This is a genomic window from bacterium (genome assembly GCA_035703895.1).
GTDB lineage: Bacteria > Sysuimicrobiota > Sysuimicrobiia > Sysuimicrobiales > Segetimicrobiaceae > Segetimicrobium.
Genome location: DASSXJ010000085.1, coordinates 1 through 46945, shown reverse-complemented (window position 1 = coordinate 46945; position 46945 = coordinate 1). Strand labels below are relative to the sequence as shown.

Sequence of the window (46945 nt, the reverse complement as noted above, 5' to 3'; positions counted from 1 at the left end):
TGGTATACGAAGCTTGGACGAGGTACTTGGGCATGTGCCACCTCCGTCAGAGAATTTGTTGCAAGAGATTCCCCATCTCAACTCACTGAATTTTCTCAACCTTCATGTGCCATGGGATGTAAACCCAGGGCACCGAGGCCGATTATCGTCAAGATGCGAGCCATGAGGACGGAGAGGGGACGAGGGCTAACATGCCCATTATTGCACATTTCCTCAATAGTTCGAAATCCGAATAGATGCTCGTCGAAACTTTGTTTGCTTAGACGGCGTGGTGCTTTGCAGGTCCATCGAGCTTATACGGTAGCTGCCGGCGAGAGCGCCCGTCATGCTTTGCGAGTTCGCTGGCAGAAAGGGCAGACGAAGAAGCGGTGCGCATGAGCACATCGACGAAGGCGGATACCGGCACCCACCCCTCTGCCGGGGTGCGTCCATAACCTCGTACCTCTAGACAGGCAAATTCAGTTGCACAGGGTCCTTCCGAAAGGGAAGGAAGATGGAACCCACGGGGAGACCTCAGACGGCCACGGCTATCAGCGCGGCGCGGCCGAAGGGGAACGATCATGATCGATTGCGACTGGGTGATCGTATGTGATAACGCGTTTTCAGATCAAGCGGGGAAGCCTAACCTGATCGGCATCTTTGACATCATCAGAGTACCCAGCGTCCCAGCGCGGTACGCCCACATAGTCGTCGCGGTACGTTTGTCCGGGAATCCAAACGAACGCGCCCGAATCACCGTAGAGATTGTCTCGCCATCCGGGCCGACTGCAAGCGCGGATGGTGAAGCGTTTCTAAGCCATACGGGAACTGCGCACGCCTACATTGGTTTTCCTGGAGTTCGCCTTCCTGACTTTGGAGTCTACAATGTGCGGGTTCTCATTGGCGGAACGGTTAAGAACAGGACGACCTTCGTAGTCGACCGTTCTTCGCCATAAGACTCTACCAGAGCTACATTCGGTTCTTGCTCTCTTGCTGACATCCATGACCTCCTTCGGAGTGTGATCTATTCAGGGAGCTTGAGCGCCCGCCACGCTGGTGGCTATGCCAGAAGGTGAACGGAATTTGATGCTAGCGCCGGGGCCCGGCGTTCAAGTTTGCGAGATCGCGGGCCATGGCATTGTGGGCGATACCATCAGTCCCGCCAATCTCATCAAGCTAGCTAAGGAGCATACAGTCGTGGTCACGGCGGCTCGTGGGAACTTGATCCGTCGCAGAGCGTAGAACAGTCTAAAAATGCCTTCGCGAGAAAACGTAACATAATTTTCGGGAGGACGTGTCCGGACGGCCAATCTTGGACCTCCTCCCCCTGGGGGCTAGTCCTTCGCGGCTGGCCCCTTATTCGTTCGGCAGGGACCGGGCGGGTAGTATGGAAAGCCTCGGTCGAAGCGATACTAGTGGAAATGTCAGCTCAAGCCTCGGTACCCGAACACGACGGAGGAGAATCGGGCCCGCAACCGGCGGGGGGAGATCATTGTGGCGAAGTAACGAATTCATTGATGGGGGGCGAGATGAAGACAAGGGAGGTGATACTGTGCGCGGTGATCCTCGCATTAAGCGCAGTGTCGGCTGCGGCCGAGTTCAAGGTGTATCCTGCTGCGCGACGCGATCCGCAGCTAGAGCAGCTTGCGAACAGCAACCCGCAGAACGGACCGGGCGTCGAGAGCGAAGTGTACGTCACCCCCGATCCGTTTGAAAAAGTCTACCAGTTCTACAAGGCCACTGGGACGGAGGATGAGAGGATGAAGAACCACCGCGGACCGCAGCTGCCCAGCGGAGGCGCGATCCAATGGGCCTTCTTCACCTTCGACGGCGCGAAGGATATTGGCACCTCAAAGCTCTGGGCCAAAATCCAACGGCCGACCGTTGCCGATCTGCAATACAAAGACGTCCGCGATATCACATCCATCCAGTTAGTCCGAAAGAAATAGGCTATGATATGACATCCGTGAAGGGTCGGGAGTGCATGCGGCTATCCCTTGCCGTTCGCCTTTGACACCGTGGCCTATTCCGACCGCTTCTTCCCCGCCACCATCCTCGGCGGCCGACTCCACGTCCGCGGCCTACCCGATTGGGGTCCCTGGAATCCCTCACGCCTAGAGTGGGACGACGAAGCGTTCGTGGACATCCTCCTCGGCACGGCGGCTCAAGCACAAAGAATGGCGGACAGCTGGGTTAAGCTCAATCAACTTTGTAAACGCGGCCGGTTTGCGCCCCCAAGATAGCGCGTTTGTAGGCTTGTCCAACTTTCCATCCTTCGACCGGAATCATGCCGGGAAAGAACGGACCAAAATGAGCTTCGGATTCTTTTAGGACCGTAGGACTCACCACATTGATACGCAATCCCTTAGGAAGTTCAATTGCGGCAGCCCGAACAAAACCTTCCAACGCGCCCGAGACGGCTGAAGCCGCGACGCCGGCGAAGATCGGTTCGTCGTTAAGAGCGCCCGAAATCAAAGTGAAGGATCCTTTTTCTTTGATGAACGGGATCGCCTCCTGAACCAGATTGATCTGACCCATGAGCTTGCTTCCCAACGACAACTGCCACTTTTCAGCGGTGAGTTCCGAAAGCGGAGCAAATGCGATTTCGCCTGCTGCAATGGCCACGGCATCAAACGAGCCGACGGCCTGATAAAGCTTCCGGACACTTTCGCGGTTTTCGATCTCGACTTGGAAATCGCCTGATTTGCGTCCGACCTTGACTATCTCATGGCCAGCGCCCGCGAATGCCTTTTGAACCTGTTCGCCGATCGTTCCGTTTGCGCCAATCAAAATAATTTTCATAAAAACTCCATTCTTGTTTCTGATCTCAGGATTTATCCAATATCTTTCTGTGCTCGGACAACGCGCCTGTTCTTCTATTGCCTTACGCGGCCAGCATTCCACCATCGACGAGATACGACGCACCCGTGATGTACGATGCATTGTCGGAGGACATAAAGACGATGGTCTGAGCGATCTCCTCGGGTCGCCCCACGCGCTTGAGCGGCACCGTCGATGCCAAGTCCGCTTTTCTTTCGTCCGTTCCGGTGAATCGATTCAGCATCGGGGTGTCGATCGGACCAGGGGCGATCACATTGACGCGTACACCGGTGCCCGCTACTTCGAGGGCCGCCGACTTAGTAAGACCTTCAACCGCGTGCTTGCTCGCCACATAAATCGACGCGCCACCAGCGCCGGTGTGGCCGAAGACAGACGACACATTGACGATACTGCCGCTTCCTTGCGGAACCATCACGCGCAACTCATGCTTCATGCTCAGCAGTGTGCCGAGCACGTTAGTGTCGAAGATAGCGGCATAAGTCTCGGCGGACTGTTCCATCACCGGGCCGGGCTCACCCTCTGTACCGGCGTTGTTGACAGCTACGTCCAGGCGACCGAAGCGCGCGACGGTCTTATCGACCAGGCTACGCACATCGTCCTCGTGACGCACGTCGGCACGAACAAACTCGGCTTCTACACCGAGCGTGCGCAGTTCGGTGGCGAGCGCCTTGCCAGCTTCCTCGTGGCGGCCGGAGACGACGATCCGTGCGCCTTCGTGAGCGAACGAAAGAGCCGTGGCACGGCCGATACCAGTAAGGGCGCCAGTGATCAGGACAACAGGGGTGTTCATGTGACTCCTCCTTGGGTTTGCCACCCTAGCTTCGATACTTCCAGTTGAACCGAATTTCCATGCTGGCTATTCCCGATTGGCGCCCTATGGGCTCGGGTGAGCATGCTGGGTCATACGCGCCTCAGCCAGTTCCCTCAAGGCATCCACAGCGAGCAGCGCACGACCGAAGGCACTGCTCACATCGGGCCCGGACGGCAGGCGCGCCTCCAGCTCGACAAGCTGGCCGAGGATCGCCCACAGAATCGCTTGAGGACCGGGAATTCCCACTCGCTGCGGCGTTCCAGGGGCGTACCTATGGGTAGATGTCGTGAGCCGCCGCTCCAGATAGAATCTCGCCTTGCAAGACGGGGAGCACCAGCGGGCCTTCGGGCCGGCGCTCCACCGGCCGTCCGCAGCGAGGACACACCCGCACGGCACCCCCAGAGGTATTCACGGTACCGTCACGAGAGTTACAGGGTTCCGACTGATCAAGCGGGACTCTGAGTCGCTCGCGATACGCAGGGAGTAGCAGGGGAGTAGCAGACGGTAAGACCTCTTCGCTATCCCTTGATTGGTGGGCCGTGCAGGACTCGAACCCGCGACGCCCGGGTTAAAAGCCCGGCGCTCTACCCGCTGAGCTAACGGCCCACGTCTCGGATTCTAGCATATCTATCGATGCGCTGCGCGAAGCGAGGGGGTCATGGCCGTTGCCCGTAGCGTGTTGCCTATTCCATTGCTCCATACGCCAGTGTCCAGAAGTCGGTGAATACCTTCGGCGGTTCCGGTGAATCCATCATGCGCTGCGTAAAGAGGATGCCGATCATTCCCTCTACGGGGTCCGTATATGCGGATGTGCCGAAGCCGCCGTCCCAACCGAATCGGCCCGGTGTGTGGAAGATTTCGTTGCGCCGAATGTCCACCCCCATTCCGAAGCCCCAGCTGCGATACGCACCGAAAAAGATCTCGGACCCTGCGCGTTGCGCAGGCGTGAGTTGATCTGCAGTCATCAGCTCCACGGCGGCGCGTGAAAGAACTTGCTCGCGGCCGTGCCGGCCTTTGTTCAGCATCATGCGGCTGAAGGCAAAATAGTCATCGATCGTCGACACGAGCCCGCCTCCGCCTGATTCGAACGACCGCTCAGACCGCCATGCGCTGTACGCCACGCCGTCAAACACCTCCAGCGTGTTCGTCCCACGGTTGAAGAAGTAGCACGCAGGCAAGCGGTCGATTTTTCCGGACGGCACGTGGAATGCCGTGTCTTTCATTCCGAGCGGGTCGAAGATGTGCTCGCGCATGAACGTGCCGAGGGGTTGTCCCGATACGCGCGCGATCAAGACCCCCAGGACATCGGCACTCACGTGGTACATCCACCGCTCGCCCGGGTGCGCCATCCACGGCAGCGAACCGAGCTTCTGCAGCCATTCTTCTGTGCCGGGCGCCCGCGAAGGGTGTGGTGGACCGTCGCCGCCAATCCGATATTCACGCATCAACTTCTGAATCGGATACGTACCCGGCATGGCCATCACACTGCCGAGACCCATGCGGAACGTCAGCAAATCGCGAACGGTGATCGCGCGCAGCGCAGGAACCGCGTCGTCGGGCTGCGCGGACATGGATTTCAGCACACGACGATGTGCAAGCTCCGGCAGCCACGGTTCGATCGATTCGTCGAGCCGTAACTTGCATTCCTCTACCAGTATCATTGCCGCGACGGCAGTAATGGGCTTCGTGATCGACGCGATGCGAAAGATCGTGTCGCGCGTCATCGGCGCCGGATGGTCGACCGCCATTGTGCCGAGCGTCTCCACATGCACGTCGGCATGATGACTGACGAGCGCAACGAGCCCGGGCACCTCTTTCCGGTCGACGTATCCCGACAACACGTGATGCATTCGCTCGAGCCTCGACTTCGAAAGACCTGGGGTGCCCATGTTCCAGCTCCTCGTGCCGGCGTGAGCCGGCACAGCCTGCTACTCGGTGAACGCACCGAGATAAGCCCCGTCTCGTGGTCGCTCGGCGTATTCCCTCGGGAACGTTCTCGCAAAGGATGGTGACTTCGGTGCCTCCCGGGGCATCGGCCAGGGTCCAGGGAATGCCTGATAGATGGCGCGACGCGCCGCCTTGATGATGCTCGAAACGCGGGTGTTCCTCTCCTGACCAGACCCGGTCGCCATGCGGTCCTACCGCTCCTTGGCCTGCTCTCCACGCAGCGTCATGCACGTGCTGGTCGCCCTGGCTATCAACCGCTGCTGCTCGTCAGTCACGTCGCACTCGGCGAGCCCGACGGTGCGACCCCGGTGGACGACTATCGCGGTCGCGCGCAGGCGGGCCGTCCACACCGGCCTGAGAAAGTTGATCTTCAGTTCGAGTGTGGTGAAGGTCTCCCCATCGTTGAGCGTTCCCGCGTACGCCATCCCCATGGCCGCGTCGGCGATATCGCACAGGACACCCCCATGCAGGGTCCCCATGGGATTGGCATGGCGCTCGGTTGCCTCGAATTCGACGACCGCACGTCCAGGTTGGAGGTCGGCGACAGTGAATCCGATCAACTCGGCGATCGGGGGGTAGGGTGCCTCGCCGCGCATGGCCATCCGGATGCGGTCCAACAGGTTGGACACGGGCACTCCTTTCTTTTTGGCGGATCGTGATCCAGGTGACCTGGGCTTACGCGCGTGGGGTCAGATGGTGTGCGGCAGACATTCATGGGAGCATCCGTCGCAGTCCGGCTGGAATCGTGCGGTCGATGTGTAGCTCCGCTGCGCCGTGGAAGCGGGCAAACGACTCGAGGGCCGTGCGTAGGGCCGTGCGCAGCCGCATCGTGATCCGCATCTGCGGCTCCAGCTGCAGGAGCCTGATGACCAGGCGACGGCGCTCCCGGTCGAGTTGGGGGTCGAGGCGGCCGACGAACCGGTCGCCAAACAGGATGGGCATCGCGTAGTGCCCGAATCGTCGCTTCGGCAGAGGGAGGTACACCTCCCACGTATATTCGAATCGAAAGAGGTCCGAGATCCGGTTGCGGCGCCACAGCAGGTTGTCTAGCGGCGCCAGGAAGCGCATCGGAGCTCCGTCCCCGAGCGCCGCCTCAGATCTGGCGGCCCGCTCGTGCCGCCGGAGGGCGGGGAGGTCCTCGCTCCTCACGAAATACTGCCGTCCGACGTCGTCGATGGTGAGCGGTACCACGGCGCCCTTGCGGGCACGGCGCTGCAGGACATCACGGCGGGCGGCCACCGTCATCGCTCGCCATCCGAACCGAGGATCACCCGCGTCGAACACACGATATGCTCTGAGGTATTTCTCGAGCATCGACTCGTCCGCGTCGGCCGCGCTGAACGCGCGGGCGCGCTCCAGCAGATCGGCCGGCAGCGCCCGCTCCGGGAGATCGAAGTACCGTTCGAGACCCTCGCGCTTAACCACGATAATGTCTCCGACCTTGAGGAGAAGGCTGAGCGCATGCGATGTCGCCTTGGTCTTGGCATCGCTGAGATCCCAGGCGCCGCGGACGCGATGATCCGAGACAAAGGTGCGAGCCGCCAAGGGGCCGTGAGCCTCGAGCTCGGCAAGGACATGGCGCACGACCGAGCGCAGCGCAGTCAGGTCCGGCGCGAGGCGCTTGCGGTATCGGCGGCGGGTGCCCTCGAAGAGGGGATAGTCTTCCACCGGAACGACACAGGCGGCGTTGGCCCAGTATTCGAACACCTTGCGGCGCCGGAGGAGCTCTGCGAGCGTCTGCGGCAGGTACCCCGCCATGCGGGCGGCCAGCACGAGATGCTGGTTCCGCTCCACGACCGCCACGGGATCGATCTGGACGCACTCCAGGTGACGGATCTCCCCGAGGACGGCAGCGGCAGTCGTGGTGCCTCGGGAATCGTGCGTCATGCCGCGGCGCAGGTGCTGCGCCTCCAACAGGAATCGGATGGCTCCTTGCCGGCTGACTCGCACTGGGGTCACGATCATCGCATGCTCATCATAGAATCTTCCGGACATCGGCGGCAAGGGTAGTCGACTGTGACAAACATCACACTCCGAACGTGAACCGGTTCATCTCGTAATCCACAGTCGCGGCCTATGATGGGGTCAATCTGAAAGCCAAGGAGGGACGACAATGCTGAAGATCCTCGTGGCACTGGCTCTAGGGGTAGCCATCCTTCTCCCTGCGGCGGCGGCGTTTGCCGATGAGGGGAATTGGGGCGATCGCGACTCGTCCATCACGTCGATCGTAGCCACACCCGAGTCGAGTGACCTGGGAACGGTCGCGGGCGACAACGATCAGCCGGCCGGGCAGTTCCGTGGAGACCAGGAGCATGCCGACCGTTAGCCCAGTCGTACGCTGCCGGCCGTCTCGTGTACCTGGACGGCTGGCAGCGTCGCGTTGGTCCACGCCGGCGGCTGTCGTCTCGCCCCCCTGACGGCGTCGAGGGCCGGCGCCGAAGGGAACCCTACACCCGACGCGAAATTCTCCCCAGGCAGCCCCGCGGAGTCGATGGACGCCCGGCCCGCCGGAACGCCTACGTCATCCCGCGACCGAGGCGTGCGCATGGCAGACACGGGACCTTGGGCTCTGATTTTGGGCGCCAGCAGCGGGTTCGGAGAAGCGACGAGTCTCGAACTGGCCCGCATCGGCTACGACATCATCGGCGTCCACCTGGACCGTAGATCGACCCTCCCTCACGTCGAGCAGGTGATCGACGGGATCCGGGCCACCGGCCGGCGGGCGTTGTTCTTCAACGTCAACGCAGCTGATCCGGAGCGGCGTGAAGAAGTCCTGTTCCGCGCGGCGGAAGAGATGGGACCGACGGGCGCCGTCGCAGTGCTCCTCCACTCCCTGGCGTTCGGAAACCTCCGGCCCTATGTCGCTGACACTCCCCAGGACGCCATTACGGCCGCCCAGATGGACATGACGCTCACCGTGATGGCACACAGCCTGGTGTACTGGGTGCAAGATCTTGTCCATCGGCGAATGATGCGCACGGGCGGAAAGATCTTTGCGATGACGAGTGCCGGCGGCACACGAGTGCTCCCGAACTACGGCGCGGTGTCGGCGGCAAAGGCCGCGCTGGAATCGCACACGCGACAGCTGGCGATGGAGTTGGCGCCGCGCGGGATCGCCGTTAATACCATTCGCGCCGGGGTCACCGACACGCCCGCGCTCCGTAAGATCCCCGGACATGAAGTCATCGCCGAGACCGCGCTCAGACGGAATCCTTCGGGGAGGCTCACGATTCCTGAAGATGTGGCCCGCGCGATCGCCGCGCTGTGCCGGCCCGGGACGGAGTGGATCACCGGCAACGTGATCGGCGTCGACGGCGGCGAAGATGTGATCGGCTGACGCGCCGGCCAGACGCCTGGCGCGGGCGCGCGAGGGCCTAGCGGCGCTGGTCGATCGGGGTGAACACCCGCCGCCGCGGGCCCACGTACTCGGCCCGAGGGCGGATCAGGCGGTTGTCGGCGTACTGCTCGAGGACATGAGCCGTCCATCCGCTGATCCGGCTCACGGCGAACACTGGAGTGAATAGCTCGAGCGGGATGCCCAGCGCATAGTACACCGACGCTGAGTAAAAGTCGACGTTGGCGTAGATGTGCTTCTCGCGCAGCATGTAGCGCTCGATCTCCCGGGACATCTCGAACCACTGGGGCTGCCCGTGCGTCCTGCCGAGAGTTTCCGACATCTGTCTCAGGTGCGTCGCCCGCGGATCCTCCGTCTTATAGACTCGGTGGCCGAACCCGGGGATCTTTTTCTTCGCCGCGAGCATCCCGGCCACCGCGGAGATGGATTTGGCGGGGTCCTTGATCTCGAGCAGCATCCGCATGACGTTCTCGTTGGCGCCCCCGTGCAGGGGCCCTTTGAGCGTGCCGATCGCGGACGTGATCGCGGAATGGATGTCCGCGAGCGTTGCGGCGGTGACCCTGGCGGAGAAGGTGCTGGCGTTGAGCTCGTGGTCGGCGTGCAGCACCAGCGCGATGTCGACGGCGCGCACGCTCTCGGCGTCGGCGGCCTTCCCCCAGAGCATGTAGAGAAAGTTGGCGGCGTGACCGAGGCTGGGATCGGGAGCCACCGGGGCTGTTCCCGCACGAAGCCGACCGATCGCGGCGACGAGCGTCGCCACCTGGGTGGTGAGCCGGATCGACTTCCGCACGTTGGCGTCGGCCGAGTTGTCGCCTCCATCGGGGTCGGAGAGTCCGAGGATCGAGACCGCGGTGCGCAGGACGTCCATGGGGAGCGCGTCCTTTGGGAACGCCTTCATGAGCGACATCACCGGCGCGGGGAGCGCCCTGGCTTGGACGAGATCACGGTTCAGCTGGTCGAGCTGAGCACGCGTGGGGAGCTCGCCGTGCCACAGGAGGTACGCCACCTCCTCAAAGGAGGCGTGCTCGGCGAGATCGTGGATGTCGTAGCCCTGGTACAGGAGCCGGCCTTCGATCCCGTCGACGAAGCAGATGCGGCTGTCTGCGACGACGACCCCTTCCAGCCCCTCGCTGACGTGGACGGAACCCCCCGGCACCTGCGGCTGCACGAGCGACATCCCCCTTTCGGCTGGAGCCCGACCGGCCCTCTTCCCACGGTATGTGCCCCACTTGGGGGCTGTCAATGCCCGCCGGTCACCGATCGTCGATCGCCGACCTCAGTGTGCGCACGAACATCCCGACGCGGTCGAGGGCGTCCGGCGCCTCCTCGATCATCTGCACGAGGGCGCTGCCGACGATGACGCCGTCGGCGACCGAGGCGACCTCGCGCACCTGCTCGGGCCGGCTCAGGCCGAACCCCACGCAGATGGGCGTGTCCGTCTGCTCCCGGATCCGCAGGACCAGCTCCCGCACGCCCTCGGGCAGCTCGTCCCGCACACCGGTGACACCGGTTCTCGAGACGCAATAGACAAACCCCGTTGACGCCGCGGCGACGGCCCGGATCCGCTGCTCCGTGCTGGTCGGCGCGAGCAGGAAGATGGTGGCCAGATCCTCCTGCCGGGAAGCGGCTCCGAGCTCGCCTCCCTCCTCGGGCGGGAGATCCGCGACAATCAGCCCGTCCAGCCCGGCACCGGCGGCGTGGCGGCAAAACCGGTGAAGGCCGATCCGAAGGATCAGGTTGTAATAGGTCATAAAGACGAGCGGGACCGTCATGCGCTCGCGCAGGCGCGCCACCAGGTCCAACGCGGGCCGGAGGCTCATGCCGTGCGCCATTGCCCGGAGCCCGGCGCGCTGGTTGACCGGACCGTCGGCGATGGGGTCGCTGAAGGGCACGCCCAGCTCGATGACGTCGGCGCCCGCGTCAACCAGGATCTCCGCGAGGCGCACGGTTGCCTCCGGCGTGGGGTCTCCGGCCATCACATACGGGATCAGCGCGCGCCGGTTGCGCGCCCGCAGGTCCGCCAGCGCCTTCGTCAGGCGATTGCCGGTCGTCGCGGGGATCACGGTTGAGGGCCCATCTTCCTGACCGTGTCGACATCCTTGTCACCGCGGCCGCTGAGACCGAGCACGATGACCCGGTCCCGGCCCAACTGCGGCGCAAGCTCGCGGAGATAGGCCACCGCGTGGGCGGGCTCGAGCGCCGGGATGATCCCCTCCGTGCGGCAGAGCAGGTGAAATCCCTCGAGCGCCTCGGTATCGGTGACTGAGACGTACCGGGCGCGCCCCATGTCCTTGAAGTAGGCGTGCTCGGGGCCGACGCCCGGATAGTCGAGTCCGGCGGAGACCGAGTGCGTAGGCAGCACCTGGCCGTCGGCGTCTTGGAGGAGATAACTCATCGCCCCGTGCAGCACCCCCGGGCTTCCCGCGCACAGGGTGGCGGCATGCTGCTGCGAGGCGAGCCCCAGCCCGCCGGCCTCGACGCCGACCATCGCCACGCCGGGGTCATCTTTAAATGGATGGAAGAGCCCCATCGCGTTGCTCCCCCCTCCGACGCAGGCAACCACACAGTCCGGCAGCCGGCCCTCCGCCTCGAGCGCCTGCGCCCGCGCCTCGCGGCCGATCACCGACTGGAAATCACGGACGAGCGTGGGATATGGATGCGGGCCCACCACCGAGCCGATGACATACAGGGTGGTCGCCACGTTGGTCACCCAGTCCCGCAGCGCCTCATTGATGGCGTCCTTGAGCGTCCGGCTGCCCGAGTCGACCGGGATGACGCGGGCCCCCAGGAGGTTCATCCGAAGCACGTTGAGGGCCACACGCTCTATGTCCTCGGTGCCCATGTATACGTCGCAGGGGAGGCCAAATGCCGCTGCGGCCGTAGCCGTGGCTACGCCGTGCATGCCCGCCCCGGTCTCCGCGATGATCCGGCGCTTCCCCATGCGCACCGCCAGGAGCACCTGACCGATTGTGTTGTTGATCTTGTGCGCCCCGGTGTGGAGGAGATCCTCGCGCTTCAGGTAGATCCGTGCGCCGCCGCACCTCTCGGTCAGCCGCCGCGCGAAATACAGGGGAGTCGGCCGGCCGCAGAAGGTTTTAAGATACCGGTTCATTTCGGCGATGAACGCAGGATCGCGGACCGCCGCGGTGTACGCGGCCTCCAGTTCGTCGAGGACCGGGATCAGCGTCTCCGGCACGTACCGCCCTCCATATGCGCCGAACCGCCCCCGGGAACGCACCTCTGTGTGGGGCTGGACGGTCATCGCCGCACCTCCGCGTTATTCCATTGCTGTACTTGAGCCACGAACGCCCTGATCTTCGCCGGGTCCTTATGCCCGTCGGTCTCGACCCCGCTCGCCACATCCACCGCGTAGGGGGTCGCGGTCCGAATCGCGTCGGCCACATTCTCGGGCGTGAGCCCTCCGGACAGAATCACGGGCCCCGCCTCCTTGGCACGGACGGCGAGGGCCCAATCAAATCGCCGGCCGGTCCCGCCCATCTCGCCGGGCACGTCTGCGTCCAGCAGAAACGCGGCCACCTGGTATCGGGCGAGCCCGTCGACGCTCTGTGCGCCGCGGACCTTGACGCCCTTGATCACCGGCCGGTCGAACTGCCGGCAGAACTCCGGGGTCTCGGACCCGTGCAGCTGCAGCGCGTCCAGGCCGCAGAGCGCGGCGATCTCATGAATCGTCTCGGGGTCCTCATCCACGAACACCCCGACCCGGGCGACGAAGGGCGGGATCGCGCGTGCGATCACGCGGGCGGTCTCGGGCGTCACGTACCGGCGGCCGGGACGCCAGAAGTTCAGCCCGATCGCATCGGCCCCGGCGTCCACCGCAGCCAGGGCGTCCTCGAGCCGCTTGATCCCGCAGATCTTGACGCGCACCATCACGAGGCCGGCTACGGCCGATCCTGCGCGCCCGTGCGGAAGTAGTCCATCCCCATCCGCTCGAGGCAGAGACGCAGCGTCTCCTGCGCCTCGCGGCGCGCCCCGCGGCTCCCTTCGATGATCACCTCTTCGAGGTGCTTTGGGTCCGCCGCAAAGCCGGCCCGCCGCTCGCGGATCGGGTCCAGGAACTCGTTGAGGACGCGGGCGAGCCGCTGCTTGACCTCGACGTCGCCCACTGTGCCCTTACGGTAGCGGTCCTTGAGCTCGTCCACCTCGGCGCGGTCCTTATTGAACGCGTCATGGTAAATGAAGACGGGATTGCCTTCCACGTGGCCGGGGTCGGTCGGGTGGATCCGCGTCGGATCTGTAAACATCTTACTGACCTTGCGCGTCACCGTCGCGGCGTCATCCGAAAGGTAGATCGCGTTGTCGAGCGACTTGCTCATCTTGGCCTGTCCGTCCGTCCCCACCAGCGTGCCCACACGGCCGGTCACGGTCTCGGGCTCCGGGAACACAGTGCCGTACAGCTCGTTGAACCGCCGGGCGATCTCGCGTGTGACCTCGAGGTGGCTCGCCTGGTCCCTCCCCACCGGCACTACGTCCGCCCGCACCATCAGGATGTCGGCCGCCTGGAGCACCGGATACGAGAGCAGGCCGAGCGACGCGGTCTCGAGCTTGAGGTCCCGCATCACCTCCTTGAGGGTGGGGACGCGCTGGAGACGCGGGACCGCGGTCAGCATGGAGAAGATGAGGTGGAGCACCGCCACTTCAGGAATCAAGGACTGCAGATAGATCGTGCTCTTGTGCGGGTCGATCCCGATGCTGAGGTAGTCGAGGACAAGCTCGCGGATGTTGCCCGCCACCTCTCGAGTCCGTTCGGCGCCGGTCGTCAGGGTGTGATAATCGGCAACCAGGAAGAAGCACTCGTACTCCTCCTGGAGCCGGAGGCGGTTCTCGAGCGATCCGACGTAGTGGCCCAGGTGGAGCTTGCCGGTCGGGCGGTCCCCTGTGAGGAGGCGGCCCCGCTTCCCCCCCGTCGTCCGCGTCACCGGCCTGACCTTCGTTTCCGTGGCTGTCATGATCCCTCCCTGCGCCGGACGGCCTCCGCGGCCGCCCCGCTATCTCCTGATCCCGAGCAGTTCCCGCACGCGGGCCGGCGGATCCGGCGCCCGCATCAGCGCCGTGCCTACCAAGACCGCGTGGATACCCAGCCGCTCCATCTCCTCGACCTGCGGCCGCTCCTCGATCCCGCTCTCGGCGACCACCGTCACCCCGTCGGGGATACGGGGATGCAGCCGGCGCGCCGGGTCGAGCGATGTCTCGAGCGTGTCGAGGTTACGGTTGTTGATCCCGATGAGCGGCGCGCGAACCGCGAGCGCGCCATCGAGGTCCGCGTCCGAGTGCACCTCGACGAGCGCGGCCATGCCGAGCTCCTGCGCCAGCCCCAGGAGCTCCGCCAGCGCAGGCGGCGGGAGGATCATCACGATAAGGAGGACGGCGTCCGCCCCGAGCGCGCGCGCTTCGTATACCTGGTATGGGTCGACGACGAAGTCCTTTCGCAGGACGGGCACCCGCACCGCCCGCCGCACCGAGACCAGGTGCTCGTCCGCGCCCCGAAAATACCGCGCGTCGGTCAGGACCGAGATCGCCGCGGCCCCTGCGCCTTCGTATCCCCGAGCGATCGCGGCGGGGTCGAACGCCGCGCGGATCGTACCGGCGGAGGGTGAGGCGCCCTTCACCTCCGCGATGAGCCGGATCTTCGGACCCCGGAGCGCGGCGAGAAACGGGCGCGCCGGATCCGCCCCCGCCGCGCGGCGGCGCACCTCGTCGAGCGGGACGCGGCGCCGGCGTTCGGCGAGTTCTGTCCGCTTGTGGGCGACGATCTCGTGCAGGACGCCGGTCACCGGCTTCGCCTCAGGCAAACTTGGTCCGCAGGCGCAGCGCTTCGAGCTTCGCGTACGCGGCGCCGGAATCAATGCTCCGGGCGGCCAGGGCGATGCCGTCGGGGGTCTTCACGGCGACCCCGGCAGCCACCAGCGCCGCGCCGGCGTTCATCACCACGATGTCCCGGCGCGGTCCCCGCTCTCCCTGCAAGATGCTCACGCAGATCTCCGCGTTCTCCTCCGGGGTCCCCCCGCGGATCGCCGCGAGCGGGGCACGCGAGAACCCGAAGTCCTCGGGGCTCAGCGTGTAGGTGCGGACGGTCCCGTCCTCCACCTCCGACACCTGCGTCGGCGCGCAAATCGAGATCTCGTCCATGCCGTCTTGTCCGTGGACGACAAATACCCGGTCGGCGCCGAGCGACACGTGCACGCGCGCCATGAGTTCCGTGTGCGCGGCGCTTGGCGCACCTTGGAGATACCGTCGGGCGCGCGCCGGGTTGGTCAGCGGGCCGAGAATGTTGAACACCGTCCGGATCCCAATCTCGCGGCGCGGCGCGAGCGCGTGCTTGAACGCGGGGTGGAAGTGGGGTGCAAACATGAACCCGAATCCGACATCCTCGACGCAGGCCTGCACCACCTCGGGGGGCGCCTGAAGGTTGACTCCGAGCGCCTCGAGGACGTCGGCGGCTCCGCACTTGCTGCTCGCGGCCCGGTTGCCGTGCTTCGCCACGTGGCCCCCGGCACCCGCGATCACGAACGCGGCGACCGTGGAGATGTTAAAGGTGTTGAGCCGGTCCCCGCCCGTTCCCACGATGTCGACGATGTGGTCGGCCCGGGGCGTGATCGTGACGGCGTGCTCGCGGATCGCCCGGGCGAACCCGGTGATCTCCTCGGCCGTCTCCCCGCGCACCGCGAGCGCGGTGATGAAGGAGGCGATCTGCGCCGGGGTGGCCTCGCCGTCCATGATGATGCCCATCGCCTCGTGGGCCTCCTCCTCGGTCAGCGTGTGATGGCCGACCACCCTCGCGATCGCCGCCCTCAGCGCCATCCCCTACCCCTCCCCGGCCCCGGCCCGCGTCTCCGGCGTCCGTGACGACCGTGCCAGGTCCAGAAAATTCTTCAGCAGGGCGTGGCCGTGCTCGGTCAGGATAGACTCGGGGTGAAATTGCACGCCTTCCACCAGCGCGTCGCGGTGGCGCACCCCCATGATGACGCCATCCTCCGTGCGCGCCGACACCTGGAGGCACTCGGGCAGCCCGGCCTCGTCGATGACGAGCGAGTGGTACCGTGTCCCGACGAGCGGGCTCGGCAGGCCCTTGAAGATCGTCCGGCCGTCGTGGTGGACCCACGAGGTCTTCCCGTGGACAGGCGCCCGACCGCGGATGACCGGGGCGCCGAGCGCGGCGCCGATGCACTGATGCCCTAGGCACACGCCCAGGATCGGCACCCGGCCGACGAGGGCGGGGATCATCGGCGTACTGACCCCGGCTTCCCCCGGCGTACACGGTCCGGGCGAGATCACCACCGCCTCGGGCGCCAGCGCGGCGATCTCAGGCACCGTGATCGCGTCGTTGCGGAATACCTGCGGCGCTTCCCCCAACTCGCCGAGATACTGGACGAGGTTGTAGGTGAAGGAGTCGTAGTTGTCGATGACCAGGATCATGGGTTACAGCCCCCGCCCCGCCGTTTCGATCGCCCGGATCAACACCTTGGCCTTGTTGATCGTCTCGTCGTACTCGGCGGACGGATCGGAGTCGGCCACGATCCCCCCGCCGGCCTGCGCATATGCCACGCCGTCCTTCATGACGATCGTGCGGATCCCGATGCAGGTATCGAGCGCGCCGCCGTACCCGACGTACCCGACGGCGCCCGCGTACGGCCCGCGCGCCGTGGGCTCGAGGTCGTCCAGGATCTCCATGGCCCGCACCTTGGGAGCGCCGCTGACGGTCCCGTGCGGAAACACGGCACGCAGGACGTCGATCGCATCCCGGCCGGGTGCGAGGCGCCCCTGGACATTGCTCACGATGTGCATGACGTGCGAGTACCGTTCGACCGCCATCAACTCGGACACGCGCACCGTGCCGTACCTGGCGATCCTCCCGATATCGTTCCGGGTCAGATCGACCAGCATGACGTGCTCTGCGCGTTCCTTCTCGTCGGCCAGCATCTCCTCGGCGAGCCGCTGGTCTTCGTCCTCGGTCAGGCCGCGCCGCCGCGTGCCGGCGATGGGCCGCATCTCGACGAGATCGTCCTCGAGGCGGACCAGGAGCTCCGGGGAAGCGCCCACGAGTGTGGCGTCCTCGCCCTCCAAAAAGAACATGAATGGGGACGGGTTGATCATCCTGAGCGCGCGGTAGACGGCGAACGGATCGAGGGCGCCGGTCTCGACAGCAAAGCGCTGTGAGAACACGATCTGGAACGCGTCGCCGGCGTAGATGTACTCTTTGCACCGGCGGACGGCCGCCACGTACTGCTCGCGGGTCATGTTGGAGCGGACCGCCAGCGTGGGGAGCGCCGCCGCGGCGGCCGCTTCGGACAAGGGCCGTCGCAGGCGCTCGAGCCATTCTTCGATTCGCTCGCGCGCGGCGCGATAGGCGCGCTCCGCCCCGTCGTCCACGAGCGCGTTGGCCACGATCCGGATCCGATGGCGCAGATGGTCGAAGATCATCACCGTGTCGGCGAGCTGCAGGCTGCACACGGGCAGGCCGCGGTCATCCGGGGGCCGGTTCGGCAGATGCTCGATCGTCCGTATCAGATCGTATCCAAACCAGCCGACAAGGCCGCCGTAGAACCGCGGCAGCGTCGGATCGGCCACCGGCCGGTACCGCTGCAGTATCGCCCGCGCCTCCTCCAGCGGGTCCTGTGTGGTCCGCCGGACCACGCCCCCTTCGTCGATCTCCACGTACGTCGGGTAGGCCCTGAGGAGCATCCGCGGCTGGGCGCCGAGGAACGAGTACCGGGCGACCTTCTCCGCCCCTTCGACGCTCTCGAGCAGGTAGGGATGGGGAAGGCCGCGCAGACGGAGGAACGCGGAGATCGGCGTGTCGAGATCCGCGACGACCTCGCACGACACGGGCACGAGGTTGCCCTCCCGCGCCCGGCGGTCGAACTCCTGCGTCCCAGGTTCCAGTACGAGCGCCTGTGTCATCATCCGCCCCGTTCCTTCCTATCCGTGTCCGGGATGCTGCTGTGCATGCCGAGCCGGCGCCGGGCATCTCGCGCGGCTTCGAGGAGCGCGTCGAGCCGGTCCCCGTTCCCGATCGCCGCCTCGAGCTGGGCCAGTTCGTCCCGAAATGCGCGCAGGGCGAGCCGAATCGGCTCACGGTTCAGCCGGCAGATCTGTGCCCACAGCGCCACGGGACTCCCCGCGACCCGCGTCGCCCCGAGAAACGCGGGGCCCGCCGCCGGGACGGCGTCGCCGGTCGCCCCCATCAGCGCTGCCGCGACGAGATACGGGAGGTGGCTGACCAGCGCCACCGTCCGGTCGTGCTCTTCCGGCGCCATCTCGATGGGGAGCGCGCCGAACGCCCTCACCAGATCGGCGAGCCGGTCGACGCCCGCGCGCGGGGTGGTGGGGGTGGGCGTCAGAAGGTACACGGTCCCTTCAAACAATCCAGGCTCCGCCGCGGCGATGCCCTGACCCTCATTGCCCGCCATGGGGTGCCCGCCCACAAACGTCACCGCGGCCTCTGCCCCGATCAACGCGTCGACCGACCGGACAAGATCGCCCTTGACGCTCGCGACATCGGTGACCAAGGCCCCCCGCCGGAGGGACGGGATCACGCGCCGGGCCACCGGCACGACCTGCTCGGGGGGAACAGCCAGGATCACCAGGTCCGCTCCGTCCACGCCCGCCACGGGGTCCACGGTGCCCCGGTCGATCGCCCCGCGGCTCCGGGCCGCCGGGATCGCCGCCTCCGTTCGTGTGACACCCACGACCTCGCGGGCGAGCCCCCGCGCACGCAGCGCCATGCCGAGCGAGCCTCCGATCAGGCCCACGCCGATAAGCGTTGCGCGCTGAAACATGAACGCCCGCCGCTAGACGCGCCGCCCCACGGCGAGGGCGATCGCGTCGAGCTCCTGCATCATCAGTGAAAAGTTCTGCGGCGTGAGCTGCTGCGGCCCGTCGCTCAACGCCCGGGCGGGCTCGGGGTGGACTTCCACCAGCAGGCCGTCGGCGCCCGCCGCTACAGACGCCCGGGCCATCGGCGTGACGAACTCCCATTTGCCGGTCCCGTGGCAGGGATCGACGATCACCGGCAGGTGCGTCAGGCGTTTCAGCACCGGCACCGCGTTGAGGTCGAGGGTGAACCGCGTGTAGTTTTCGAACGTCCGGATGCCGCGCTCGCAGAGCACGACGTTGGGGTTTCCCTCGGCCATGATGTATTCGGCCGCGAGCAGCAGCTCCTCGATCGTCGCGCCCGGTCCCCGCTTGAGCATCACCGGACGCTTCACGCGGCCCGCATCCCGGAGAAGCGTGTAGTTCTGCATGTTCCGCGCGCCGATCTGCACCATGTCTGCGTACTTGACGACCAGCTCGAGCTGCCGCGCGTCCATCGCTTCCGTGACGACGGGCAGCCCGGTGAGCTCGCGGGCTTCCGCCAGAATCTTGAGTGCCTCTTCCTCGAGTCCCATAAACGAGTACGGGGAGGTCCTCGGCTTGAACGCGCCGCCGCGGAGCAGCTGCGCCCCTGCGCCCTTCACCGCCCGCGCCGTCTCGAGGGCCTGCTCGCGGCTCTCGACCGAGCAGGGACCGGCGATCACGACCACGCGGCTGCCCCCGATCGCAACGTCCCCCACCCAGACGGTCGAATCGCCGCCGCCGTGGAACTCCCGGCTCACCAGTTTGTACGGCTGCAGGATGCGGACAACGCTCTCGACGCCCGGCATCGCCTCGATGTGCTCGCGCAGAAGCTCCTTGGTGTGGCTCTCGCCGATGACGCCGATGACGATCCGCTCGACGCCCTCGTTGATCTGCACGCTGAGGCCGCCTTCTTCGATCTTTTGGATGACCGCATCCAGCTGCGGCCGGGTGTGTCCGGGCCCCATGACGACGATCATGTACCGCCTCCTCAGCCCCTAGAAAACACAACAACCCCCCGTCCCCTCGGGACGGGAGGTCTCGTGCACCACCCGCGGTACCACCCCACTTTCCCGGCCTCTCGGCCGGGACGCTCACCGGACCGGCGCCGGATGGCGCCAGGTCCTACCTCCGGTAACGGCAGAGGACGCCGGCGGCGGCTACTCGGCGGCTGCGCCGCCGTTCGCCTCAACCCCTCAGGGGTCCATTCCGCCCCGGCGCGCGCCCGCGCTTCCACCGTTCACGCGGGTCTCTGTGCACTCGCCGACCGGGCGTACTCGCCCCCGTCATCGGGCTTGGTCGTTCGTGAATGTACAGTACATCATAGCATACCGCGTCAAGCGATTGCACCAGATGAGGGGAAACCGTACCCGCGGGGGCCAGGAAGGACGCCAAACCCATGGACAGCGAATCCGCAAGCTGCAGACTAAGGAAAAGGTGAGATCATGCGCGCGACGTCGCAGGGCGGAGGGTAAGTCTATGGCGGCGGTCCTCGACGGTATTCGCGTCCTCGACCTGACCCGCAACATCGCCGGGCCATTCTGCTCAATGATCCTGGGGGACCTCGGCGCCGACATCATCAAGGTGGAGCGCCCCGGCGTTGGCGACGACACGCGCGAGTGGCGGCCGCCCGACTGGAACGGCATCAGCACGATTTTTCTCAGTTTCAATCGCAACAAGCGAAGCCTGGTCGTCGACCTCGACCATCCGGACGGCCAAGCGATCGTGCGCCGCCTCGCCGCGGAGGTGGACGTGCTCGTCGAGAGCTTTCGCACCGGCAGCCTGGCAAAGCGTGGGCTGGACTACGCACACGTCCGCGCCGGCAACCCCAAAATCGTCTATTGCTCGATCACCGGATTCGGGTCAACCGGACCGCTCGCGGACCGCCCGGGGTATGATCCGGTCATCCAGGCGTACTCGGGCATCATGAGCATGACCGGCGAGCCGGGCCGGCCGCCGTGCCGCACGGGCCCATCGATTGTGGATATCGGGGCGGGGATGTGGGCAGCACTGGGCGTGCTCGGCGCGTTGCACGCCCGCGAGCGGAGCGGGCGCGGCTGCCGGATCGAAACGAGCCTGCTCGAAACCGGCGTCGCCTGGGTCGGCTATCACCTCGTTGCCTACCTCGCGACCGGCCGCGCGCCGGGGCCCGTCGGTTCTCGGGCGGCCATGATCGCGCCCTACGAGGGCTTTGCCACGCGCGACGGCTACCTGCAACTCGCAGCGGGGAACACCTCGATCTTCGAGCGGTTGTGTAACGCGCTCGGCACCCCCGAGCTCGCCGGAGACTCCCGGTTCCGTACCAACGCCGACCGTGTCACCAACCGCGACGCCCTGCACGAGATCCTGGAAGCACGGTTTCTGACGCGGACGGCGCGCGAGTGGGAGGCGGTGCTACTCGCGGGCGACATTCCCTGTAGCCGGGTGCGAAAGCTGGACGAGGTCGCGGCGGATCCTCAGGTGGAGGCGCTTAACTTGTTTCCACCTGTGCCCCACCCGGCGATCCCCGACCTTCGCCTCGCGAACCTGCCGATTACTATCGACGGCGAGCGGGCGGCACGGCTCGACCTGCCGCCGGACCCCGGACAGCATACCGATGAGATCCTCATGGATTACGGCTATCGCCGGGAGGAGATCAGCCGGCTCCGCGCTCGCGGCATCGTTGGAGGAGCGACCCGATGACCTCACCAACGCGCCCCAAGGTCCTGCTCGTCGGATCGATGTACGACAAGGCCGGCGAGGCACTCTTGGCCGCCCACGCCGATGTCCACGTGCTGAGCGACCCGGACCACGAGGCGATCCTCCAGGCAATCAGCACGGCCTCGGCGGTGTGGGTGCGCTATCCGACGCGCCTCAGGGGGGATGCCATCCGCGAGGGACGCCGGCTCCTGGTGATCAGTACATCCGGGCGCGGCACCGATGCGGTCGACATTCCAGAGGCGACGGAGCGGGGAATCGCCGTGGTGAACAACCCTGGGTTGGGGACAATCCCGGTGTCCGAGCATACGGTCGCCCTGATGCTCGACCTGGCGAAGCAGATTTCTCGCTCCGATGCGGCCACGAGAAAAGGCGACGGCTGGGCCAACCGAGACGGGTCGGCCCGAATCAGCCTGGAGGGCCGGACGGTGGGGCTCATCGGGCTCGGCACGATCGGAACCGAGGTCGCCCGAAAGTGCGTCGCGGCTTTTCACATGCGCGTCCTCGCGTACGACCCGTACGTGCCCTCCAGCAGAGCCGAGGAGGTCGGCGCCGTTCGGGTCGAGGATCTCTCCGGCGTGCTCCGCGAGCCCGACTTCGTCTCGGTTCATGCGGAGTTGACGCACGACACGCGCGGGATGATTGGCGAGGCTGAACTCCGCCGGATGCGGCCGCACGCGTTCCTGGTGAACACGGCGCGCGGCCCAATTGTCCAGCAGGCCGCGCTCATTCGTGCCCTCCGCGAAGGCTGGATCCGTGGAGCAGCGATCGATGTGTTTGACCCGGAGCCGCCGCCCGCCCACAGTCCACTCTACGCGCTGGACAACCTCATCCTGACCCCCCACGTGGCGGGCCTCACGGCGGAAGCGGCGCGCGATCTGTCCGTATCCGCCGCGGGCCAGATCCTCCACGTCCTGAGGGGCGAGCGGCCTGCACACTTGGTCAATCCCGAAACGTGGGAGCACGTACGGCAGCGCAGGGAAGAAGCTATCGAAGGCTCTGCACCACCAGGTTGAGCCCGGCCGCGAAGACCACGACGAGCACGACCCGCTCAAACAACCTGGGCGCGAGCCGGTCCTGCAGCGCCAGGCCGGCGAGGGTCCCGATCACCATGGGCACGCAGACCAGGAGCGCGGTGGTCAGCACCGGCACCGCGTAGAGGCCGAGGCGGAAGTACGTGGCGACCTGGGCGATGTTGACGATGAAGAACATCACGGTGATCCAGAAGACGAACTCCCGCTTCTCGAGCCGGAGGAGCAGCAGGTAACTGGCCATGAGCGGGGAGGAGATCCCCGTGGCCCCACCCATCAGTCCCGCGAGCACGCCGAACACCGGCCCGACCTGCCGGGCCGACGCGGCGGGCACCCTCACCGTCAAGCGGAGCGCGGTCGCGAGCACATACAGGATGGCGACGAGCCCGACGAGCCCGGACACAAGGCGCGCGTCGAGCGACCCGAGCAGGAGCGCCCCCGCTACCGTCCCCACCGCGAGACCGCTCAGCGCCGTCCACATCGCCGCAGGAGCACCGCCGGCGCCGCCGCGGCGAAAGACGAGCACATTGCTGAGCAGCGTGGGAATCGCGACGACCGGGATCGCGACCCGGGGCCCCATCAGGGTCGACAGCAACGGGACCGCCACGAGCGGGAATCCGAACCCGATCGTGCCCTTGATCATCGACGCCAGGCACACGATGGCCGAAGCCGCCAGCAGCTGAAGCACATGGTCGCTCATCCGCCGGTCGCGTGGCGGAGAGCGTCCGCAAACCCAGGAAACGACGTCTCGATACAGGCGGGATCGTCGACGGTCACCGCCCCGTCGGCGCAGAGCCCCGCCACGGCGAGGGCCATGGCGATGCGGTGATCCCCTGCGCTCGCCACACGTCCACCCCGCAGCCGCCGCGTCCCGACGATGGCGAGACCGTCCGGCCGTGCCTCGACCCTCGCTCCGAGGCGGCCCAGTTCGCGCGCGAGCGCTTCGATGCGGTCCGACTCCTTTACCCGTAACTCAGCCGCGTCCCGGATCACGGTCTCGCCCTCCGCGAGGGAGGCCGCAACCGCGAGCACCGGCAGTTCGTCGATGGCACGCGGGATCAGATCTCCGCCGATCACCGTCCCGTGGAGGTGACCGCCGTGCACCAGGACGGTGCCCACCGGTTCCCCGCTTTCTTCCTTGAGGTCCCGGACCTCGACGGCAGCTCCCATCATCCTCAGGGCGTCGAGGACGCCGGTCCGGGTCGGGTTCAGGCCCACGCCGGCGACCGCCAATTCGGAACCGGGGACCAGCGCCGCGGCGACGAGGAAAAACGCGGCGGACGAGAGATCCCCAGGCACGCGGACCTCGGTCCCGCTGAGCGCCTGGGGGCCCCGCAGCCGGACCGTGAGGCCGCCGCGGACGACCTCGGCGTCGAACGCGCCGAGCATGCGCTCGGTGTGGTCGCGGCTCTGCAGCGGTTCTTGGACCACCGTGTCGCCGTCCGCAAAGAGCCCGGCGAGCAGCAGCGCGGACTTCACCTGGGCGCTCGCCACCGGGGTGGCATAGGTGATACCGCGCAGCTCTCCCCCGCTCATCGCCAGCGGCGCGAGCCGCCCGCCCTCGCGCCCGGAGATCCTGGCGCCCATCCGGCGCAGCGGGTCGACAACGCGATCCATGGGCCTGCGGCGGATCGAGGCGTCCCCGGTCAGCACGCTGTGAAAGCGCTGTCCCGCGAGCACGCCGGCGAGCAGGCGTAGCGTGGTCCCCGAGTTGCCGACGTCCAGGATCTCCTCAGGCTCGCGGAGCCCGCCTCCCCGGATCTCCATCTCGCTCCCGCGGTCGTCGATCGCAACGCCCAAGGCCCGGAGGCACCGCAGGGTCGACAGGCAGTCCTCGGCGCGGAGAAATCCCCAGATCCGGGTCGTGCCGTGCGCGATCGCGCCCAGGATCGCCGCACGGTGGGAGATGGACTTGTCGCCGGGGACGCGCACGACGCCCCGCAGCGGGCGTCCCGGGGAGACTACGAGCGGGCGAACACGGTCACCGGCCATGCTCGGCCGGCGTCACGGCTTGGAGGTCAGATCCGGGCGGAGCCGCTCCGCTTCGCGGAGGTAGATGTGCTCCACCTCCCCCGCGGTCTTCGTGGTGTTGACGAGCATGAGCACGCGCACGCACCGCGGGAGGGCGCCGGGGACCGGCACTTCTTGCGCACACATCAACGGGACATGCGCCCAGCCGGGAAGCCGCCGGCCCGCCTCGGCGGGAAAGGCCGCGTTCAAATCGGACGTCACGGTAAACATGACGCCGGCGATGTCATCCGCCTCGACCTCGTTCGCCTTGATCATCTGCTGGAGGAGGTCGTAGGTGGCATCCAGGATCGCCTTCTCCGTGTTGGCGTCGACCGTCACCGCCCCCCGAACTCCGCGGAACCGCATCGTCAGCCTCCCGGCGTTCCGGTCATGGTGGCGTGTTGCTTCGACGGGCGCTCAGGGCTTCCTCCGCGACGCCCCCGCGCGCCGCTGCCGAGCCGTGCGCGGTGCGCGCCGCGACGGCTGTTGCGCGGACTCTCCCTGCGCTACCACCGCCAGCGCCGCGCGCAGGCCCAGCAGGTAACTGTGCACGCCGAACCCGGCGATCTGCCCCTTCACAACGGGGGAGACGACCGATGTGTGCCGGAACGCGTCCCGCGCGTGAATGTTGGAGAGGTGAACTTCGATCACCGGCTCCGGGATCGACGCGATCGCATCGCGGAGCGCGAACGAATAGTGGGTCAGGGCGCCCGGGTTGATCACGACCGCGTCGTATCGCCCGCGCGAGGCGTGCAGGCGATCGATGATCGCGCCTTCATGATTACTCTGAAACGTGTCAACCGAGGCCCCCTCCGCGCGCGCCAGCGCCTGAATCCGCCGGTCGATTTCCGCGAGCGTCATCGCACCGTACACCGACGGCTCACGCTCCCCGAGCAGGTTCAAGTTCGGCCCGTGGAGCACCAGGACTTTAACCACCGGCAAGCACCTCCTCCACGAGCGCGGGTGGAACGTCGTCGCGGATCACCGTGCGCCCCAGCGCCTCGGGCAGGGCGAAGCGGAGCCGGCCCGCGCTGGCCTTCTTGTCGTGCGCCATTGCCGCCTGAATCCGGTCAGAGGCGGGGGCCTTCCCGCGCCCGAGCGCCCCCAGCCGAACGGGCAGGCCGAGCGCGGCCAGCGTGCGGGTTTGACGCTCGACCAGGACGGCATCGCAAAGGCCGAGCCGGGCGGACACCTGGGCTTCGAGCGTCATGCCCACGGCGATGGCTTCGCCGTGGGTGAATCCTCGGTATCCCGCCGCAGCCTCGATGCCGTGACCGATCGTGTGACCGTAGTTGAGCACCATACGCTCGCCGGCCTCCCGTTCATCCCCGGCCACGATACCGGCTTTGTATGCCGCGCACCGGCCGACGATCCAGGCCAGCGCCTCGGGGTCGCGGCGGAGGATTGCCCGAGGGCGCTGCTCGACGAACTCGAACAGGAGCGGATCTCCGATCACGCCGGTCTTGACCACTTCGGCCATCCCGGACCGTACCTCCCGGGGCGGCAGCGAGCGCAGGGTCCCGATATCCGACAAGACGAGCGCGGGCTGGTGGATGGCGCCGATGAGGTTCTTGGCGCGCAGGTTGATCCCGGTCTTCCCGCCGATGCTGGCGTCGACCTGCGCGAGGAGCGTCGTCGGCACCGCCACCCAGGCGATGCCGCGCAGGAACGTCGCGGCGACGAACCCTCCCAGATCGCCCGCCACGCCCCCGCCGAGCGCGAGCAGGGCCGCGTGCCGGTCGAACCGCGCATCGATCAGGGCGTGATACATCCGCTCGGCCACTCGGAGACTCTTGCTCGACTCCGCCGCCGGGACCGTGAGCGCCACCACGTCGTAGCCGGCCACGCGCAGCCGGTCGGCCAGCGCGCGGCCGTACAGGGCGTCAATGCGCGGATGCGTGAGCAGGGCGAGGCGGCCCCGGATCCCGCAGCGCTCCATGTACGCGGCGGCATCCTCGAGCACTCCCTCGCCGATCCAGACGTCGTAGCTCCGGGAGCCCAGATCCACCCGCACGCACGCGAGATGGGGATGGGCCGTCCGGGCGGCCCCGGTCCCCGCGCGCGCCCGGACAAAGGCGACCACGCGGTCGGCGACGGCGTCGACCGAGAGCGACGAGGTCTCGATCGCGAGATCGGCGGCGCGGTACAGCGGCGCCCGCTCATCGAGAAGGCGGCGCACATTGCCTTCCGGATCGTCCCCCAACAACGGCCGGTCCCCAACGCCGCCGGCCCTCGCCAGGATGGCCCGCGGATCCGCGTGAAGCGCGATGACGAGCCCGCCCCGGCGGAGGCGGTCCATGTTGTCAGGGCTGAGGACGACGCCGCCCCCCGTCGCGATGACGCAGCCGCTTCGCGCGGCCGCATCCGCCACCACGCCCGCCTCAAGCCGGCGGAATGCGGCCTCGCCCATCTCGGCGAAAATCCGGGGAACCGGCCGCCCGGCCTGCGCTTCGATCAACGCGTCGGTGTCGATGAAGGGACGCCCGAGGCGAGAGGCGACGAGCTCGCCGACGGCGGACTTGCCCGTGGCCATGAACCCAATCAGCACAACGTTGGCTTCCACCGGCGTGACTACGATGGCCCGCGCTGAGGGCCGGCGCGGACCCACCGCCGGTGGGCCTCGTAGGCGGCGCGCATCTGATCCAGGCTGTCCGCACCGAACTTCTCGAGCATCGCATCCGCGAGCACGAACGCCACCATCGCCTCGCCGATCACGCCGGCGGCGGGGACCGCGGTCACATCGCTGCGGACGACCGCCGCCTCCACGCGTTCCTTGGTCACAATATCCACCGATGCGAGCGGGCTCCGAAGGGTGCTGAGGGGCTTCATCGCCACGCGGACGACGAGCGGGTCCCCCGTCGTCATGCCGCCCTCGGTCCCGCCGGCCCGGTTCGTACTGCGGTAAAACCCGCGAGAGGGATCATAGAAGATCTCGTCGTGCGCCGAGGACCCCGGCAGCCGCGCCTCCTGGAACCCTTCCCCGATCTCCACGCCTTTGATCGCGTTGATGGACATGACCGCCTGTGCGAGCCGGCCGTCCAGCCGGCGGTCCCAGTGGACGTACGAGCCGAGCCCGATCGGGAGGCCGGTCGCGACGACCTCGAACACGCCGCCGAGCGTATCACCGTCCTCTTTGGCCTTGTCGATGGCCGCGATCATGCGGACCTCGGCCTCCGGATCGACGCAGCGCAGCGGGGATTCCTCGGCGATCTTGGGAATGTCCTCGTACCGCTCGGGGCGGCGGGTGATCGCGATGCCGCCGAGTTCGACCACGTGGCTGGCCAGGGTGATCCCGAACTGCGCCAGCAGCACCCGGCACACCCCACCCACGGCGACGCGTGACACGGTCTCGCGCGCGCTCGATCGCTCGAGCACCCGGCGCACATCATCGAAATGGTATTTGAGCGCGCCCGCGAGGTCCGCATGCCCGGGGCGCGGCTGCGTGAGCGGAGGCTCGCTCTTGCGCCAGTCCTTGTTCCCGATGTGCATCCCGATCGGCGCGCCGATCGTCAGACCGCCCATCACCCCGGCATAAATCTCTACGCGGTCCTGCTCGATCTGCATCCGGCCGCCGCGTCCGTAGCCGCGCTGCCGGCGCGCCAGCTGCCCGTTGATCTCGTCCTCGCCGAGGGGCACGCCTGCCGGCATGCCTTCGACCACGACCAGGAGGCCTCGGCCGTGGGATTCTCCGGAGGTCAGGAACCTCAACACCCGCGCGCCACCGTCCCGCTCATGTCGTGGATGCCGTCTCCGCGGGCAGCCCCACCGCGTCGCGCATCACGTGCAGGGGGGCGGCCCGGCCCGTCCAGATTTCAAACGCCCGGGCGCCCTGGTACACGAGCATTGGGAGGCCTCCGAGCGTCCGGCACCCTACGTCGCGGGCCTCCCGGAGCAGGGTGGTCTCGTGCGGATTGTAGATCATGTCCATCACGAAGATCCCCGGATGCAGCGCCTCCGCGGGGACGGGCGACTGCTCCCGCTGTGCGCCGCCGACGGTCGTGGCCTGCACCAGGAGCGTCGCCTCCCGGAGCGCCGCCGTGACCGGGTTTGCATCGAGGGGGACCGCATCGACCGCGCAGCGGAACGCCCGGCGAACGGCGTCGGCAAGCGCCGCCGCCCGGTCCCAATTCCGGTTGATGATGGTCACGGCCGCCGCCTCCGCGCCGGCCAGCGCGAACGCGGCGGCGCGGGCTGCGCCGCCCGCCCCCACGATCGCGGCGCGCTGCCCTTTCATGGTGAGCCCGCCATCGCGCACGAGCGCGTCGAGCATGCCGCTCGTATCGGTATTGTGCCCGCTCAAGCGGCCGCCCTCCACCCGGATCGTGTTGACCGCGCCGACGATCCGCGCGTCATCCGTGACGTCGTCCAGATAGGCGAGGACGGCTTCCTTGTGCGGGACCGTGACGTTGACTCCGGCAATCCCGAGCGCGGGCAATCCCCGGAGTGCCTGCTCCAGGCGGTCCCGAGTGACCTGAAATGCCACGTAACACCAGTTCAGCCCCAGCGCGGCAAACGCCGCGTTGTGGAGCCGAGGCGAAAGGGTTCCCCGGACTGTGTCCCCTATAACGCCAACGACCGTTGTCGTCCCGTCAATCCCCGTATTCGCCTCCGCACGTCCCCCCAATTATAGGGAACGACCCGCCGGCAGCACAAGCCGGGCCGGGCTGGACAGGTGTCGGCCCCCGTGCCAGAATGTCAGATGGCCGAGATGCCCCACCGGGCGGAGGATGCGGATGAAATACGAGGGTCAGGAGTACTTTGAGATCGAGGTGGCCGGACTCCGCCGGCGGCTTCCCGTCGTGCCGATCTCGGATTCGCTGTGGATCGCGGCATTCGTGCTCTGGGGAGATGTGGAGCTGACCAACGCCTGCGCCCGAGCCATCTCCGCCCGGCTCCAGCCCATGGAATTTGACTACGTCGTCTCAATCGAAGCGAAAGCCCTGCCGCTCGTCCACATGGTCGCCACCTACCTCTCCGACCCCATCACCGGCCGGTACCGGCCCTACATCGTGCTGCGGAAGAGCGTGAAGGGCTATATGAAGCGGCCGCTGACCGTCACGGTGAAGTCGATCACGACCGCAGCCCCGCAGACGCTCGTCCTCGATGGGCCCGAAGCCGACCGGCTGCACGGGAGCCGGGTCGTCGTCGTCGATGATGTCGTGAGCACCGGAGGCAGCCTGCGAGCCACCGAGGACTTGCTGACTCAGGTCGGCGCCCAGGTCATCGCCCGCGCCACGGTGCTGCTCGAAGAGGGCGGGTACGAGAACCCCAACCTCATCTCGCTCGGGACCCTGCCGATCTTCACGAAGTAGCCGGGGCTGCGCCCGCTACTCGGCGGCGGCGCGCTCTTCTCCAATATCCGCCAGGTGCGCCGTCTCGTTCATCACTCGCACGACCCTGTGAATGCCATACACATCCACGATGCTGATCCCAGCGTTGTCTTGGCGGATCCGCCAGTACGAACTCAGCGGGGCATCGAGGGCCGAGAGCAGCACCATCTTGTTCACCGCCCCGTGGGCCACCACCGCGATGGTCGCATCGTCGTGCCGGGCGAGGATCTCCTCCACCGCCCGCAGCGCTCGCGCCTGCACCTCGTGCAGCGACTCGCCCTCGAGAGGCACGACGTGCTCGGGATCGCGGCGGCGGCGGGCGACGACGTCGCCAAAGCGCTGGGTGATCTCCCCCTCGGTCAAGCCCTCCCACACCCCCAAGTCGATCTCATGGAGATCTGCCACCGGGACGACGGGGAGCCGGTGGGGCGCAGCGATCGCCAGGGCCGTGTCCCACGCGCGGATGAGCGGGCTGCTGTAGATCGCCGCGAGCGGCACGGCGGCAAGGACACCGGCCAGGCGCGCGGCCTGAGATCTCCCGAGGGGACTCAGTTCGATGTTCATCCGGCCCTGACAGCGCCCCTCGGCGTTCCATAGGGTCTGGCCGTGACGCACCAGATAGACGCGGATCACCGGGCGATCACCCGTGCCCGGTCATCGCACAGACACCCGAGGCGGTGGTTATTCCTTTCGCTGGAGGGACTCCAGCACGGCCTGCGAGGACGGCTCAGATGCGAGCGAGTGAGGGCCCTCGAGATCGAGGTCGCCCGAGGTGGAGGAGTCGGCGGCGGCCGTCGCCGGAGCCGCACCCCCGATCATCGGGAACGTCGGGGTGACCGGTTCGGGCGCAGGGAGCGCCGCCGGCTCGGTCGACGAGAACGTGTCTTCCGTCTTGTGCACCTCTTCGACCGCCGTGCTGAACTGCTCCTGGGCGTCGCGAACCGCGCTCCGAAAATCCCTGATCGCCCGGCCCATGGCTCCGCCGAGCCCGATGAGCTTCTGCGGACCAAAGATAAACAACGCGATGATGAGGATGATGAACAGCTTCTCAGGGTTGTCGAACATCTCTCACGTCCTCCGGAATCACCATTCTACACTACGTGGGCAGCGCCCTAAAGGGTCGGGCGCTCCACGCCGTGTCGCCTTCCGGTAGCCGGGGCTACCTCCGATGGGATGAACGGCGGCGGCGTGGCGCGTGCTTCCGGCTGTTGGCGATAAAGCGCTGGTAGAAGCGCTCGACCGTCCTGCGGTTGATCCGGAAGCTGGGCGACCGGTGTGGCCGGATCGCACCGCTAAACGTGCGGGGGATGTGGAGCAACTCGTGGATCAGGACCCGATCCTGTTCGCCCGGCGGCAGGCGGCTGAACTCAGGTTCGATGATCTCGACGACATACGCGGGTCGTGTGCCGAGCACCTGCTGCCAGAGGGTCGGCAGCCCCCAGATCCGAGCCCACGCCTCCGAGGTCGAGCCGTATCCGCGGACACAGAAGATCCGGGACGGGTCGACGTGTGTGAACCCCAGGGCCCCGATGATCTTCCGCAGCCGAGCGTGGGTCTTCAGGCACTCATTCCAGTACATGGTGGAACCTCGATCAGCGGGACGCAGCCTCGCGAGGAGCCGTCCGCGCAAGTTTGAGCAAGAGCAACGCCTGCCCGCGATGATACCCTAGGTGTTCGATGTAGTGCAGCAGCGACCACAACTTGGTCGGGCGGCGGGGCGGCGTGCCCGTCGTGACCGATGGCGCGGTCTCCGCCTCGAGAGCGGCCATCGAGAGGGGCGCGAGGACCTGGCGCGTCAGTCGCCGCGCCACGTCGACCGCGTGCAGGACGTCCGCCCGCCGCGGCTGATCATGCAGGAACTCCTGTTCACGCGCCCGCTGGCTGGGAATCCCGCCTATCGCTTCGCCGATCCAATAGCGCTCACTGCCGGCGAGATGACGCAGGAGGATCGCCACGGAGTTGAACTCCGCACCCGGCGTCCAGTGAAAGCGGGTGTCGTCCGCCCCGGCCACATCCCGCAGGAGTCCCTCCCACATCTCATCGAGGTGGGCTACGAGCGCCTGCACCGCGGCATCCATCGCGTTGCTCCTCCTCCGGCTCACCGTTCGCGTCGAGAGCCTCGCCCGTCCGCGTATGGAGAGATTCGGCCCGGCGCGCATTCCGCCCTCCTACGTTCGCCGGGCGGCAAGGACCGTCCCTGCTCCGTGCGATCACACGCCGGACGTGGGCGCGTCGCACCGGCAGGGAAACACACATTCCTGGTGAAGCCGTGCCAGCGGAGGTGAGTGCCTTGCCGCAGGTCCACATCAATTACGTCGCGGTCGTTGTCGCGGCGCTCGTGTCCATGATCCTCGGAGCGATTTGGTACGCGCCGCCGGTGTTCGGGAACGTGTGGATGCAGTTGATCGGCAAGAAGCCGGAGGATCTCCAGACGGGGGCGATGCCGCAGGCTTACTCGATGATGTTCGTCGCCGCGCTGGTACTGTCGTTTGTCCTCGCCCACGTCCTGCGGTGGGCGAACGCGATGACGGCGATCGGCGGCGTGAAGGTCGCGCTGACGATGTGGATCGGGTTCGTGCTGACGACGAGCGCGGGGGGATTCATCTTCGAAGGCCGGCCGGTCAAGCTGTACTGGCTGGTCAACGGCTATCAGGGCGTGGCGCTGGTGCTCATGGGCCTCATCCTGGCCGTCTGGGCCTGACCCCGCCGGCCCCCCTACGCGTCGGCCGTGTCGTCGGAGACGACGATCGGCGCCATCGCCGACACGCGATCGCCCTCGTCGAGCCGCTGGAGCCGGACGCCCTGCGCCTCCCGGCCCTGGGCTGAGATATCCTTGACCAGGAGGCGGTTCACGATCCCCTGCGCGGTGATGACCAGCAGTTCGTCCTGATCGTTGACCGCCCGGATCGCGGCGACGCCGCCCGTGCGCGGGGTCAGGCGGATGCTTCGCACGCCTGAGCCGCCGCGGCGCTGCAGGCGGTACTGGCTCAGCAGCGTCCGCTTCCCGAGCCCGAGCTCGGTCGCCACAAGGAGATATCCTCCCTCGCCGCTGATCGCCATGCCCACGACGGCGTCGTCCTTGCGCAGCGCGATCCCGATGACACCGCGGGCCGCGCGCCCCATTTCGCGCACGTTGGCTTCTTTGAAGCGGATCGCCTGCCCGCGCCGGGTGGCCAGAATGATCTCTTCCTTCCCGTCGGTGAATCGCACGGCGACGAGCTCGTCGTCCTTATCCAGGGAGATCGCGACGATGCCCGCGCGCTTTGCATTGATGAACTCCATCAACCCCGTCTTCTTCACGAAGCCCTTCTTGGTCGCGAAGAACAGGAAGCCGGCGTCCTCGAAGGACCGGATCGGGATGATCGCGTTGACCCGCTCGCCCTGGGCGACGTTGATGAGGTTGATCAGACTCGTGCCCTTGGCCGTTCGGCCGGCCTCCGGCACTTCGTACGCCTTGACCCGGTACACTTTCCCGCGGTTGCTGAAGAAGAGCACGAACGCGTGGTTCGTGGTGATGGTCACCACCTCCACGTAGTCCTCCTCCTTCGTCCCCATCCCCACGACGCCGCGGCCGCCGCGGTGCTGCCGCCGGTAGGTCTCGAGCGGAAGCCGCTTGATATACCCGTTGTGCGTAAGGGTGATGACGATGTCCGCGTCGGGGATCAGATCCTCCTCTTCCAGCTCCGCATCCTTGCCGGTGATCCGGGTCCGCCGCGCGTCCCCGAACCGCTCCTTCACCTCGTGGAGCTCCGTCTTGACGATCGCGAACACCTTGCGTTCGTCGCGCAGCACGTCCTCGTAGTAGGCGATCGCCTTGATCAGCGCCTTGTATTCCTCGTCGAGCTTCTCGCGCTCGAGTTGCGTCAACCGCTGGAGCCGCATCTCCAAGATCGCCTCGGCCTGCAGCTCGCTCAGCTTGAACTGTTTCATCAACCCTGTCCGGGCGGCCGGGACGTCTTTGGCTTTGCGGATCAGCGCGATCACCTCGTCGAGCGACTTGAGCGCGATCTTGAGGCCCTCGAGGATGTGCGCGCGGGCCTTCGCCTTCTTGAGCTCGAACTCCGTCCGCCGGGTGACGACGACCTTGCGGTGCTCCAAGTAGTACGCGAGCATCTGCTTGAGGGTGAGCACCCGCGGGACGCCGTCGACCAGAGAGAGCATGATCGCCCCGAAGGTCGTCTGCATCTGCGTGTGCTTGAAGAGCTGATTTTGCACGATCTGGGGGTTCACATCGCGGCGGAGCTCGATCACAATCCGCATGCCCTGCCGGTCGCTCTCGTCGCGGAGATCGCTCACCCCGTTGAGCTTCTTCTCGCGCACGAGTTCCGCGATCCGCTCGATCAGCGAGGCCTTGTTCACCATATACGGGATCTCGGTCACGATGATGGCGACCCGCCCACCCCGCAGCTCCTCCATCGCAGCCTTGGCGCGAACGATGATGCTCCCCCGTCCCTCCAAGTACGCCTGGCGGATCCCCTCCCGGCCGAGGATCAGGCCACCGGTCGGGAAGTCCGGACCTTTGACGATCTTCAGGAGGTCCTCCACCTCGAGCTTGGGGTTGTCGATCAGCGCGATCAGCGCATCCAGCAGCTCGCCGAGGTTGTGGGGGGGGATATTCGTCGCCATCCCCACCGCGATCCCAGCGGCACCGTTCATCAGGAGGTTGGGCACCCGGCTCGGGAGGACGACCGGCTGCTCGAGGGTCTGATCGAAGTTGGGAGTGAAGGGCACGGTCTCTTTGTCGATATCGGCCAGGAGCTCCATCGCCATGCGGGACAGACGCGCCTCGGTATAGCGCATCGCCCCGGGCGGGTCGCCGTCGACGCTGCCGAAGTTGCCCTGGCCATCGATCAACGGGTACCGGAAGCTAAACTCCTGGGCCATCCGCACGAGGGCCTCGTAGATCGGGACGTCCCCGTGCGGATGATACCGGCCCATCACATCGCCGACGACGCGCGCGCACTTCCGGTAGGGCCGATCGGGGCTCAGGCCCATCTCGGAGGCGCCGTAGAGGATACGGCGCTGGACCGGCTTGAGCCCGTCCCGAACATCCGGCAGCGCGCGGCTGACGATGACGGACATCGCATAGTCCAGGTACGATGTCCGCATCTCCTGCGCGATCGGCTGAGTGATGATGCTTTCTTCGGCGGCCACGGTATTAGATATCCAGGTTGCGGACTTCCTTCGCGTACTTTTGGATGAACTGTCGCCGCGGCTCGACCTCGTCGCCCATCAGCGTCTTGAACACCTCATCCACTTCATTCACGCCGTTCCCCTCGTAATGATCCAGCTCCACCCGCAGCAGCGTCCGCTTCTCCGGATTCATCGTCGTCTCCCACAGCTGCTCCGGGTTCATCTCCGAGAGCCCCTTATACCGCTGAATCTCGAAGGTCGTGTTGTGCTTGGTCAGGTCGGCCGTGATCTCGTCCCGTTCCGCATCAGAGTAGGCATAGTAGGGCTTCTTTCCGGCTTTGATCAGGTAGAGGGGCGGCTGGGCGATGTAGACCTTGCCACGCTCGATCAACTGGGGCATGTACCGGTAGAGGAACGTCAGCAGGAGCGTGCGGATGTGCGCGCCGTCGACATCGGCATCGGCCATGAGGATCACGCGGTCGTACCGCCGCTTGTCGATGTTGAACTCCTTGTCGATGCCCGTGCCGAGCGCGGTGATGAGCGCACGGATCTCCTCGTGGCCCAGCATTTTGTCCTGACGCGCCTTCTCCACGTTGAGGATCTTGCCTTGGATCGGCAGGATCGCTTGGAACTGCCGGTCCCGACCGCCCTTGGCGCTGCCGCCGGCCGATTCCCCCTCGACGATAAAGATCTCGCACTTCGTCGGATCTTTCTCGGCGCAGTCGGCGAGCTTGCCGGGAAGCGTGCTGACGTCGAGGGCGTTCTTCCGCCGGACGAGCTCGCGGGCCTGCCGGGCGGCCTCGCGGGCGCGCGCGGCCTGGATCGCCTTTGCAACGATTTTCTTGGCGTCGCCCGGGTGCGACTCGAAATACTCGGCCAGCTCCTCACCGACGACCGACTCGACGAGGCCCTTCACTTCGGGGTTGCCGAGCTTGGTCTTCGTCTGTCCTTCGAATTGCGGCTCGGGAAGCTTGATCGAGATCACCGCCGTCAGGCCCTCGCGGACGTCCTCGCCTTGGAGGCTCACGTCCCCGTTCCGCATGAGCCCTTGCCGACGCGCATAATCGTTGATGCTGCGCGTCAGCGCGGAACGGAACCCGACGAGATGCGTCCCGCCCTCGATGGTATTGATCGTATTGACGTAGGTGAAGACGTGCTCGAGGTACCCGGTGTTGTACTGGATGGCCGCGTCGACCTCGACGGCATCGCGGACACGACGCACCGTGATCGGATCGCCGACCGCCCCTTTATTTTTGTTGTGCGCGCGGACGAGCTCGGTGATCCCACCCTTGTGGGCAAACTCCTTCATCTCGCCCGTGCGCTCGTCCAGGAGAGTCAGCACCAAGCCGGCGTTCAGGTAGGCCAGCTCGTCCAGGCGCTCCGCGATGATCTTGGCATCGTACTCTCGCTCCACGAAGATCTGGGGATCCGGCTTGAAGGTCACCGTCGTGCCCGTGTGGTCGGCTTTCCCCACAGAGCGGAGCGGGGTGACCCGCTGACCTCGCTCAAAGCGCTGCGTGTAGCGCTTCCCGTCCCGGTCGACCTGCACCTCGAGCCACTCCGAGAGCGCGTTCACGACCGACACGCCGACGCCGTGCAGCCCGCCCGAGATTTTGTACCCGCCCCCGCCGAACTTCCCGCCGGCGTGGAGCATCGTCATCACGACCTCTACGGCGGACTTGCCGACTTTGGGAACGATGTCGACGGGGATCCCGCGGCCGTCATCGACCACCGTGACGCTGTTATCCTTGTGAATGGTCACGTCGATGCGGTGAGCGAACCCGGCGAGCGCCTCATCGACGCTGTTATCGACGACCTCAAAGACGAGGTGGTGGAGCCCCCGGCTGCCGGTACTCCCCACGTACATGCCGGGCCGCTTGCGGACACCCTCTAGGCCTTCCAGGACCTGGATCTGTTGGGCGTCGTAAGACGTTTCAGCCATGCAGCAACCTATCCTCCGAAGTCGGCTCCGGTCCCTGATTCAGTAAAGGGCACAACTCGGTTTAGAGGGCATGGCGGGCGCCACGCCGTGAAAGTTCCTTCAACTTATATTACCAAAATTGACCACCCGGGTCAAACCCCCGGATTACCCCTGGCTCAACCCCCACTGGACGTGGGTCACCCGCTTCTGAAGCGTCAGCGAAGAGATCGCCGACGTGTACACCGCGGTGGCCGTGACCACCACCGCCTTGGTGTCCTCCGTGGGGACCTCGGACCGGATCCTCCCCTGCCGGCGGGCGGTGTCCATGAACTTCCGGTTGTCCTCGCTGTCGTGCAGCAGCCTGAAATCGAAAATGCCGACAATCTCCTGGATAGGCACCACGACATCTCCACCAAGGTGTACGTACACGCCGCCTCACCCGCCGCTCGTGGCCGTCGAATCCGCCGCGTCGGACTCCCCCGACGGCCGTATCACGACCTGGATATCCTGGATCGCCGCTCCCCCCACTTTCCGGTTGAGGGCTACGACCAGCGCATCCCGACGCAGCCGGAGTTCATACGACAGCGCGGGGAGATCCGTCGTCACCACCAGCGCGTTCCCGCGGATGCCGGCCGCTCTCGTATGACGGGCATGCAGCTCGCCGACGACCTCGGGCCACGCGTCGAGGACCCCCGCCTGCCAAGCCCGACGAGGCCCCACCAGCGATCGGAGGGCGTCAGAGAGCAGATCCCCGAGCCGAAACACTCGAGTCCTCCGCGATGGCGCCGGACCGGACGCGCAGCACACGCATGGGGATATCCGCACACGAAGGAATCTCGGTATGGGTCAGCAACACCTGCGGGCCGTCGACTTCCCGAAGCAACAGAGCCTGCCTCGAGGCGTCGAGGTGTGCCATGACGTCGTCGAGCAGCACCACGGGCCACTCACCCAACTCTTCCCGCAGCAGGTCCACCTCGGCGAGCCGCAGGCTCAGCGCCACGGTGTGGTGCTGCCCCCGAGAGCCAAACATTCGCACGTCGACCCCGTTGATCGTGAACTGAAGGTCATCCCGGTGCGGACCGGCCTGGGTCACTCCGCGCCGGAGATCCTCGGCTCGGCCGGCCTCCAGCGCGCGCCGCAACGCCTCGCGCTCCTCGTCGTCGCCGACCGCACAGATATACGAGATCTCGAGGCGCTCGTCCCCGCCCCCCAATCGGGCGTGACGGTCGGCCGCCCATGCGGCGAGCCGGCCGACGAACGCCCGCCGCCGGCCGATCAGCATCGCCCCCAACTCCACCAACTGATCATCCCAGGGCGCCAGAATCGCGGCGCCCGCCGACGCCCGCAACAACTGGTTCCGCTGCCGGAGCACCCGTGCATACCGGGTCAGCGCGAAAAAGTAGGACGGGCTGACCTGCGCCAGCGCGGCATCCATGACCCGCCGCCGGTGGGTGGGCGCCCCCCGAATCATCTCGTCATCCAACGACCCCGCGAGGACGACAGCGCACCGGCCCAGCAACTGGCCGCGCGTTGCCGAGACCCCGTTCACCTTGACGCGCCGCGCTCCGCTCGCCCGATCAAACGCGACCTCGATCGTCTGCCCCCTGGTCCCCTGCACGCCGGCGCGGACGTACGCGCGATCCTGGCCAAACCGGATCACTTCCACGTCACGGCCAACCCTCGGGCTTCGGCCCAACGCCACCGTGTAGATCGCTTCGAGGAGATTGCTCTTGCCCTGCGCGTTCGAGCCAACGAGGAAGGCGACCCCGGGACCGAACGTCAGATCCGTCACCGCGTAGTTTCGGAAATCGCGCAGCCGGAGCTCAGCGAGCCACAACGCGGTACTCCCGTCCAGAGACCGCGAACCGGTCCCCCGGGACGAGCCGGCGGCCCCGCCGGCGGTCAACGGTCCCGTTGACCGCCACGCGACCGGCCCGAATCAAGAGTTTTGCCTGACCTCCGGTCGGCGCGATGCCCGCCCATTTCAACGCATCGCCGAGGGTAATCTCGGCCGTCGTGATCACGACATCCGCGGGGCCGCGTTCGTCCCGCCGGCTATCCGTAGACCCTGACGGGGGCAAGCACGTAGAGGTAGTCCACGTGATCCACCGGCCGCAGCACACCGGGGCTGAGCGATCCGGTCAGTTCGAAGAACACCTCGGGGGTGTCCATATTCGCGAGCGCGTCGAGAAGGAACTTCGCGTTGAACGCGACCTGGATCGCTTCCCCCTCCGCCCGGACCTCGATATCTTCCTGCGCCTTGCCGACTTCGGGCGTGTTCGAACTGATGGTCAGCGTCCCTTCATCCGCGGCAAGCCGCACAACGTTGGCGGAGTCCCGGGCGGTGATGCTGGCTCGACGGACCGCCCGAAGCAACTGCTCGGTCCCGACCTTGATGCGCTGCTTGAACTCTGCCGGGATCACCTTTTCGTAAGGAGGAAATTGTCCGGCGATCAGCCGTGAAACAAAGCGCAGACCGGCCGCGGTAAAGATCAGCTGGTTTTCATGCGATGCGATAGCGACGTCACCATCGACACCCCCCAGGGCCCGCACCAATTCGGCCATCGTCTTGCTGGGAACGATCGCCGCGATTTTGCCTCTCGAGCTCTCCACCAACTTAACCTTTCGCAGCGCCAGTCGACCGCCGTCGGTCGCTACCAACCGACCGTCACCATCTTCCAAAACGAGGTAGACTCCCGTTAAGAATGGGCGCGTTTCATCCGTGGACACAGCAAAGCTTGTTTGACGGATCATTGTACGGAACACACCGGCATCGATCCGTGCGACCACCTCGCCACTATTCGACGGCATCAACGGGAAATCAGCTGCAGGAAGACCGAGGATCTCAAACTTAATGGTGTCGCAGGTAATCCGTGCTTTCGTGTCGCCTTCACTGACATCCAACGTCATCGTTGAGACCGGGAGATTTGAGACAATATCCCCAAAAATGCGGGCGGGAAGGGTGATGCTGCCGGCTTCACCCACCGTTGCAGTGATCTGTGCCTCGATGCCGAGCTCGAGATCGGTCGCCGCGATCTTGAGATGCCCGTCTGTTGCTTCCAGCAAAAGATTTCCAAGAATCGGCATACTGGCCCGGCTCGAGATCGCACGGCTTACCGTTTGGACCTCGCGTAAGAGGTGCTCTTGCGAGCACTGTACGCGCATATACACAGCCCTCCCTAAGGGCTATTTTATTAATAAAGATTCGTCGTACCCGTAGTAGAACCTGTGGATTATGTGCATATCCACGTCCGCACGAGGATCAGCACGGATTTTGCCCTGTGGACAACCTCTTGATGCCCTTAGGTGGTTATCCCTGATCTACTATGGGTAGAACCACACTATCGCTCAGGAAGGTTAAAACTATACCTTGTCCACCCCGCCTGGGCGCTCCGTCCGAAAGTTGTCCACAAGGCTCTTGATCCCTGCGGCAAGATGGATATCTTGAATCACCGCGGCTTTCACACGGTCACAGGCATGCATCACGGTGGTGTGATCCCGTCCTCCGAACTCTTCGCCGATTCGGGGCAGGGAAGCGTCGGTTAACTCTCGCGAGAGGTACATGGCGACCTGACGGGGGAAGGCGACACCCTTGGTCCGCCGTTTGGCTTTCATCTCCTCGACCCGGATGCCAAAGAACTCCGCGACCGCGCGTTGGATGGTCGGGATGGTGATGGGACGAACACGTGTTTGCGGGAGAATTTCACGGAGCACATCGGCGGCAAGATCGACCGAGAGTGGGGCTCGGGACATCTGTCCATGTGCACGGAGGCGGCTGAGCGCCCCTTCGAGTTCGCGGATGTTTGAGGAGATCCGTTCGGCGATGTACTGCGCCACCTCATCGGGGAGGTCGATGGCATCGAGTTCCGCTTTCTTGCGGAGAATCGCGATCCGCGTCTCATAGTCGGGGGCCTGAATGTCCGCGAGCAGGCCCCATTCGAAGCGGGACCGCAGGCGATCTTCAAGCGTGGGGATCTCGCGTGGAGGCCGGTCGCTGCTGATAATCAGCTGACGGCTGGATTCGTGGAGGGCATTGAAGGTATGAAAGAACTCTTCCTGCGTGCGTTCCTTGCCTGCGAGAAACTGAATGTCGTCGATCAGCAGCACATCGGCGGTGCGGTACTTGTTCCGGAACTCCACGGTTTTGTCGTCGCGAATCGAGTTGATCAGATCGTTGGTGAACTTTTCCGATGAGACATACATCACCTTGGCCATCTGCTTGTGCGTGAGGACGTGATGGCCGATCGCCTGCAGGAGGTGGGTCTTCCCCAATCCGACCCCCCCGTAGATGAACAGCGGATTGTACGCTTTGGCGGGCGCCTCGGCGACGGCCAGGGCCGCCGCGTGCGCAAACCGGTTGCCGCTGCCGATGACGAACGTCTCGAACGTGTACCGTCCCGTAATGATCAGCGCATCCGCGCCACCCGCCCGGGTGGTGACGGGCTGTCGGGTCGGGGCGGGGGACACGGGCTCGCTGTCGGCGACAATGAACTCGACATCCACGCCGTGTCTGAGAATGTCTTGGAGGGTCTCGGTGATCAAGCGCCGGTACCGTCCTTCCAGCCATTCCTTGGCGAACAGGCTGGGGACGGAGATGACGAAGACGTTTTTGTGGAGCGCCATCGGGCGCATATGCTTGAAAAATGCTTCGAAGCTGGGCTTGGTCAGCTGGCGCTCGATGCGCGGCATGGCCTGCTGCCAGACTTCACCGGCCGCGCTGTGCTCAGGAGCCATTCGTGTCCTCCATGCGCTAGGGCTTGAACACCGTATCCAGGTAGGCGATCCCTTCTTCGGTCAGGGTGCGTTTTCCGGCCCCTCGAGAAGCCACGAGCTGGATCTTCGCCAAGGCGTCGAGTTCGCGGTGGGCGGTGCTGATGCTCACCCCGAGCTCTTTGGCGATCGTCGACGGACCGGCGGATCCCAGTTCCGCGATGAGCAGAAGCGCCTTGCGCTGCCGGTCCGTGATCCGCGTGTCGCGGACCCGGTCCGGCTGCGTGGGGGGGAGCGAGGGCCCCGGGACCCCCCGCGGCCCCGGACCGACCCTCAGCGTCACCACCGTTCCATGCTCAAGGTTATCCTCGACGGAGATCGCGCCTCCCAAGAACGCGAGTTGTTCGCGCGCCACGGGCAGGCCCGAACCGACCCCTTTGATAAACTGCCGCATCTCCCGGGTGGCTGTCGTGAATCCCGGGAGAAATGCGCGGTCCTTGTCCCGGATCCCCGGGCCCTGATCAGAGATACGGATCGTGTTGCCGTCGTCCATGATGGTCACCACGGCGTCCTGAAAGTACGCGTGAATGAGATTCTCCACGATCTCTCTGATGACGACAAAGGGGATTTTCCCTCCGCGTTCCCTCGCATAATTATGCGTCTTGGAGGCTAGCTCCCCAACGAGCTCGTTGAAATCTTCGGCGGAAAGTGAGATGACCTGCGGCGGCGCAAGCAGCGAGTCATAGACAGCCAGACGCACCTCGGGGGCCAGGCCTTCCTCCTGGGTTCCCCTTGATTTCGCGATCAGCCGCAGGAAGAAATCCTGCATGCACCCTGTCTCCGTGTGCAGAGCCTCAGAATTGGATGTGGGCAGGTCCCATCCTTCACGGATCCTTCACAACCGGCGATGGGGGTCAATATTTTCTCGCTCTCCATGACGGGCGGCTGGACGGTCATCGTTGTGGAGAGATGCGATCTCGAAAATCTACGATTTTCTCAGCCCTGTAGATTCGGGATCGCTGAGGGAACTGTGGTAATAGGGCCTAAATATCCGGCTCCCGAACGTTATCCACAGGTGTGGAAAAGATTGTGGACAACCTCGACGATCTCCTCTTTTCTCGATCACGAGTTCCCCATCGGACGCATGATTCGGATGACTACCTCCGTCCGGCATGTCGCTCTCCGGCAGAGAATCTGGATAACCCTGGTAGTTGTCCAAGGGTTATCCCCAACCACCGCGGTCTTCGCGGGCCTTCGGTGACCTGCGTTGAACGGTTAGACGATCCTATGCTATAGTGGGCTCACACACGGCCCGCCCGTCCGCTGCCGGCCGCTGGGAGATTGAGAGGGGCGCCCCATGAAGCGCACATTCCAACCAAACCGACGGCATCGCAGCAAGACCCACGGATTCCGCACGAGAATGCGGACCCCCGGCGGTAGAAACGTCCTGCGCCGTAGGCGCGCCCGGGGACGGCAGCGTTTGGCCCCATCCTAAGGAAGCGCAGCGGCGCGGACGGATCCCCCCCCTGGTTCTATCGAGTTCCGGCGAGTCTACCGGGAGGGACGCCGGTTTCTCGGGACGACGCTGGTGGTGTATGTCCGGCCGACTGACGGGCGCCGGAGGGTCGGCATTACCGCCGGAAAACGGTTCGGGGGGGCCGTAGCCAGGAACCGGGCCAAGCGACGTCTGCGCGAGGCGTTCAGGCGGCTGGAGAGCCGCCTTCATGATCATGGGGATCTCGTACTGGTGGCCCGCCCCCCGGTGTTGACCGCCCCATTCGAGTTGATCGTATCGGAGATGGAGACGCTGTGCGCCGCCGGGCGGATGCTAGAGGGGTCGCCGTATGAGTCGGGTCGCTAACGCGATGGGGTTGGGGATGATCCGCCTGTACCAGCGGTGGATCTCGCCATTCACCTCCCCGTCCTGCCGATACTTCCCCTCATGTTCGGAGTATGCGGCCCAAGCGGTCACACGATACGGCGTATTCCGGGGAAGCTGGCTGGCCCTGCGGCGTCTGCTTCGGTGCCATCCGTTCCACCCGGGCGGGTACGATCCCGTGCCGTAGGCCCAGGGAGGTTCGTAGGTGTATCAGCAGTTGATCAGCCCGATCACGCAGGCGCTGAGCGCGACGCTGCAGTTTTTCTATGGTTTTGCGCACGACTACACGCTGGCGATCGTGCTCCTGACGCTCGCGGTCAAGCTGGTCCTCCACCCGCTCACCCGCACGCAGTTGAAATCCATGAAGGGCATGCAGGTCGTGGCGCCCCACGTGGAGGCCCTCCGGCGGAAGTACAAGGAAGACCCGCAAACGCTGAACCGGGAGATCATGCAGCTGTACAGGGCCCACAAGGTCAACCCCGCCATGGGGTGCCTCCCGATGATCGTGCAGATGCCGGTGTTCATCGCCCTGTGGCAGCTCCTCTACAAGAAGGGGTTGTTCGGCACCGCGGCCGTGTTCGGCATCCCGTGGATGCGCCTCGACCAAGCGCCGAATCTCAGCCAGATCATGTCGGAGGTAGGGACCGGACATCCCGAGCGTCTCCTGCTCCTGATCTTTCCCGTCCTCATCTTTGTCACGATGTGGCTGCAGCAGCGCATGACGATCACGGATCCCCAGCAGGCGCGGATGCTGATTCTCATGCCGGTCATGATGGCGTGGTTCGCCACCATCTACCCGGTTGGAGTGTCGATCTATATGATCGTGTCCACGATGGCCTACCTGGGCGAGTATCTGTGGGTGGTTGGCCGGCCCCATCCGATGATCACCGCTCCGCCCAAATCCCAGATCGTGGCGCAGGCTCAGGCGTCTGGGAATGCCAAACAGCCCGCATCGAGGAACTCCGTTCAGCCCGCCCCGGTACCCAAGGGCAAGAAAGGAGCGAAGCGCAGGTGAGATCGGCTGAAGGCTCCGGGCGGACCGTCGAGGAGGCGATACGCGACGCCCTTCGGACGCTGGGGGCGCGACGCGAAGACGCGGATCTCATGGTGCTCGATGAAGGGAGCCGCGGCGTTCTCGGGCTCGGGTCGCGTCTGGCCCGGGTCCGGCTCACGCTCCTTTCGGAGATGGACGAAGGAGAAGAGGGGGCTCCTGAACCCTCGCGTGCGGCTCCTCAGGCTTCGGCCCTGCCCGAAGCCGAGGCCGCGGAGCTGATTCAGCTGGCCCAGGGTGTCGCGACTTCTCTGATCGAGGCGATGGGATTCCACGCCTCCGCCTCCGGGCGGGAAGAGGCCGGGCAGATCCACGTTTCGGTGACCGGGCCCGATCTTGCCCCCCTGATTGGACGCCGAGGTCAAACCCTGGACGCGCTCGATTTGGTGGTGAACCTGATCGTGGCGCATCGTCAGGGGCGCCGGATCCCCGTGATCGTCGACGTCGAGCGCTACCGGGAGCGTCGGGTGGAAACGCTGGAGGATATGGCCCGCCGATTCGCTGAGCGGGTGCGGCGGAGCGGGCGCCCGCTCGCGCTGAAGCCGATGTCTGCGGCCGAGCGGCGGATCATCCACACGACCCTCGCGGCCGACGGCGGTGTAACGACACACAGCGAAGGCGAGGATCCGGAGCGCCGGGTGGTGATCACCCCCCGCGGAGCATCATCCTCCAGCACCGCGGGGGCGTCTGGGCGCCCGCAGGGGAGATTCCGGTCCCGTTCGCACAACCACATGCGCCCGTAGGACGGAGGTGTCCGTCGGGCCGATCCTCAAGTCCGCCGGCGCCGCGCTCGGCATCGATCTCACTCCCTCCCAGTATGCCCTCCTCGAGCGCTACGTTGGGCTCGTGGTGTCCTGGCGCGATCGCCTCAATCTCACCGGGGTCCAGACGGAAGCAGCAGCCGCCCGCGTCCTCGTCGTCGATGCCCTGGCCTGCCTTCCGCATCTTCCGGATCGAGGGACGGTCGTCGATCTGGGAAGCGGGTCGGGCACGCCCGGCGTCCCGATCGCCGTGGCGCGGCCGGCGGTGCGTGTGCTGCTGGTGGAAGCATCCCGCAAGAAGGCCGGGTTTCTCGGTGTGGTCCTGCGCGCCCTTGGGCTTGCCAATGCGGATGTCGTCCACGCGCGGGCCGAAGCATTGGGCCGGACGCCGGCCCACCGCGAGCAATACGATGCGGCGACGGCCCGCGCAGTGGCGTCGCTTCCGGTGCTCGCCGAGCTCGCGCTGCCCTTGGTGCGGGTGGGGGGCGTCGCGGTGTTTCCCAAGGGATCCCACGCCGACGCGGAGATGCGCGCCGCGGCGGCGGGTCTGCGGCTGCTGGGGGGCGCTGCGGAAGCCCGCGCATTTGGGATGATCGTCGTGCGAAAGGTCGCGCCGACCCCCTCGGCGTACCCGCGCCGCCCCGGCGTACCGGGCAGGCGCCCTCTGGGGTCGCGAGAGTCACCGAGGAGGAGGAGATGAAGAGAGACTTGGGCAGGCGCATTCGGAGCATCGCGGCCAGGCTCGATGGGACGCTGGGCGTGTACGTGCACGCGCTCGGGACCGGGGAGCGGGTTAGCGTGCACGCGGATCAACTGTTCCCGATGGCGAGCGTGTTCAAGGTCCCGATCCTTGCCGAGCTCCTCAGCCGGGTGCACGCGGGGGAGAGGTCCCTAGAGGAGCGCGTTACGCTCACGGATGAGATGAGGTCGCCGGGATCGGGGGTGCTCAAGGAGGTGTCCGCGGGAACCGCCGTCACCGTGGGCGACCTGGCCACGCTCATGATCATCGTCAGCGACAACACCGCCACCGACATCCTCCTGGCTCGTCTGACCAAGGAGGCGGTGAACGCCCGCCTGCGCGCGTGCGGGCTCGAGCGCACCACGGTCGCGTTGGACTGCCGCGGGCTGCTCTACGAACTTGTGGGGCTGGGAGGCGCGCCGCCCGGGCCCGAGACCCGCGATCTCGCGACCGAACGCCTCCGGCGGAGGGAGATCGACCCGGACAGCCGCGTGTACCATGGCGAAGGCGTCAACATGACAACACCCCAGGAGATTGGCCGACTCCTCGAGCAGGTGGCCCGCGCGGCGTACGGGGTCGGGACCGTCCAGGCCACGCTGCCCGCTGAGGTCTGCCGGAGGATGCTCGATATCATGGGGCGCCAGCAGGTCCGCAACCGCCTGCCCCTGTTGCTTCCTCCTCGGACCGAGTTCGCCCACAAGACCGGCTCACTGAGTCGGGTCAGCAACGACGTGGGGATCCTGACCACGCCCCAGGGGCCCTGCGTTATCTCGGTGTTTGGGAAGGATCTCGGCGACGACCTCGACGGGCAGATGGCGATCGCCCGGGTTGGACTGGCGGTGTACGAGGCCCAGGGGTAAATCCGAAGAGGAGGAGACTCGCCCGTCTCGCGAATACC

At 66.2% G+C, this 46945-nt stretch carries 49 protein-coding genes and 1 tRNA gene; 13 read left to right on the top strand and 37 right to left on the bottom strand.

The genetic code is table 11. The features are described from left to right. Window positions 1-1508: 1508 nt before the first annotated feature. The gene (locus VFP86_06185) at window positions 1509-1928 is read left to right on the top strand and encodes a hypothetical protein (GenBank protein ID HET8999217.1); all 420 of its coding nucleotides are present in this window, start codon (window positions 1509-1511) and stop codon (window positions 1926-1928) included. Between the two features lie 250 nt (window positions 1929-2178). On the opposite strand, the gene VFP86_06180 is transcribed toward VFP86_06185, so the two are convergent. The 6 genes from VFP86_06180 to VFP86_06155 form a co-directional block, all read right to left on the bottom strand. Next, a complete protein-coding gene (locus tag VFP86_06180) occupies window positions 2179-2781 on the bottom strand; it encodes a short chain dehydrogenase (GenBank protein HET8999216.1) in 603 nt (200 codons plus the stop codon). 82 nt (window positions 2782-2863) lie between these two features. After that, complete coding sequence (locus tag VFP86_06175) at window positions 2864-3610, bottom strand: glucose 1-dehydrogenase (protein HET8999215.1); 747 nt, start codon at window positions 3608-3610, stop codon at window positions 2864-2866. Window positions 3611-4161: 551 nt separating this feature from the next. Then, window positions 4162-4237 (bottom strand) — tRNA-Lys (locus VFP86_06170). Window positions 4238-4314: 77 nt separating this feature from the next. Next, entirely contained in the window at window positions 4315-5520 is a 1206-nt protein-coding gene (locus VFP86_06165) for a serine hydrolase domain-containing protein (protein HET8999214.1), read from the bottom strand. A 249-nt stretch (window positions 5521-5769) separates the two neighbouring features. Next, a complete protein-coding gene (locus tag VFP86_06160; GenBank protein ID HET8999213.1) occupies window positions 5770-6207 on the bottom strand; it encodes a PaaI family thioesterase in 438 nt (145 codons plus the stop codon). Between the two features lie 82 nt (window positions 6208-6289). Then, a complete protein-coding gene (locus VFP86_06155; GenBank protein HET8999212.1) occupies window positions 6290-7543 on the bottom strand; it encodes a crosslink repair DNA glycosylase YcaQ family protein in 1254 nt (417 codons plus the stop codon). A 148-nt stretch (window positions 7544-7691) separates the two neighbouring features. On the opposite strand from VFP86_06155, the gene VFP86_06150 reads away from it, so the two are divergent. Together VFP86_06150 and VFP86_06145 are read left to right on the top strand one after the other, a co-directional pair. Next, window positions 7692-7904 (top strand): hypothetical protein, encoded by a 213-nt coding sequence (locus VFP86_06150; protein ID HET8999211.1) that lies wholly within the window; start codon window positions 7692-7694, stop codon window positions 7902-7904. Between the two features lie 219 nt (window positions 7905-8123). Further along, complete coding sequence (locus tag VFP86_06145) at window positions 8124-8915, top strand: SDR family oxidoreductase (GenBank protein ID HET8999210.1); 792 nt, start codon at window positions 8124-8126, stop codon at window positions 8913-8915. Between the two features lie 37 nt (window positions 8916-8952). On the opposite strand, the gene VFP86_06140 is transcribed toward VFP86_06145, so the two are convergent. The 11 genes from VFP86_06140 to aroF all read right to left on the bottom strand — a co-directional run bounded on the left by VFP86_06140 (window position 8953) and on the right by aroF (window position 19765). Beyond that, window positions 8953-10101 (bottom strand): citrate synthase, encoded by a 1149-nt coding sequence (locus VFP86_06140; protein HET8999209.1) that lies wholly within the window; start codon window positions 10099-10101, stop codon window positions 8953-8955. Between the two features lie 85 nt (window positions 10102-10186). Next, window positions 10187-10996 carry a tryptophan synthase subunit alpha gene (gene trpA, locus VFP86_06135; protein HET8999208.1) on the bottom strand — a complete coding sequence of 270 codons (810 nt, stop codon included), beginning with the start codon at window positions 10994-10996 and terminating at the stop codon, window positions 10187-10189. Next, window positions 10993-12195, bottom strand: a complete 1203-nt coding sequence (trpB, locus tag VFP86_06130) for a tryptophan synthase subunit beta (GenBank protein ID HET8999207.1) — start codon at window positions 12193-12195, stop codon at window positions 10993-10995. Before trpB ends, trpA begins: the two co-directional genes overlap by 4 nt. Further along, window positions 12192-12821 carry a phosphoribosylanthranilate isomerase gene (locus tag VFP86_06125; protein ID HET8999206.1) on the bottom strand — a complete coding sequence of 210 codons (630 nt, stop codon included), beginning with the start codon at window positions 12819-12821 and terminating at the stop codon, window positions 12192-12194. The genes trpB and VFP86_06125 overlap by 4 nt, the downstream gene beginning before the upstream one ends. Before the next feature lie 11 nt (window positions 12822-12832). Beyond that, the gene (trpS, locus tag VFP86_06120) at window positions 12833-13900 is read right to left on the bottom strand and encodes a tryptophan--tRNA ligase (GenBank protein HET8999205.1); all 1068 of its coding nucleotides are present in this window, start codon (window positions 13898-13900) and stop codon (window positions 12833-12835) included. 39 nt (window positions 13901-13939) lie between these two features. Next, on the bottom strand, window positions 13940-14725 hold the full coding sequence (trpC, locus tag VFP86_06115) for an indole-3-glycerol phosphate synthase TrpC (protein HET8999204.1): 786 nt from the start codon (window positions 14723-14725) through the stop codon (window positions 13940-13942). A gap of 10 nt (window positions 14726-14735) precedes the next feature. After that, on the bottom strand, window positions 14736-15752 hold the full coding sequence (trpD, locus tag VFP86_06110; GenBank protein ID HET8999203.1) for an anthranilate phosphoribosyltransferase: 1017 nt from the start codon (window positions 15750-15752) through the stop codon (window positions 14736-14738). A 3-nt stretch (window positions 15753-15755) separates the two neighbouring features. Beyond that, window positions 15756-16367, bottom strand: a complete 612-nt coding sequence (locus tag VFP86_06105; protein HET8999202.1) for an aminodeoxychorismate/anthranilate synthase component II — start codon at window positions 16365-16367, stop codon at window positions 15756-15758. Window positions 16368-16370: 3 nt separating this feature from the next. Continuing rightward, a complete protein-coding gene (gene trpE / locus VFP86_06100) occupies window positions 16371-17852 on the bottom strand; it encodes an anthranilate synthase component I (protein ID HET8999201.1) in 1482 nt (493 codons plus the stop codon). Next, entirely contained in the window at window positions 17852-18730 is an 879-nt protein-coding gene (locus VFP86_06095) for a prephenate dehydrogenase (protein HET8999200.1), read from the bottom strand. Before VFP86_06095 ends, trpE begins: the two co-directional genes overlap by 1 nt. A 12-nt stretch (window positions 18731-18742) precedes the next feature. Continuing rightward, on the bottom strand, window positions 18743-19765 hold the full coding sequence (aroF, locus tag VFP86_06090; GenBank protein ID HET8999199.1) for a 3-deoxy-7-phosphoheptulonate synthase: 1023 nt from the start codon (window positions 19763-19765) through the stop codon (window positions 18743-18745). A 499-nt stretch (window positions 19766-20264) separates the two neighbouring features. Here aroF and VFP86_06085 point away from each other — a divergent pair, with 499 nt between their 5' ends. Together VFP86_06085 and VFP86_06080 are read left to right on the top strand one after the other, a co-directional pair. Beyond that, window positions 20265-21467, top strand: a complete 1203-nt coding sequence (locus tag VFP86_06085) for a CoA transferase (GenBank protein ID HET8999198.1) — start codon at window positions 20265-20267, stop codon at window positions 21465-21467. Continuing rightward, window positions 21464-22498, top strand: a complete 1035-nt coding sequence (locus VFP86_06080) for a hydroxyacid dehydrogenase (GenBank protein HET8999197.1) — start codon at window positions 21464-21466, stop codon at window positions 22496-22498. The genes VFP86_06085 and VFP86_06080 overlap by 4 nt, the downstream gene beginning before the upstream one ends. On the opposite strand, the gene VFP86_06075 is transcribed toward VFP86_06080, so the two are convergent. Genes VFP86_06075 through VFP86_06045 form a run of 7 tightly spaced genes read right to left on the bottom strand, consistent with a single transcriptional unit; the run spans window position 22470 to window position 29147 of the window. Next, window positions 22470-23213, bottom strand: a complete 744-nt coding sequence (locus tag VFP86_06075) for a sulfite exporter TauE/SafE family protein (protein HET8999196.1) — start codon at window positions 23211-23213, stop codon at window positions 22470-22472. The two genes, VFP86_06080 and VFP86_06075, sit on opposite strands and share 29 nt — an antisense overlap. After that, a complete protein-coding gene (aroA, locus tag VFP86_06070; GenBank protein ID HET8999195.1) occupies window positions 23210-24505 on the bottom strand; it encodes a 3-phosphoshikimate 1-carboxyvinyltransferase in 1296 nt (431 codons plus the stop codon). The genes VFP86_06075 and aroA overlap by 4 nt, the downstream gene beginning before the upstream one ends. A gap of 12 nt (window positions 24506-24517) precedes the next feature. Continuing rightward, window positions 24518-24889, bottom strand: coding sequence for a chorismate mutase (aroH, locus tag VFP86_06065; GenBank protein ID HET8999194.1), 372 nt, complete (start codon window positions 24887-24889; stop codon window positions 24518-24520). A 51-nt stretch (window positions 24890-24940) separates the two neighbouring features. Continuing rightward, complete coding sequence (aroQ, locus tag VFP86_06060; protein ID HET8999193.1) at window positions 24941-25459, bottom strand: type II 3-dehydroquinate dehydratase; 519 nt, start codon at window positions 25457-25459, stop codon at window positions 24941-24943. Next, window positions 25452-27131: a 3-dehydroquinate synthase gene (gene aroB / locus VFP86_06055; protein HET8999192.1), complete on the bottom strand. Its 1680-nt coding sequence runs from the start codon at window positions 27129-27131 to the stop codon at window positions 25452-25454. Before aroB ends, aroQ begins: the two co-directional genes overlap by 8 nt. Beyond that, window positions 27095-28234 (bottom strand): chorismate synthase, encoded by a 1140-nt coding sequence (gene aroC, locus VFP86_06050; protein ID HET8999191.1) that lies wholly within the window; start codon window positions 28232-28234, stop codon window positions 27095-27097. The genes aroB and aroC overlap by 37 nt, the downstream gene beginning before the upstream one ends. 19 nt (window positions 28235-28253) lie before the next feature. Further along, window positions 28254-29147: a shikimate dehydrogenase gene (locus VFP86_06045; protein HET8999190.1), complete on the bottom strand. Its 894-nt coding sequence runs from the start codon at window positions 29145-29147 to the stop codon at window positions 28254-28256. Window positions 29148-29256: 109 nt separating this feature from the next. On the opposite strand from VFP86_06045, the gene VFP86_06040 reads away from it, so the two are divergent. Continuing rightward, the gene (locus VFP86_06040) at window positions 29257-29835 is read left to right on the top strand and encodes a phosphoribosyltransferase family protein (protein HET8999189.1); all 579 of its coding nucleotides are present in this window, start codon (window positions 29257-29259) and stop codon (window positions 29833-29835) included. Window positions 29836-29850: 15 nt separating this feature from the next. On the opposite strand, the gene VFP86_06035 is transcribed toward VFP86_06040, so the two are convergent. The 4 genes from VFP86_06035 to VFP86_06020 form a co-directional block, all read right to left on the bottom strand. Then, on the bottom strand, window positions 29851-30486 hold the full coding sequence (locus VFP86_06035; GenBank protein ID HET8999188.1) for a histidine phosphatase family protein: 636 nt from the start codon (window positions 30484-30486) through the stop codon (window positions 29851-29853). Between the two features lie 48 nt (window positions 30487-30534). Further along, on the bottom strand, window positions 30535-30918 hold the full coding sequence (locus tag VFP86_06030; protein ID HET8999187.1) for a twin-arginine translocase TatA/TatE family subunit: 384 nt from the start codon (window positions 30916-30918) through the stop codon (window positions 30535-30537). Window positions 30919-31012: 94 nt separating this feature from the next. Beyond that, window positions 31013-31432 carry a putative metallopeptidase gene (locus tag VFP86_06025; protein ID HET8999186.1) on the bottom strand — a complete coding sequence of 140 codons (420 nt, stop codon included), beginning with the start codon at window positions 31430-31432 and terminating at the stop codon, window positions 31013-31015. 13 nt (window positions 31433-31445) lie between these two features. Beyond that, window positions 31446-31931 carry a DinB family protein gene (locus VFP86_06020; protein HET8999185.1) on the bottom strand — a complete coding sequence of 162 codons (486 nt, stop codon included), beginning with the start codon at window positions 31929-31931 and terminating at the stop codon, window positions 31446-31448. Between the two features lie 212 nt (window positions 31932-32143). On the opposite strand from VFP86_06020, the gene VFP86_06015 reads away from it, so the two are divergent. After that, on the top strand, window positions 32144-32554 hold the full coding sequence (locus tag VFP86_06015) for a DUF1761 domain-containing protein (protein ID HET8999184.1): 411 nt from the start codon (window positions 32144-32146) through the stop codon (window positions 32552-32554). A gap of 14 nt (window positions 32555-32568) precedes the next feature. Here the strand turns inward: VFP86_06015 and gyrA are convergent, their stop codons facing one another. The 9 genes from gyrA to VFP86_05970 form a co-directional block, all read right to left on the bottom strand. Then, window positions 32569-35007: a DNA gyrase subunit A gene (gyrA, locus tag VFP86_06010; GenBank protein HET8999183.1), complete on the bottom strand. Its 2439-nt coding sequence runs from the start codon at window positions 35005-35007 to the stop codon at window positions 32569-32571. 4 nt (window positions 35008-35011) lie between these two features. After that, complete coding sequence (gene gyrB, locus VFP86_06005) at window positions 35012-36928, bottom strand: DNA topoisomerase (ATP-hydrolyzing) subunit B (protein HET8999182.1); 1917 nt, start codon at window positions 36926-36928, stop codon at window positions 35012-35014. 144 nt (window positions 36929-37072) lie between these two features. Further along, window positions 37073-37336, bottom strand: coding sequence for an extracellular matrix/biofilm biosynthesis regulator RemA family protein (locus tag VFP86_06000; protein HET8999181.1), 264 nt, complete (start codon window positions 37334-37336; stop codon window positions 37073-37075). A gap of 6 nt (window positions 37337-37342) precedes the next feature. Next, window positions 37343-37672, bottom strand: coding sequence for a DUF721 domain-containing protein (locus VFP86_05995; protein ID HET8999180.1), 330 nt, complete (start codon window positions 37670-37672; stop codon window positions 37343-37345). Continuing rightward, window positions 37644-38744 carry a DNA replication/repair protein RecF gene (gene recF, locus VFP86_05990; GenBank protein HET8999179.1) on the bottom strand — a complete coding sequence of 367 codons (1101 nt, stop codon included), beginning with the start codon at window positions 38742-38744 and terminating at the stop codon, window positions 37644-37646. Before recF ends, VFP86_05995 begins: the two co-directional genes overlap by 29 nt. Beyond that, window positions 38731-38931, bottom strand: a complete 201-nt coding sequence (locus VFP86_05985) for an RNA-binding S4 domain-containing protein (protein HET8999178.1) — start codon at window positions 38929-38931, stop codon at window positions 38731-38733. Before VFP86_05985 ends, recF begins: the two co-directional genes overlap by 14 nt. Before the next feature lie 31 nt (window positions 38932-38962). Further along, on the bottom strand, window positions 38963-40072 hold the full coding sequence (gene dnaN, locus VFP86_05980) for a DNA polymerase III subunit beta (protein ID HET8999177.1): 1110 nt from the start codon (window positions 40070-40072) through the stop codon (window positions 38963-38965). Window positions 40073-40270: 198 nt separating this feature from the next. Continuing rightward, window positions 40271-41641, bottom strand: a complete 1371-nt coding sequence (dnaA, locus tag VFP86_05975) for a chromosomal replication initiator protein DnaA (protein HET8999176.1) — start codon at window positions 41639-41641, stop codon at window positions 40271-40273. A 16-nt stretch (window positions 41642-41657) separates the two neighbouring features. Then, a complete protein-coding gene (locus VFP86_05970) occupies window positions 41658-42446 on the bottom strand; it encodes an ATP-binding protein (protein ID HET8999175.1) in 789 nt (262 codons plus the stop codon). A 528-nt stretch (window positions 42447-42974) separates the two neighbouring features. Here VFP86_05970 and rpmH point away from each other — a divergent pair. The 6 genes from rpmH to VFP86_05940 all read left to right on the top strand — a co-directional run bounded on the left by rpmH (window position 42975) and on the right by VFP86_05940 (window position 46907). Continuing rightward, complete coding sequence (gene rpmH, locus VFP86_05965; protein ID HET8999174.1) at window positions 42975-43112, top strand: 50S ribosomal protein L34; 138 nt, start codon at window positions 42975-42977, stop codon at window positions 43110-43112. A 349-nt stretch (window positions 43113-43461) separates the two neighbouring features. Beyond that, on the top strand, window positions 43462-43683 hold the full coding sequence (yidD, locus tag VFP86_05960; protein ID HET8999173.1) for a membrane protein insertion efficiency factor YidD: 222 nt from the start codon (window positions 43462-43464) through the stop codon (window positions 43681-43683). 18 nt (window positions 43684-43701) lie between these two features. After that, the gene (locus VFP86_05955) at window positions 43702-44511 is read left to right on the top strand and encodes a YidC/Oxa1 family membrane protein insertase (GenBank protein HET8999172.1); all 810 of its coding nucleotides are present in this window, start codon (window positions 43702-43704) and stop codon (window positions 44509-44511) included. Beyond that, window positions 44508-45290 carry an RNA-binding cell elongation regulator Jag/EloR gene (gene jag / locus VFP86_05950; GenBank protein HET8999171.1) on the top strand — a complete coding sequence of 261 codons (783 nt, stop codon included), beginning with the start codon at window positions 44508-44510 and terminating at the stop codon, window positions 45288-45290. Before VFP86_05955 ends, jag begins: the two co-directional genes overlap by 4 nt. Before the next feature lie 7 nt (window positions 45291-45297). Further along, window positions 45298-46008: a 16S rRNA (guanine(527)-N(7))-methyltransferase RsmG gene (rsmG, locus tag VFP86_05945; GenBank protein HET8999170.1), complete on the top strand. Its 711-nt coding sequence runs from the start codon at window positions 45298-45300 to the stop codon at window positions 46006-46008. Continuing rightward, window positions 46005-46907 (top strand): serine hydrolase, encoded by a 903-nt coding sequence (locus VFP86_05940; protein ID HET8999169.1) that lies wholly within the window; start codon window positions 46005-46007, stop codon window positions 46905-46907. The genes rsmG and VFP86_05940 overlap by 4 nt, the downstream gene beginning before the upstream one ends. Window positions 46908-46945: the final 38 nt, after the last annotated feature.

What these genes read in the sequence shown, in the direction of transcription:
- trpB (HET8999207.1), bottom strand. Translation starts at nt 12,195, where the DNA reads ATGACCGTCCAGCCCCACACAGAGGTGCGTTCCCGGGGGCGGTTCGGC.
- yidD (HET8999173.1), top strand. Translation starts at nt 43,462, where the DNA reads ATGAGTCGGGTCGCTAACGCGATGGGGTTGGGGATGATCCGCCTGTAC.
- VFP86_06180 (HET8999216.1), bottom strand. Translation starts at nt 2,781, where the DNA reads ATGAAAATTATTTTGATTGGCGCAAACGGAACGATCGGCGAACAGGTT.
- trpS (HET8999205.1), bottom strand. Translation starts at nt 13,900, where the DNA reads ATGACAGCCACGGAAACGAAGGTCAGGCCGGTGACGCGGACGACGGGG.
- VFP86_06085 (HET8999198.1), top strand. Translation starts at nt 20,265, where the DNA reads ATGGCGGCGGTCCTCGACGGTATTCGCGTCCTCGACCTGACCCGCAAC.
- VFP86_06155 (HET8999212.1), bottom strand. Translation starts at nt 7,543, where the DNA reads ATGATCGTGACCCCAGTGCGAGTCAGCCGGCAAGGAGCCATCCGATTC.
- aroA (HET8999195.1), bottom strand. Translation starts at nt 24,505, where the DNA reads ATGGCCGGTGACCGTGTTCGCCCGCTCGTAGTCTCCCCGGGACGCCCG.
- VFP86_06075 (HET8999196.1), bottom strand. Translation starts at nt 23,213, where the DNA reads ATGAGCGACCATGTGCTTCAGCTGCTGGCGGCTTCGGCCATCGTGTGC.
- VFP86_06025 (HET8999186.1), bottom strand. Translation starts at nt 31,432, where the DNA reads ATGTACTGGAATGAGTGCCTGAAGACCCACGCTCGGCTGCGGAAGATC.
- VFP86_06040 (HET8999189.1), top strand. Translation starts at nt 29,257, where the DNA reads ATGAAATACGAGGGTCAGGAGTACTTTGAGATCGAGGTGGCCGGACTC.
- VFP86_06185 (HET8999217.1), top strand. Translation starts at nt 1,509, where the DNA reads ATGAAGACAAGGGAGGTGATACTGTGCGCGGTGATCCTCGCATTAAGC.
- rpmH (HET8999174.1), top strand. Translation starts at nt 42,975, where the DNA reads ATGAAGCGCACATTCCAACCAAACCGACGGCATCGCAGCAAGACCCAC.
- trpD (HET8999203.1), bottom strand. Translation starts at nt 15,752, where the DNA reads ATGGCGCTGAGGGCGGCGATCGCGAGGGTGGTCGGCCATCACACGCTG.
- VFP86_06150 (HET8999211.1), top strand. Translation starts at nt 7,692, where the DNA reads ATGCTGAAGATCCTCGTGGCACTGGCTCTAGGGGTAGCCATCCTTCTC.
- VFP86_05940 (HET8999169.1), top strand. Translation starts at nt 46,005, where the DNA reads ATGAAGAGAGACTTGGGCAGGCGCATTCGGAGCATCGCGGCCAGGCTC.
- VFP86_06175 (HET8999215.1), bottom strand. Translation starts at nt 3,610, where the DNA reads ATGAACACCCCTGTTGTCCTGATCACTGGCGCCCTTACTGGTATCGGC.
- VFP86_06030 (HET8999187.1), bottom strand. Translation starts at nt 30,918, where the DNA reads ATGTTCGACAACCCTGAGAAGCTGTTCATCATCCTCATCATCGCGTTG.
- aroH (HET8999194.1), bottom strand. Translation starts at nt 24,889, where the DNA reads ATGCGGTTCCGCGGAGTTCGGGGGGCGGTGACGGTCGACGCCAACACG.
- dnaA (HET8999176.1), bottom strand. Translation starts at nt 41,641, where the DNA reads ATGGCTCCTGAGCACAGCGCGGCCGGTGAAGTCTGGCAGCAGGCCATG.
- aroF (HET8999199.1), bottom strand. Translation starts at nt 19,765, where the DNA reads ATGATCGTCGTCATGGGGCCCGGACACACCCGGCCGCAGCTGGATGCG.
- VFP86_06095 (HET8999200.1), bottom strand. Translation starts at nt 18,730, where the DNA reads ATGTTTCAGCGCGCAACGCTTATCGGCGTGGGCCTGATCGGAGGCTCG.
- VFP86_06020 (HET8999185.1), bottom strand. Translation starts at nt 31,931, where the DNA reads ATGGATGCCGCGGTGCAGGCGCTCGTAGCCCACCTCGATGAGATGTGG.
- VFP86_06125 (HET8999206.1), bottom strand. Translation starts at nt 12,821, where the DNA reads ATGGTGCGCGTCAAGATCTGCGGGATCAAGCGGCTCGAGGACGCCCTG.
- VFP86_06080 (HET8999197.1), top strand. Translation starts at nt 21,464, where the DNA reads ATGACCTCACCAACGCGCCCCAAGGTCCTGCTCGTCGGATCGATGTAC.
- VFP86_06145 (HET8999210.1), top strand. Translation starts at nt 8,124, where the DNA reads ATGGCAGACACGGGACCTTGGGCTCTGATTTTGGGCGCCAGCAGCGGG.
- trpE (HET8999201.1), bottom strand. Translation starts at nt 17,852, where the DNA reads ATGACACAGGCGCTCGTACTGGAACCTGGGACGCAGGAGTTCGACCGC.
- VFP86_06165 (HET8999214.1), bottom strand. Translation starts at nt 5,520, where the DNA reads ATGGGCACCCCAGGTCTTTCGAAGTCGAGGCTCGAGCGAATGCATCAC.
- VFP86_05970 (HET8999175.1), bottom strand. Translation starts at nt 42,446, where the DNA reads ATGCAGGATTTCTTCCTGCGGCTGATCGCGAAATCAAGGGGAACCCAG.
- VFP86_06105 (HET8999202.1), bottom strand. Translation starts at nt 16,367, where the DNA reads ATGATCCTGGTCATCGACAACTACGACTCCTTCACCTACAACCTCGTC.
- dnaN (HET8999177.1), bottom strand. Translation starts at nt 40,072, where the DNA reads ATGCGCGTACAGTGCTCGCAAGAGCACCTCTTACGCGAGGTCCAAACG.
- gyrB (HET8999182.1), bottom strand. Translation starts at nt 36,928, where the DNA reads ATGGCTGAAACGTCTTACGACGCCCAACAGATCCAGGTCCTGGAAGGC.